The sequence below is a fragment of the Vulcanisaeta distributa JCM 11216 genome (assembly GCF_001315985.1).
GTDB classification, from domain to species: Archaea; Thermoproteota; Thermoprotei; order Thermoproteales; family Thermocladiaceae; genus Vulcanisaeta; species Vulcanisaeta distributa_E.
Map to the genome: position 1 here is coordinate 56,272 of NZ_BBBI01000007.1, position 52,001 is coordinate 108,272.

74 protein-coding genes, 5 tRNA genes and 8 pseudogenes (2 of these 87 only partly in view) are annotated in these 52,001 nt (G+C 45.2%); 48 read left to right on the forward strand and 39 right to left on the reverse strand.

Annotation, left to right across the window (positions count from 1 at the left end; genetic code table 11):
• A protein-coding gene (locus JCM11216_RS07300) for a hypothetical protein (protein ID WP_054853778.1) crosses the window boundary here: on the reverse strand, window positions 1–279 show its 5' portion. Its footprint begins 12 nt before the window's first position; the window shows 279 of its 291 coding nt (coding positions 1–279); the start codon lies at window positions 277–279; its stop codon lies off the left edge, out of view.
• A gap of 166 nt (window positions 280–445) precedes the next feature.
• On the opposite strand from JCM11216_RS07300, the gene JCM11216_RS17675 reads away from it, so the two are divergent.
• The 4 genes from JCM11216_RS17675 (at window position 446) to JCM11216_RS17690 (ending at window position 3,336) form a co-directional block, all read left to right on the forward strand.
• On the forward strand, window positions 446–724 hold the full coding sequence (locus JCM11216_RS17675) for a hypothetical protein (protein WP_243675666.1): 279 nt from the start codon (window positions 446–448) through the stop codon (window positions 722–724).
• A gap of 41 nt (window positions 725–765) precedes the next feature.
• A complete protein-coding gene (locus JCM11216_RS17680; RefSeq protein ID WP_243675667.1) occupies window positions 766–1,227 on the forward strand; it encodes a hypothetical protein in 462 nt (153 codons plus the stop codon).
• Between the two features lie 272 nt (window positions 1,228–1,499).
• A complete protein-coding gene (locus tag JCM11216_RS17685; RefSeq protein WP_243675668.1) occupies window positions 1,500–2,315 on the forward strand; it encodes a hypothetical protein in 816 nt (271 codons plus the stop codon).
• Window positions 2,230–3,336, forward strand: coding sequence for a phosphoenolpyruvate carboxykinase domain-containing protein (locus tag JCM11216_RS17690; RefSeq protein WP_243675669.1), 1,107 nt, complete (start codon window positions 2,230–2,232; stop codon window positions 3,334–3,336). Before JCM11216_RS17685 ends, JCM11216_RS17690 begins: the two co-directional genes overlap by 86 nt.
• A 9-nt stretch (window positions 3,337–3,345) precedes the next feature.
• Here JCM11216_RS17690 and JCM11216_RS07315 read toward each other — a convergent pair whose 3' ends face one another.
• From JCM11216_RS07315 to JCM11216_RS07325, 3 genes are read right to left on the reverse strand one after another with little or no spacing between them, the layout of a single operon-like run.
• Window positions 3,346–3,648: a C-terminal helicase domain-containing protein gene (locus tag JCM11216_RS07315; RefSeq protein WP_054853779.1), complete on the reverse strand. Its 303-nt coding sequence runs from the start codon at window positions 3,646–3,648 to the stop codon at window positions 3,346–3,348.
• On the reverse strand, window positions 3,645–4,055 hold the full coding sequence (locus JCM11216_RS07320; RefSeq protein WP_054853780.1) for a DEAD/DEAH box helicase: 411 nt from the start codon (window positions 4,053–4,055) through the stop codon (window positions 3,645–3,647). Before JCM11216_RS07320 ends, JCM11216_RS07315 begins: the two co-directional genes overlap by 4 nt.
• A complete protein-coding gene (locus tag JCM11216_RS07325) occupies window positions 4,055–4,444 on the reverse strand; it encodes a DEAD/DEAH box helicase (RefSeq protein WP_054853781.1) in 390 nt (129 codons plus the stop codon). Before JCM11216_RS07325 ends, JCM11216_RS07320 begins: the two co-directional genes overlap by 1 nt.
• A gap of 257 nt (window positions 4,445–4,701) precedes the next feature.
• Between JCM11216_RS07325 and JCM11216_RS17695 the strand changes: the two are divergent.
• The 5 genes and pseudogenes from JCM11216_RS17695 to JCM11216_RS07345 form a co-directional block, all read left to right on the forward strand.
• Window positions 4,702–4,935 (forward strand): annotated as a pseudogene (locus tag JCM11216_RS17695) (HEPN domain-containing protein); the annotation flags it as partial.
• The gene (locus JCM11216_RS07335; RefSeq protein WP_054853782.1) at window positions 4,928–5,305 is read left to right on the forward strand and encodes a nucleotidyltransferase domain-containing protein; all 378 of its coding nucleotides are present in this window, start codon (window positions 4,928–4,930) and stop codon (window positions 5,303–5,305) included. The pseudogene JCM11216_RS17695 and the gene JCM11216_RS07335, both read left to right, overlap by 8 nt.
• A gap of 331 nt (window positions 5,306–5,636) precedes the next feature.
• Window positions 5,637–5,984, forward strand: coding sequence for a hypothetical protein (locus JCM11216_RS17700; protein WP_243675670.1), 348 nt, complete (start codon window positions 5,637–5,639; stop codon window positions 5,982–5,984).
• Window positions 5,981–6,220, forward strand: coding sequence for a hypothetical protein (locus JCM11216_RS17705; protein ID WP_243675671.1), 240 nt, complete (start codon window positions 5,981–5,983; stop codon window positions 6,218–6,220). The genes JCM11216_RS17700 and JCM11216_RS17705 overlap by 4 nt, the downstream gene beginning before the upstream one ends.
• A 4-nt stretch (window positions 6,221–6,224) precedes the next feature.
• The gene (locus JCM11216_RS07345; RefSeq protein WP_054853823.1) at window positions 6,225–6,908 is read left to right on the forward strand and encodes a hypothetical protein; all 684 of its coding nucleotides are present in this window, start codon (window positions 6,225–6,227) and stop codon (window positions 6,906–6,908) included.
• A 245-nt stretch (window positions 6,909–7,153) separates the two neighbouring features.
• Here the strand turns inward: JCM11216_RS07345 and JCM11216_RS07350 are convergent.
• A tRNA-Lys gene (locus JCM11216_RS07350) sits at window positions 7,154–7,230 on the reverse strand.
• 74 nt (window positions 7,231–7,304) lie between these two features.
• Between JCM11216_RS07350 and JCM11216_RS07355 the strand changes: the two genes are divergently transcribed.
• Window positions 7,305–7,649, forward strand: a complete 345-nt coding sequence (locus JCM11216_RS07355) for a hypothetical protein (RefSeq protein ID WP_054853783.1) — start codon at window positions 7,305–7,307, stop codon at window positions 7,647–7,649.
• Here JCM11216_RS07355 and JCM11216_RS17710 read toward each other — a convergent pair.
• Entirely contained in the window at window positions 7,639–7,875 is a 237-nt protein-coding gene (locus JCM11216_RS17710; protein WP_243675672.1) for a hypothetical protein, read from the reverse strand. The two genes, JCM11216_RS07355 and JCM11216_RS17710, sit on opposite strands and share 11 nt — an antisense overlap.
• Window positions 7,857–8,801: an MFS transporter gene (locus tag JCM11216_RS07360; protein ID WP_243675673.1), complete on the reverse strand. Its 945-nt coding sequence runs from the start codon at window positions 8,799–8,801 to the stop codon at window positions 7,857–7,859. The genes JCM11216_RS17710 and JCM11216_RS07360 overlap by 19 nt, the downstream gene beginning before the upstream one ends.
• A gap of 56 nt (window positions 8,802–8,857) precedes the next feature.
• Here JCM11216_RS07360 and JCM11216_RS07365 point away from each other — a divergent pair.
• The 4 genes and pseudogenes from JCM11216_RS07365 (at window position 8,858) to upp (ending at window position 11,363) form a co-directional block, all read left to right on the forward strand.
• Window positions 8,858–9,608, forward strand: a pseudogene (locus tag JCM11216_RS07365) (HesA/MoeB/ThiF family protein).
• 31 nt (window positions 9,609–9,639) lie between these two features.
• Window positions 9,640–9,963, forward strand: a complete 324-nt coding sequence (locus tag JCM11216_RS17715; RefSeq protein WP_243675674.1) for a hypothetical protein — start codon at window positions 9,640–9,642, stop codon at window positions 9,961–9,963.
• Window positions 9,944–10,495, forward strand: coding sequence for a hypothetical protein (locus tag JCM11216_RS17720; protein WP_243675675.1), 552 nt, complete (start codon window positions 9,944–9,946; stop codon window positions 10,493–10,495). Before JCM11216_RS17715 ends, JCM11216_RS17720 begins: the two co-directional genes overlap by 20 nt.
• A gap of 206 nt (window positions 10,496–10,701) precedes the next feature.
• A pseudogene (upp, locus tag JCM11216_RS07375) lies at window positions 10,702–11,363 on the forward strand (uracil phosphoribosyltransferase).
• Window positions 11,364–11,374: 11 nt separating this feature from the next.
• Here the strand turns inward: upp and JCM11216_RS07380 are convergent.
• The 3 genes from JCM11216_RS07380 to JCM11216_RS07390 are packed head-to-tail and all read right to left on the reverse strand — an operon-like array spanning window position 11,375 to window position 13,391.
• Window positions 11,375–12,034, reverse strand: a complete 660-nt coding sequence (locus JCM11216_RS07380; protein WP_054853784.1) for a bifunctional precorrin-2 dehydrogenase/sirohydrochlorin ferrochelatase — start codon at window positions 12,032–12,034, stop codon at window positions 11,375–11,377.
• Between the two features lie 24 nt (window positions 12,035–12,058).
• The gene (locus tag JCM11216_RS07385) at window positions 12,059–12,595 is read right to left on the reverse strand and encodes a hypothetical protein (RefSeq protein WP_054853785.1); all 537 of its coding nucleotides are present in this window, start codon (window positions 12,593–12,595) and stop codon (window positions 12,059–12,061) included.
• A 34-nt stretch (window positions 12,596–12,629) separates the two neighbouring features.
• The gene (locus JCM11216_RS07390) at window positions 12,630–13,391 is read right to left on the reverse strand and encodes an enoyl-CoA hydratase/isomerase family protein (protein ID WP_243675676.1); all 762 of its coding nucleotides are present in this window, start codon (window positions 13,389–13,391) and stop codon (window positions 12,630–12,632) included.
• A gap of 266 nt (window positions 13,392–13,657) precedes the next feature.
• On the opposite strand from JCM11216_RS07390, the pseudogene JCM11216_RS07395 reads away from it, so the two are divergent.
• A pseudogene (locus tag JCM11216_RS07395) lies at window positions 13,658–15,102 on the forward strand (cytosine permease).
• 32 nt (window positions 15,103–15,134) lie between these two features.
• On the opposite strand, the pseudogene JCM11216_RS07400 reads toward JCM11216_RS07395, so the two are convergent.
• Window positions 15,135–16,066: pseudogene (locus JCM11216_RS07400) on the reverse strand (carbamate kinase).
• 286 nt (window positions 16,067–16,352) lie between these two features.
• Here JCM11216_RS07400 and JCM11216_RS17725 point away from each other — a divergent pair.
• The 10 genes from JCM11216_RS17725 (at window position 16,353) to JCM11216_RS07435 (ending at window position 22,145) form a co-directional block, all read left to right on the forward strand.
• Window positions 16,353–16,532: an H/ACA RNA-protein complex protein Gar1 gene (locus tag JCM11216_RS17725; RefSeq protein ID WP_243675677.1), complete on the forward strand. Its 180-nt coding sequence runs from the start codon at window positions 16,353–16,355 to the stop codon at window positions 16,530–16,532.
• Window positions 16,516–16,635: a TFIIB-type zinc ribbon-containing protein gene (locus JCM11216_RS17730; protein WP_243675722.1), complete on the forward strand. Its 120-nt coding sequence runs from the start codon at window positions 16,516–16,518 to the stop codon at window positions 16,633–16,635. The genes JCM11216_RS17725 and JCM11216_RS17730 overlap by 17 nt, the downstream gene beginning before the upstream one ends.
• Window positions 16,635–16,700: a hypothetical protein gene (locus JCM11216_RS17735; RefSeq protein WP_243675718.1), complete on the forward strand. Its 66-nt coding sequence runs from the start codon at window positions 16,635–16,637 to the stop codon at window positions 16,698–16,700. The genes JCM11216_RS17730 and JCM11216_RS17735 overlap by 1 nt, the downstream gene beginning before the upstream one ends.
• 81 nt (window positions 16,701–16,781) lie before the next feature.
• Entirely contained in the window at window positions 16,782–16,985 is a 204-nt protein-coding gene (locus JCM11216_RS17740) for a hypothetical protein (RefSeq protein ID WP_243675678.1), read from the forward strand.
• Window positions 16,960–17,454 carry a hypothetical protein gene (locus tag JCM11216_RS17745; protein ID WP_243675679.1) on the forward strand — a complete coding sequence of 165 codons (495 nt, stop codon included), beginning with the start codon at window positions 16,960–16,962 and terminating at the stop codon, window positions 17,452–17,454. Before JCM11216_RS17740 ends, JCM11216_RS17745 begins: the two co-directional genes overlap by 26 nt.
• Window positions 17,455–17,656: 202 nt before the next feature.
• Window positions 17,657–18,088, forward strand: a complete 432-nt coding sequence (locus JCM11216_RS07415; protein ID WP_054853786.1) for a hypothetical protein — start codon at window positions 17,657–17,659, stop codon at window positions 18,086–18,088.
• Window positions 18,089–18,128: 40 nt separating this feature from the next.
• Window positions 18,129–18,695, forward strand: coding sequence for an RNA 2',3'-cyclic phosphodiesterase (thpR, locus tag JCM11216_RS07420; RefSeq protein WP_054853787.1), 567 nt, complete (start codon window positions 18,129–18,131; stop codon window positions 18,693–18,695).
• Between the two features lie 361 nt (window positions 18,696–19,056).
• Window positions 19,057–20,115 (forward strand): hypothetical protein, encoded by a 1,059-nt coding sequence (locus JCM11216_RS07425; protein WP_054853788.1) that lies wholly within the window; start codon window positions 19,057–19,059, stop codon window positions 20,113–20,115.
• A gap of 4 nt (window positions 20,116–20,119) precedes the next feature.
• Complete coding sequence (locus JCM11216_RS07430) at window positions 20,120–20,866, forward strand: N-6 DNA methylase (RefSeq protein ID WP_054853789.1); 747 nt, start codon at window positions 20,120–20,122, stop codon at window positions 20,864–20,866.
• 70 nt (window positions 20,867–20,936) lie between these two features.
• Complete coding sequence (locus tag JCM11216_RS07435) at window positions 20,937–22,145, forward strand: hypothetical protein (RefSeq protein ID WP_054853790.1); 1,209 nt, start codon at window positions 20,937–20,939, stop codon at window positions 22,143–22,145.
• Window positions 22,146–22,405: 260 nt separating this feature from the next.
• Here JCM11216_RS07435 and JCM11216_RS17750 read toward each other — a convergent pair whose 3' ends face one another.
• Together JCM11216_RS17750 and JCM11216_RS17755 are read right to left on the reverse strand one after the other, a co-directional pair.
• Window positions 22,406–22,855, reverse strand: coding sequence for a fumarylacetoacetate hydrolase family protein (locus tag JCM11216_RS17750; RefSeq protein ID WP_243675680.1), 450 nt, complete (start codon window positions 22,853–22,855; stop codon window positions 22,406–22,408).
• Window positions 22,856–22,871: 16 nt separating this feature from the next.
• Window positions 22,872–23,216 carry a hypothetical protein gene (locus tag JCM11216_RS17755; protein ID WP_243675681.1) on the reverse strand — a complete coding sequence of 115 codons (345 nt, stop codon included), beginning with the start codon at window positions 23,214–23,216 and terminating at the stop codon, window positions 22,872–22,874.
• 62 nt (window positions 23,217–23,278) lie between these two features.
• Between JCM11216_RS17755 and JCM11216_RS17760 the strand changes: the two genes are divergently transcribed.
• Both JCM11216_RS17760 and JCM11216_RS17765 read left to right on the forward strand, forming a co-directional pair.
• On the forward strand, window positions 23,279–23,704 hold the full coding sequence (locus tag JCM11216_RS17760; protein ID WP_243675719.1) for an MBL fold metallo-hydrolase: 426 nt from the start codon (window positions 23,279–23,281) through the stop codon (window positions 23,702–23,704).
• A complete protein-coding gene (locus JCM11216_RS17765; protein ID WP_243675682.1) occupies window positions 23,631–24,086 on the forward strand; it encodes an MBL fold metallo-hydrolase in 456 nt (151 codons plus the stop codon). The genes JCM11216_RS17760 and JCM11216_RS17765 overlap by 74 nt, the downstream gene beginning before the upstream one ends.
• A 198-nt stretch (window positions 24,087–24,284) precedes the next feature.
• On the opposite strand, the gene JCM11216_RS07450 is transcribed toward JCM11216_RS17765, so the two are convergent.
• Window positions 24,285–24,372, reverse strand: a tRNA-Leu gene (locus JCM11216_RS07450).
• Between the two features lie 117 nt (window positions 24,373–24,489).
• Between JCM11216_RS07450 and JCM11216_RS07455 the strand changes: the two genes are divergently transcribed.
• Both JCM11216_RS07455 and JCM11216_RS07460 read left to right on the forward strand, forming a co-directional pair.
• On the forward strand, window positions 24,490–26,331 hold the full coding sequence (locus tag JCM11216_RS07455) for an NEW3 domain-containing protein (RefSeq protein WP_054853791.1): 1,842 nt from the start codon (window positions 24,490–24,492) through the stop codon (window positions 26,329–26,331).
• Window positions 26,332–26,413: 82 nt separating this feature from the next.
• Window positions 26,414–27,766, forward strand: coding sequence for an MFS transporter (locus tag JCM11216_RS07460; RefSeq protein ID WP_054853792.1), 1,353 nt, complete (start codon window positions 26,414–26,416; stop codon window positions 27,764–27,766).
• Here the strand turns inward: JCM11216_RS07460 and JCM11216_RS17770 are convergent.
• The 4 genes and pseudogenes from JCM11216_RS17770 to JCM11216_RS07475 form a co-directional block, all read right to left on the reverse strand.
• A complete protein-coding gene (locus JCM11216_RS17770; RefSeq protein ID WP_243675683.1) occupies window positions 27,659–28,387 on the reverse strand; it encodes a hypothetical protein in 729 nt (242 codons plus the stop codon). The genes JCM11216_RS07460 and JCM11216_RS17770 overlap by 108 nt on opposite strands.
• A gap of 52 nt (window positions 28,388–28,439) precedes the next feature.
• Complete coding sequence (locus JCM11216_RS17775) at window positions 28,440–28,730, reverse strand: hypothetical protein (protein WP_243675684.1); 291 nt, start codon at window positions 28,728–28,730, stop codon at window positions 28,440–28,442.
• A 53-nt stretch (window positions 28,731–28,783) separates the two neighbouring features.
• Entirely contained in the window at window positions 28,784–29,131 is a 348-nt protein-coding gene (locus tag JCM11216_RS07470; protein ID WP_243675685.1) for a hypothetical protein, read from the reverse strand.
• 143 nt (window positions 29,132–29,274) lie between these two features.
• Window positions 29,275–30,143 (reverse strand): annotated as a pseudogene (locus tag JCM11216_RS07475) (DUF92 domain-containing protein).
• Window positions 30,144–30,385: 242 nt separating this feature from the next.
• On the opposite strand from JCM11216_RS07475, the gene JCM11216_RS07480 reads away from it, so the two are divergent.
• A complete protein-coding gene (locus JCM11216_RS07480; RefSeq protein ID WP_054853793.1) occupies window positions 30,386–30,841 on the forward strand; it encodes a hypothetical protein in 456 nt (151 codons plus the stop codon).
• A gap of 33 nt (window positions 30,842–30,874) precedes the next feature.
• Entirely contained in the window at window positions 30,875–31,648 is a 774-nt protein-coding gene (locus tag JCM11216_RS07485; protein ID WP_054853794.1) for a geranylgeranylglyceryl/heptaprenylglyceryl phosphate synthase, read from the forward strand.
• On the opposite strand, the gene JCM11216_RS07490 is transcribed toward JCM11216_RS07485, so the two are convergent.
• The gene (locus JCM11216_RS07490; protein ID WP_054853795.1) at window positions 31,634–31,807 is read right to left on the reverse strand and encodes a preprotein translocase subunit Sec61beta; all 174 of its coding nucleotides are present in this window, start codon (window positions 31,805–31,807) and stop codon (window positions 31,634–31,636) included. The two genes, JCM11216_RS07485 and JCM11216_RS07490, sit on opposite strands and share 15 nt — an antisense overlap.
• A 148-nt stretch (window positions 31,808–31,955) precedes the next feature.
• Window positions 31,956–32,447 (reverse strand): ZPR1 zinc finger domain-containing protein, encoded by a 492-nt coding sequence (locus JCM11216_RS07495; protein WP_243675686.1) that lies wholly within the window; start codon window positions 32,445–32,447, stop codon window positions 31,956–31,958.
• A 110-nt stretch (window positions 32,448–32,557) separates the two neighbouring features.
• Here JCM11216_RS07495 and JCM11216_RS07500 point away from each other — a divergent pair, with 110 nt between their 5' ends.
• From JCM11216_RS07500 to JCM11216_RS07510, 3 genes are all read left to right on the forward strand, one after another.
• Entirely contained in the window at window positions 32,558–32,779 is a 222-nt protein-coding gene (locus JCM11216_RS07500; RefSeq protein ID WP_243675687.1) for a hypothetical protein, read from the forward strand.
• Between the two features lie 125 nt (window positions 32,780–32,904).
• Window positions 32,905–33,210: an HIT domain-containing protein gene (locus JCM11216_RS07505; protein WP_243675688.1), complete on the forward strand. Its 306-nt coding sequence runs from the start codon at window positions 32,905–32,907 to the stop codon at window positions 33,208–33,210.
• 149 nt (window positions 33,211–33,359) lie between these two features.
• Window positions 33,360–33,560, forward strand: coding sequence for a hypothetical protein (locus tag JCM11216_RS07510; protein WP_243675689.1), 201 nt, complete (start codon window positions 33,360–33,362; stop codon window positions 33,558–33,560).
• A gap of 94 nt (window positions 33,561–33,654) precedes the next feature.
• Here JCM11216_RS07510 and JCM11216_RS17780 read toward each other — a convergent pair whose 3' ends face one another.
• Genes JCM11216_RS17780 through JCM11216_RS17790 form a run of 3 tightly spaced genes read right to left on the reverse strand, consistent with a single transcriptional unit; the run spans window position 33,655 to window position 34,794 of the window.
• Entirely contained in the window at window positions 33,655–34,227 is a 573-nt protein-coding gene (locus JCM11216_RS17780) for a hypothetical protein (RefSeq protein WP_243675690.1), read from the reverse strand.
• A 45-nt stretch (window positions 34,228–34,272) separates the two neighbouring features.
• Window positions 34,273–34,410, reverse strand: coding sequence for a hypothetical protein (locus JCM11216_RS17785; RefSeq protein WP_243675691.1), 138 nt, complete (start codon window positions 34,408–34,410; stop codon window positions 34,273–34,275).
• 57 nt (window positions 34,411–34,467) lie between these two features.
• Window positions 34,468–34,794, reverse strand: a complete 327-nt coding sequence (locus JCM11216_RS17790; RefSeq protein ID WP_243675692.1) for a hypothetical protein — start codon at window positions 34,792–34,794, stop codon at window positions 34,468–34,470.
• Between JCM11216_RS17790 and JCM11216_RS07520 the strand changes: the two genes are divergently transcribed.
• From JCM11216_RS07520 to JCM11216_RS17800, 4 genes are all read left to right on the forward strand, one after another.
• Window positions 34,795–35,673: a molybdopterin molybdotransferase MoeA gene (locus JCM11216_RS07520; protein WP_243675693.1), complete on the forward strand. Its 879-nt coding sequence runs from the start codon at window positions 34,795–34,797 to the stop codon at window positions 35,671–35,673.
• A 37-nt stretch (window positions 35,674–35,710) separates the two neighbouring features.
• Window positions 35,711–36,079: a hypothetical protein gene (locus tag JCM11216_RS17795; protein WP_243675694.1), complete on the forward strand. Its 369-nt coding sequence runs from the start codon at window positions 35,711–35,713 to the stop codon at window positions 36,077–36,079.
• A gap of 75 nt (window positions 36,080–36,154) precedes the next feature.
• The gene (locus tag JCM11216_RS07525) at window positions 36,155–36,400 is read left to right on the forward strand and encodes a hypothetical protein (protein ID WP_243675695.1); all 246 of its coding nucleotides are present in this window, start codon (window positions 36,155–36,157) and stop codon (window positions 36,398–36,400) included.
• A gap of 149 nt (window positions 36,401–36,549) precedes the next feature.
• Window positions 36,550–36,945, forward strand: a complete 396-nt coding sequence (locus JCM11216_RS17800) for a hypothetical protein (protein ID WP_243675696.1) — start codon at window positions 36,550–36,552, stop codon at window positions 36,943–36,945.
• On the opposite strand, the gene JCM11216_RS07535 is transcribed toward JCM11216_RS17800, so the two are convergent.
• The 3 genes from JCM11216_RS07535 to JCM11216_RS07545 are packed head-to-tail and all read right to left on the reverse strand — an operon-like array spanning window position 36,886 to window position 38,079.
• Complete coding sequence (locus JCM11216_RS07535) at window positions 36,886–37,122, reverse strand: hypothetical protein (RefSeq protein WP_054853797.1); 237 nt, start codon at window positions 37,120–37,122, stop codon at window positions 36,886–36,888. The genes JCM11216_RS17800 and JCM11216_RS07535 overlap by 60 nt on opposite strands.
• 17 nt (window positions 37,123–37,139) lie before the next feature.
• Window positions 37,140–37,421, reverse strand: coding sequence for a hypothetical protein (locus tag JCM11216_RS07540; protein WP_054853798.1), 282 nt, complete (start codon window positions 37,419–37,421; stop codon window positions 37,140–37,142).
• On the reverse strand, window positions 37,390–38,079 hold the full coding sequence (locus tag JCM11216_RS07545) for an ATP-binding protein (protein ID WP_054853799.1): 690 nt from the start codon (window positions 38,077–38,079) through the stop codon (window positions 37,390–37,392). The genes JCM11216_RS07540 and JCM11216_RS07545 overlap by 32 nt, the downstream gene beginning before the upstream one ends.
• Before the next feature lie 119 nt (window positions 38,080–38,198).
• On the opposite strand from JCM11216_RS07545, the gene JCM11216_RS07550 reads away from it, so the two are divergent.
• A tRNA-Tyr gene (locus JCM11216_RS07550) sits at window positions 38,199–38,316 on the forward strand.
• A gap of 522 nt (window positions 38,317–38,838) precedes the next feature.
• Here the strand turns inward: JCM11216_RS07550 and JCM11216_RS07555 are convergent.
• Window positions 38,839–39,030, reverse strand: coding sequence for a chromatin protein Cren7 (locus tag JCM11216_RS07555; RefSeq protein ID WP_054853800.1), 192 nt, complete (start codon window positions 39,028–39,030; stop codon window positions 38,839–38,841).
• A gap of 153 nt (window positions 39,031–39,183) precedes the next feature.
• Between JCM11216_RS07555 and JCM11216_RS07560 the strand changes: the two genes are divergently transcribed.
• A tRNA-Gln gene (locus JCM11216_RS07560) sits at window positions 39,184–39,278 on the forward strand.
• Window positions 39,279–39,663: 385 nt separating this feature from the next.
• Here the strand turns inward: JCM11216_RS07560 and JCM11216_RS07565 are convergent.
• From JCM11216_RS07565 to JCM11216_RS17815, 4 genes are read right to left on the reverse strand one after another with little or no spacing between them, the layout of a single operon-like run.
• Entirely contained in the window at window positions 39,664–40,233 is a 570-nt protein-coding gene (locus JCM11216_RS07565; RefSeq protein ID WP_054853826.1) for an indolepyruvate oxidoreductase subunit beta, read from the reverse strand.
• A 10-nt stretch (window positions 40,234–40,243) separates the two neighbouring features.
• Window positions 40,244–40,390, reverse strand: a complete 147-nt coding sequence (locus tag JCM11216_RS17805; protein WP_243675697.1) for a 4Fe-4S binding protein — start codon at window positions 40,388–40,390, stop codon at window positions 40,244–40,246.
• Window positions 40,371–40,919, reverse strand: coding sequence for a thiamine pyrophosphate-dependent enzyme (locus tag JCM11216_RS17810; protein ID WP_243675698.1), 549 nt, complete (start codon window positions 40,917–40,919; stop codon window positions 40,371–40,373). Before JCM11216_RS17810 ends, JCM11216_RS17805 begins: the two co-directional genes overlap by 20 nt.
• Before the next feature lie 12 nt (window positions 40,920–40,931).
• Window positions 40,932–41,789 (reverse strand): transketolase C-terminal domain-containing protein, encoded by an 858-nt coding sequence (locus tag JCM11216_RS17815; protein WP_243675699.1) that lies wholly within the window; start codon window positions 41,787–41,789, stop codon window positions 40,932–40,934.
• Between the two features lie 585 nt (window positions 41,790–42,374).
• On the opposite strand from JCM11216_RS17815, the gene JCM11216_RS17820 reads away from it, so the two are divergent.
• Together JCM11216_RS17820 and JCM11216_RS17825 are read left to right on the forward strand one after the other, a co-directional pair.
• A complete protein-coding gene (locus JCM11216_RS17820) occupies window positions 42,375–43,082 on the forward strand; it encodes a hypothetical protein (RefSeq protein ID WP_243675700.1) in 708 nt (235 codons plus the stop codon).
• A gap of 26 nt (window positions 43,083–43,108) precedes the next feature.
• Window positions 43,109–44,338 (forward strand): carboxypeptidase-like regulatory domain-containing protein, encoded by a 1,230-nt coding sequence (locus JCM11216_RS17825; RefSeq protein ID WP_243675701.1) that lies wholly within the window; start codon window positions 43,109–43,111, stop codon window positions 44,336–44,338.
• A 104-nt stretch (window positions 44,339–44,442) separates the two neighbouring features.
• Here JCM11216_RS17825 and JCM11216_RS07580 read toward each other — a convergent pair whose 3' ends face one another.
• Window positions 44,443–44,940 (reverse strand): hypothetical protein, encoded by a 498-nt coding sequence (locus JCM11216_RS07580; RefSeq protein WP_054853801.1) that lies wholly within the window; start codon window positions 44,938–44,940, stop codon window positions 44,443–44,445.
• A complete protein-coding gene (locus JCM11216_RS07585) occupies window positions 44,937–45,287 on the reverse strand; it encodes a hypothetical protein (RefSeq protein WP_054853802.1) in 351 nt (116 codons plus the stop codon). The genes JCM11216_RS07580 and JCM11216_RS07585 overlap by 4 nt, the downstream gene beginning before the upstream one ends.
• A gap of 97 nt (window positions 45,288–45,384) precedes the next feature.
• Between JCM11216_RS07585 and JCM11216_RS07590 the strand changes: the two genes are divergently transcribed.
• Genes JCM11216_RS07590 through JCM11216_RS17835 form a run of 3 tightly spaced genes read left to right on the forward strand, consistent with a single transcriptional unit; the run spans window position 45,385 to window position 46,800 of the window.
• Window positions 45,385–45,840, forward strand: a complete 456-nt coding sequence (locus JCM11216_RS07590) for a hypothetical protein (protein ID WP_054853827.1) — start codon at window positions 45,385–45,387, stop codon at window positions 45,838–45,840.
• A gap of 35 nt (window positions 45,841–45,875) precedes the next feature.
• Entirely contained in the window at window positions 45,876–46,460 is a 585-nt protein-coding gene (locus JCM11216_RS17830) for a Gfo/Idh/MocA family oxidoreductase (RefSeq protein WP_243675702.1), read from the forward strand.
• 58 nt (window positions 46,461–46,518) lie between these two features.
• Window positions 46,519–46,800 carry a hypothetical protein gene (locus JCM11216_RS17835; protein ID WP_243675703.1) on the forward strand — a complete coding sequence of 94 codons (282 nt, stop codon included), beginning with the start codon at window positions 46,519–46,521 and terminating at the stop codon, window positions 46,798–46,800.
• Here JCM11216_RS17835 and JCM11216_RS07600 read toward each other — a convergent pair.
• Both JCM11216_RS07600 and JCM11216_RS17840 read right to left on the reverse strand, forming a co-directional pair.
• Window positions 46,792–47,157: a hypothetical protein gene (locus JCM11216_RS07600; RefSeq protein ID WP_054853828.1), complete on the reverse strand. Its 366-nt coding sequence runs from the start codon at window positions 47,155–47,157 to the stop codon at window positions 46,792–46,794. The two genes, JCM11216_RS17835 and JCM11216_RS07600, sit on opposite strands and share 9 nt — an antisense overlap.
• A 163-nt stretch (window positions 47,158–47,320) precedes the next feature.
• Window positions 47,321–47,436: transfer RNA gene (locus JCM11216_RS17840), tRNA-Val, on the reverse strand.
• 186 nt (window positions 47,437–47,622) lie between these two features.
• Here JCM11216_RS17840 and JCM11216_RS07605 point away from each other — a divergent pair.
• Window positions 47,623–47,957, forward strand: a pseudogene (locus tag JCM11216_RS07605) (AbrB/MazE/SpoVT family DNA-binding domain-containing protein).
• Window positions 47,958–47,980: 23 nt separating this feature from the next.
• Here the strand turns inward: JCM11216_RS07605 and JCM11216_RS17845 are convergent.
• The 3 genes and pseudogenes from JCM11216_RS17845 to JCM11216_RS07615 form a co-directional block, all read right to left on the reverse strand.
• Window positions 47,981–48,391 (reverse strand): saccharopine dehydrogenase C-terminal domain-containing protein, encoded by a 411-nt coding sequence (locus JCM11216_RS17845; protein WP_243675720.1) that lies wholly within the window; start codon window positions 48,389–48,391, stop codon window positions 47,981–47,983.
• 131 nt (window positions 48,392–48,522) lie between these two features.
• The gene (locus JCM11216_RS17850) at window positions 48,523–49,086 is read right to left on the reverse strand and encodes a hypothetical protein (protein ID WP_243675704.1); all 564 of its coding nucleotides are present in this window, start codon (window positions 49,084–49,086) and stop codon (window positions 48,523–48,525) included.
• A gap of 39 nt (window positions 49,087–49,125) precedes the next feature.
• Window positions 49,126–50,989, reverse strand: a pseudogene (locus tag JCM11216_RS07615) (ribosome biogenesis/translation initiation ATPase RLI).
• 99 nt (window positions 50,990–51,088) lie between these two features.
• Here JCM11216_RS07615 and JCM11216_RS07620 point away from each other — a divergent pair.
• Window positions 51,089–51,502 carry a hypothetical protein gene (locus tag JCM11216_RS07620; protein ID WP_054853803.1) on the forward strand — a complete coding sequence of 138 codons (414 nt, stop codon included), beginning with the start codon at window positions 51,089–51,091 and terminating at the stop codon, window positions 51,500–51,502.
• A gap of 79 nt (window positions 51,503–51,581) precedes the next feature.
• Complete coding sequence (locus tag JCM11216_RS17855; RefSeq protein WP_243675705.1) at window positions 51,582–51,767, forward strand: phosphatase PAP2 family protein; 186 nt, start codon at window positions 51,582–51,584, stop codon at window positions 51,765–51,767.
• On the opposite strand, the gene JCM11216_RS07625 is transcribed toward JCM11216_RS17855, so the two are convergent.
• A protein-coding gene (locus JCM11216_RS07625) for a tRNA (adenine-N1)-methyltransferase (protein WP_054853804.1) crosses the window boundary here: on the reverse strand, window positions 51,720–52,001 show its 3' portion. Its footprint extends 513 nt past the window's final position; 282 of the gene's 795 nt are visible here — the last part of the coding sequence; the start codon falls outside the window, past its right edge — the gene reads right to left on this strand; it ends in the stop codon at window positions 51,720–51,722. The two genes, JCM11216_RS17855 and JCM11216_RS07625, sit on opposite strands and share 48 nt — an antisense overlap.

The following is a 52,001-nucleotide window of genomic DNA, read 5'->3' on the forward strand; positions in this document are numbered from 1 at the left end:
CATGTGTACTATCCTCCTACTCCGTGTTGAATATCTACGCCCGCCTCTCTCGCGGGACCTCCTAATGTCTAAAGCTACGTCCAATGGATTATAGGTGATTGTTACGTTAACAACATCATCGTTTGCACAGGCAACAATATGCATTTTAGGGTTGTTAATTAATATTACCTCACAATTATAGTTCAAGCTATGATACTCATTGCCGTTATAATCACCTATTAATTGTTTCTTAAGTGCCATCCATAACGTTTTACTTATTACTATTGTTTCCCTAATCATTCTATTTAACTAATTCAACTCCAAATAAATAAAGGTTTCCTCACAGTAATTCAAAAAACATGAATAGAGACTTGACTTTTATTTCCTCGATACAAACCGCGTTAAATACATCGTAGCCTGTAACGAATGCAATGCTTATTCCTAACTTATAAAAGCAACGAGATGTATGAGTAGCAAGTTAGTCAGTGGGAGGATTCATACGGACACTGGCGCATTATCACTATTAATAACTAATTATGCATTCTCCTTGATTACCCTATTGTTGATCAATAAATACCACGTTAATATTATTAGATTAGTATTGACAACGGGTCTCGTTATATTAAATATCACAAGCCTTGTAAGAGCCCACCTAGGCCTGATATCCAGGAGGGGGGGCTTAAGCGATTATTTACTGTTTCTAATAAACACGGCCCCCCTATTTGCTTCTCATCCCCCTACCTAGGTATTTGGGTAATAATACCCTTAATACCCCTGGCTTTATTTATGGCAGAGGTAATGCGTGGGAGAGGTAGGTCGGTAATGGCTAATGTGTCTGGGACTGCATTAATAGCATCAACGTATCTTGCATGGTATACTCTCATGGGTGGTATTTTGATTAATCTATTTGTGGCTGTGTCGATAGTATGGGTTACCTACCATGCATTTTCTGCATTATATGTGGAGGGCAGGTTGCCGTTTAGGCGGGGGGGTGTTAAGCCGTACCACTCATCAATGCTTTGGTTTATAAGCTTACCTGCCCTAGCCTATGGGCTGTACATCACTAGCGGTACACTGTCTCTGGCGGTATTGATTGAGCCATCGCTTAGGGCGTTAATTGCCATTAAAGAGGATAAGTTATCCATGGGTGATTTAAGACGTAGGATTAGGGAAATTGGTATTGGCCTATTAATTGAGTCTTTGGTACTGGCCACCCTGGTCTTGATTCTTATTTATGCATTGGCGTGATCATTAACGGGAAGTATTGTGTTCATGAATTCAGCTACCTTATATGCGGTATTTTGATGAATGTAATAATTGCTATGTGGGTGTAAGCTGTGTATTTCATGGATACATTTCATAAACGGGATTGAGCCCTATGTTAGTACTAGAGTTAAATGGGTTTACTCAGTAGTTATGGTATTGTGACTTATAGAGAAATAGTTATAAGGACATAAGTAGTAATAGGTCTAATGGTACCGAGTACTTCAGATGAGGTTGAACGGCTTTTCCGAAGTAAGATGAGTGATGAAATGTATCGAAGACTAATGAACATTAATAACCCTGAGCTTCACAAGTTCATAGCCTGGGCCGTAGACCTATGCAAGCCTGATTCCGTGTTTATAAACACAGGTAGTCCTGAAGATTTTGATTACATTAGGAGAAAGGCAATAGAGACTGGTGAGGAGATAATGTTGAAAACCCCTGGTCATACCGTTCACTTTGATAGTCCTTACGACCAGGCCAGGGCCCGTGAGGACACGGCCATATTATTGCCTAATGGTCAGAAGCTTCCCTTCATAAGGACTAAGGACCGTGATGAGGGATTGAAAGAAATTTACTCACTACTTAACGGTATAATGAAGGGTAGGGAAATGCTCATTGGTTTCTACTCACTTGGGCCCAAGGGCTCGCCCTTCAGTATATTGGCTGTTCAAATAACGGATTCCTACTACGTAATGCATAATGAGAACATACTATATAGGGCTGCCTATGACGAGTTCGTCAGGCAGGGTGAGAGGGCTAGGTTCCTCAAGTTCCTTCATTCACAGGGTGAGTTGAACGAGATGAAGCAGAGTAAGAACATTAAGCAGAGGAGGATTTACATAGACCTTCCTGGCGAGACTGTGTATTCAGTGAACACGCAATACGGCGGTAACAGTATTGGTCTCAAGAAACTGGCCCTTAGGCTCACGATTAAGAGGGCCATGGAGGAGGGATGGCTTAGCGAGCACATGTTCCTGATAGGCGTTGAGGGGGCCAAATGGCAGGGTCACTTACTTCACCGGCGCATTTCCGTCATACTCAGGCAAGACGTCAACGGCAATGCTCGGTAGGTTAATCGGGGATGACCTCGCATTCCTAAGGAATGTCAATGGCGAGGTTAGGGCGGTTAACCCAGAAATAGGCGTCTTCGGGATAATCGAGGGCATAAACCCAATCGATGATCCATTAATATACGAAGTGCTGACAAAGCCCAATGAGATAATATTCTCGAACGTGCTAATTACCGAGGATGGCGAAATATACTGGAATGGGATGGGTAAGCCAGAGCCTGAGAAGGGCATTAACTACACGGGTAAGTGGTGGAGGGGGGGAAAAACCGATGAGAAGGGTAACCCAATACCACCATCACACCCCAACGCCAGATTCACGGTATCACTAAAGGCATTTAAGAACCTGGACCCTGCCTATGACGATCCAAGCGGTGTTGTTGTTGGTGGAATAATATTTGGAGGTAGGGACCCTGACACGCTTGTTCCCGTCTTTGAGTCCTTCAATTGGGAGCACGGCGTAGTCACGATAGCCGCATCCCTCGAGTCGGAGAGGACTGCGGCAGTAATCGGTAAGCCGGGCGAGAGGGAGTTTAACCCAATGGCCAACCTAGACTTCCTATCCGTGGACTTAGGCGTTTACATAACGAATTACCTGAAGTTTGGCGAGGGCCTTACGAGACCTCCAAAGATATTCGGTGTTAATTACTTCCTTAGGGATGAGCAGGGCAGGTTCCTGAATAGTAAGGAGGATAAGAGGGTTTGGCTTCAGTGGATGGAGAGGAGGGTTCATAACGAGCTTAACGCCATAACAACGCCCATAGGCTACATACCGAGGTATGAAGACCTAAAGGTCCTGTTCAGGGAGGTGCTCAATAGGGATTATAGGCTTGAGGACTACACGAAGCAATTCGCGATAAGGGCTACGAAACTCCTCGAGAAGATAGACAGGATTTGGAAGATATACTCAGAAATACCTACGACGCCGAGGAGGTTCTTCGAAGTACTTGAGGAGCAGAGACAGAGGCTGCTGGATGCCAGGAGTAAGTACGGTGACGTAATACCACCGCAGAGGTTTGAGTGAATTTGGCAATCAATCTTCCTTGTTCAAAATCATTAATTTATATTGAGAACCACTGAGTCTAATGGCAGTATCTATTATCTGTAACTCGCTCTTTGTGGCTAACGTCACCGCGCGGCCGCTCCTATCAAACCTTGCGGTTCTGCCTATTCTATGAATATATGTCTCCGGGTTACTTGGTACATCGAAATTAATTATTAACCCCACATCAACTATGTCTAAACCCCTGGAGGCTAAGTCGGTAGCTACTAGGACTACGTCTCCATTCTCATCCCTAAACCTCCTTAGTACTCTCTCCCTCATGTACTGCTTCATGCCACCATGAAGCAACAATGCATGGTAATCCCGGGACAACTGCCTATACATCTATACGCCCTCTCCCTAGTATTTGCAAAGACTATGGATTTACCCGCCAACTCCTTCGTCATGACTCCATACTTCTCCCTCCAAAAGCCATTAATCAAGTATACGACCTGGTCCACAAGCGGCAACTCATACTCGTGGTTACCCGTCCTTAGAAAGACAGGATTCCTCATAATACTACGTAACAATTCATAGATTTCCCTAGGCAGAGTCGCGGTGGCGGCATAAGTCTGCTTTCTATTATGCGCCAGGCTTGATATAACACGAACATCATCTATGAAGCCCATATCCAACATTCTATCCACTTCATCAATAACGAAGTAATTAACACGACCCAAATCAATGTAGGACTTCCTCACTAGATCCAGTAATCGCCCAGCGTCGCCACAACAAGGGATGCGTCCCTTACAGAACTTATTTGGTCGTCATAAGGCACACCGCCATAAACAATGGCATGCTTAAACCCAAGGTACTTATTGAAGTAGGTAAATTGTGAAGCAACCTGAAGCGCTAATTCACGGGTTGGCACGATTATTAGGGATTCCGTAACCTTACCAACCATGGAGTTCATTATGGGCAGTAGATAAGCCGCGGTCTTACCACTACCCGTTCGGGCCTGCATGGCAATATCAACACCCTCTAAAGCCTTCGGTATGACTAAGCTCTGGATCTCTGTGGGTTTCTTAAATCCAACATCGGCCAGGGCCTTCCTAAGTTCCTCTCTTAGTTCGTCAAATACCTCGTTCATTCAGCACCAATAAACTGGGCATTAATAAAACGGAGCCTAAGCAAGCATTCCCTCCTAATTGCTGGAGATGGCTCTATGAATTGGTGCAGTAAATATTATTAGGTAGGTAATGAAATAATATTGGCATAAATGGCGTCACGATGGTACGCAAGGGCTGAGCGATATAAGGCATTGAGTAAGGACATGCTTAATAGGGGGGGTTCTACCCAGAGACATGCTTTTTTGCGCAGCAGGCTGTTGAATTTTACCTTAAGGGTAAGCTCATAGAGTTAACGGGCTCGAGATTATATACGTATTCAATAGTCACGCTGTTAAATCAAGTGGTCTCAATACTTAATAGGCCCATTAACAATGATCTCATTAAGTGCGCTAAACTCCTCACTGAGCAGTACATAGGGTCTAGATACCCTGATGCCCGTATGATTGATTATGATAAGGATGATGCTGAGGATTGCCTCAGGTGCATGGAGATTGTGATGAATTATGTTTAGGGAAATCCTCCTAAGAATGCATCGCGAAATCGAGGAGTGGATAAGAGAGCTATGTAGTGAGGGTTACACGGTCATATTATTTGGTTCGAGAGCACGTGGCGAGGCTAGGATAGACAGTGACTGGGACCTGCTCATCATAGGCAATGAACCACCCACCGAGCCACCAAATGACCTAGCCCAGGTACATTACGCCAACGCTCTAGCGGCTGAAAGGGAAATTGAGAACTTCAACACAATATTCCTCGACGCACTCTACGAAGGTAAGCTATTATGCGGTGACGCAGTGATGTTCAATAAATTGAGAAATAAAGTCCTTAACGTGACCAGGGATTTCGTAAAGACGAAGGACGGATGGATAAGAATAAGGTAATAGAAACTGGCGGACTCAGTGGGATTTGAATCCACGATCTATAGCTTATCGTAGAACTTATTTCATCATTACTTACAGGTTTACAAGTGGAAAAGAATTAGTATTCCTTAAGTGCGTCTATATATCCTTTCATGCCTTAAGCTTTAATAATATAAAAGATTTCATGTTTATTTAGTGATTTTGTTTCATTAAATAATTCTATTTTTCTACTTAGAGTGTTTAAATTATTAATAAAAGCTTTAGTCATGCTCTGAAATATTTTATGCCATGTCTTAATCATAAGTCCTCACAGGGTCAGGTTAAAAAGCTTATTCGAGAATTTAGTATTGGTATGAGCCTTATTAAGGAATTAACGCGGGAGCCTACTATTGATTTAGTTAGGTTCATTATTGCGTATTATATTAAAAAATATAATAGGGGTGTTAAAGCAGAGGTACTTGTTAAGCTCTTATTCCTAGTTCTATATACGGATGAGAAGGGACTTATTGATTCACCAAGGGTGAGGTTGCCTGAGGAATTTAGGATCTACTTAAAGGGCCCATTTGTACCAATTGATAGGTTACTTGGCGGTGAGTTAGAAATGTCTAAGTATGGTATTGCTAAGGTTGGTGATAGTTATTACATTAACGTGAACGCCCTTGAGGATGCCTATAGGTCCCTTGAGAAGAGGGGGGGTTGAAAGATCTGGCAGATTACGCCATGAGGGTTGTTGATAAGTATGGTGCGTTGAGGGAGGAGGTCTTGATTAACCTAACTCTCGAAATACTAGGTATTAAGAACGAGGTTATCAAGGCAATGGCCTTTAACATGGACTTGGAATCCTTCATAAAAGCCATGAAGAAGCTCAGGGAGATACTAATGAGTAGGGAATATACTGACGAGGAGGAACTCTACCCAGACTTATTTAGTGGGTGACTTCATGGTATTTAGGGCATTCCACGTTTTTGTCGACACTAGCGTGCTCGTTAAAATAATATACGCAATAACTCTATATCACAAAGTAAGCGTTTCAAAGAGACCACCACGGATTCTTGGCATGCTTGAGAATGGGATCCTAACTATTTATACCGATAATGCTGTGATAAATGAGCTTAAAGACACAGCTCTACCTAACCTATTAAGCAACGTCAATAGGACAGAGCATGGATGGCCCAATATAAAGCCTGACATAATGATACTGTACTGTATTGATGAATTGAATTATTTAGTAAGTAGAAACTATATAAGGATTGCCGAGGAGGATAGGTCGTTAGAAAAACAAAGGAGGGCCTTAGGGAATAGGCCCACAAGGAGGGTTTGTTGGAGGGATGGTCTAATAGACGATATATTAAGTAGGGTCCCGCCTGAGATGGTTCCATTTGAGGATATTAGTATAATTAGCTCATTACTCTATGCCTATGACTTACTGGCCACAGTACCAAGAAGGGCATTATCCGGTATAACAAAGGGCAAGTTAGTATTTATTACTGACGACAATAAGCTTAAACAATTCGTAGAAACATACTTAACATGCAATAATTGTCCCTGCCGGGAGAAAATAATTACCTTAAGTTATAAGGACTTCAAAGATAAATTGCTAAAGTCCTTCCTAGGAGCACAATAAATAGATACATAATAATTGAAATATCAGGTCTAAAGCTCCTCATGTTCTGATGGCTGTAATATCTAATGAATGCTTTGCACCCAGCAGAAGAAGTTATTTTTAGGAAAAATGCGTTATGTTACTTAAATCGTTAAGGTACAAAGCCTGCAATCAACGCATCATAAACCTAACATGGAGTTATCTACGAATTTCCAAACATGAGGAAAATAAGCAACAGTATAATTAAGAGAGATTGTATATAAATTTGGCGGGCCCGGTGGGATTCGAACCCACGACCTATGGGTTAAAAGCCCACCGCTCTACCTGGCTGAGCTACGGGCCCGTATTCATTAATTATTTGTACTTTTAAGGTTTTATGTTGCCTTAGTTTTTTAATTGCGGTATTTTTATTATGCTGTGTCTTCGATTGTTGATGTTAGGCTTGGTGATTACCATGGTGAGTGGGTTTTGGATAGTGGTGTTGTTAGGTATGTTGAGCATATGGGTGGTGATGTTATTGAGGCCGAACTTGAGGGCTGTGGTGAGGATTACACCGATTGTGTTATTGACGATGTCGTTAAGAGATTTGGTGATGAGCTTAAGCTCCCAAGGTCTGTTCTTGGTTCGGTGAGGGCTAGGCTTAAGGCCCTTGGTTTCCCATTGGTGATTACGCTGCGTGAGGAGGTTAATGTCTCAATTGTTGAGTTCAGGGGTAAGAACGGCAATGCCCAATTGATTATTCGCTATCAACTTATTTCCTGAGGAGGATTACCCTGAGCACCGCGTATAGTATGAATGCGACTATGAATATTACAAGGGCCAATAGCGCTATTCCGCCGAGTCCCAGCTTCACGTATGAGTAGCTGCCCAGGATGCTTCCTAACCCCATGCCGAACCCTAGCACTAGGCTGTATAGGCCCATTGCTGAGCCCCCCCTCATACTTATCAATGCCTCATCACCCGTCAATGCTAGTATTGATGGTACCACGGCGGATGCATGAATATGAAGGGGGCTGAGGCGGCGACGGCGATTATTGGGTTAACACCCAATAGGAGTAATACGGTTAGTATTATGAGGCCGATGCTCACGCCTATAACTCCAATGCTCATGGTCCTTAACCTGCCAAGCCTGTCCGATACGTAGCCAAAGAACACAGAGCCTAGACCGACCACTAACGTTGCGCCTAGGAAGAGAGCGCCAACGTGTATCGGCATCACACCCTTAATGCTCCCTATGGCCCTGCCCGAGTATATTGCAGCGCCGAGGATTGTCGTTATTGAGAACCAGATGGGTAATGTCGGCACCACCTTCTTCGAGACACCCCCCCTTAATGGGTTTAGGTATACAGCGCCGATGGTTGGTTTCGTCTCGACTATGTACCTAAGAACAACTGCGTAAAGTATTATCAATAGTATTAACAGCATTATGAACGCCGTGGGCCCTTTCACCACTTGGTAGAGTATTGAGCCAATCATGTAGCCAAGCGCATAACCGAATATGTTTATGAAGTCGAAGACCCCCATGCCCAATCCCCTGTATCCTCTTTCTGTTATGTCCGTTATCATAGCCAGCATGGATACGAGTACCAAGGCCGCGCCGAAGCCCATTGCACCGTTAAATACAGCAGTGGCCAATGGGTTCTTCAGTAGGGCTATTGCTATGTATATTAATGCCATGAATATTAAAATCCAAGTATAACCCATTATCAATGTTAGTTTTCTGCCAATTTTATCAGCCATGTAACCAGCCACGAAGGAGCTCAGGGCCTCAACGAATGGGTATGAGGCCAGTATCAAGCCGACCATTATGTTACTACCTGGTGATAGGTAGGATATTAGGAACGTGTTTGCTCCCGACCCAATCCTAATCATCAGTATTGGAAGGTACGGCAACAGCGCCTTACTACTTCTCATTGGTGTTAACGTGATGCTTAATTCTTATTAATTTATTTTTGAGTAATGACTACTGTATGGTCGCCATACACCTAATTGATAGGTATTCAAGGCAGGTCGCAGTCATCGGTAGGGAGGGTCAGGAAAGGCTTTCGAGAGCTCATGTAGCAGTTGTGGGCTTAGGAGGCCTTGGAACCTTAGTATCCATGTATCTAGTTGGCGCCGGTGTTGGTGAGTTGACTATAATCGATTATGATACGATCAATATAACAGACCTTCACAGGCAATTACTGTATAGAGAGGAGGATATTGGCAAGCCAAAGGTTGAAGTTGCTACGAAGAGGCTTCGTGATATTAATTCAGCGGTTAAGGTAAGGCCGGTGAATGAGGCGTTAACCAGTGAGAATGCTGAGGAGGTCATTAAGGACGTCGATGTCGTGGTTGACGCACTCGATAATTGGTTGGGTAGGCAGGTATTAAATGAGGCCATTGTTAAGTTGAGGAAGCCCCCTAGTCCACGGCGCGGTGAATGGTTGGTATGGCCAAGTATCAACGATAATACCAGGTAAGACGCCCTGCCTCTATGAATTAGTGCAGGTAAAATCATTGCCCCCCCAGTGCGTTGGTTATTGCCCAGTCGTTGGTCCTGTGGTTGGTGTTGTGGCGTCGATAGAGGCGACTGAGGTCATTAAATTGATAACGGGCATTGGCGAGCCCCTTATTAATAAGTTGTTGATAATTGATGGTAAGAATTGGGTCATTGATGAGATAAAGCTTAGTAGGGTTGAGAACTGCCCTGTCTGCTCAAGATATCTTAAGGAAAAATAATTTTAAGGAAGTAGTTAGCGATTACTCGCTCATGAGGAGGTTTTTATCGGCGCTATGGGCTAAGCTGAGTAATAGGCCATTGGCGCTTTGTGATAGCGGTGATGTTGATGGTATAACAAGCGCAGCCCTATTTCTGAGGAAGTACCCGAACGGTGTCGTAGTGCTTGCGGCACCGAGCGAGGTTAATAGGTCCTGGTGGATCAAGAGCCTCTCCTGGACCTTTGTGGCTGACCTACCATGTCCAGGTAAGGTCCTCATAAGGCTGATCACCACAGGACCAACAAGCCCTGCGCCAAGATTGAGTTTTATGACCCGGAGGCGCCTGCTCAGCCCTCATGGCAATGAAGGCCCTTGATCTCGAGAATGACCCAATAGCCAATAGCCTTGTTAAGGTGGCTATTGAGACGGATACCGCCAACATAACGAGTGAGGAGGCTGAGAGGCTCGACCTAGCCGTAAGGTTCGCGTCATACCCTGAGAAGATCTTTATTATTAAGAGCCTCGCAATTAACGGTCTTCAAGCATTGAGTAACTCCAGGATTAGTAGGTTGATTGAGAGGGGTTACAGGGCTAGGAGACTCATGCTTGAGATTGCCGATAAAATACCAATTAAGGATGTGATCAATATTTATAGCCCCCCCATTGACCTGGGGATATCCTATAGGCAATTAACAATTGAACTACAACATAGGGGTGCCAAGATGGTAAACATATTACTTAGGTTAAGTAGGAGGGCATTCAGGTATTACTGTGGGCTGATAGGGATAGCCCATATGACTGCACCCAGGTGGCTACGAAGCTTGGTGGCGGTGGTCACAAGTACGCCTCAGGTGCTCAGTACAAGTCGCCGTTCTTCAATCCAGGTAAGGGTGTTGAGACTTTCATAAATACGTTAAAGGCCTACCTGAATGTCGATAGGCTTGAGGTCCTTGAATTGGCTAGGGATTCCATAAGGACGATTACCTACTAAGTGATCAGCGCTTTGGACCATCGTCACTCATCGGTGGCTACCATCATCATCACCCCGTAGTACCTAATTACTAAGTAGCAAAAGTTCTTTAAATATGCGCTTTCACGGTTATGGCGGGTTTCCTTGGGTAGGGTAGTCGTTATTGACCACCCACTGGCGCAAGCCATCTTAACGACTCTAAGGGATAGAAATACTAAGCAAATCGAGTTTAGGAAGGGCCTTGTTAGGCTTGGTAGGTTGATGGGTTACGAGATTGTGAAATCCATGGACATAGAGACCGTGGAGGTAGAAACACCACTTGGTGTTAAGGCTAAGGGCGTTAGGATTAGGGACCTCGATCACGTAGTCATTATACAGGTTCTCAGGGCTGCCATGCCGTTGGTCGAGGGCTTGGTCAAGATTTTCGCGAATGCCAGGATGGGTGTTGTCAGTGCAAGGAGGTTGAGGAGTCTCATAAGCCCGGCTCGCTGGACTTCGACATTGAAATTACGTATGTTAAGGTGCCCAGGATATTCAAGGACGATATCCTCATAATCGCTGATCCAATGCTCGCGACTGGCTCTACGATAACCTCAGTATTAAGGCATGTCCTTAAGTATGGAGTTCCCAAGAGGACTATTATAGCCAGCGTCATAGCCACTAAGTACGGCATAGAGAGAGTTCTCAGGGAGTATCCATTTGCCGAGATTTATACGGTTGCCATAGACCCTGAGATGAATGAGAGAGGCTACATAGTGCCCGGGCTTGGTGATGCCGGGGGGGACAGAGCCTTTGGTGGTCCTTAAAATTGATTCTCCTAATTATGAGATGATACCTTATTCATTACATAATTTAGGGCCTCATCAATAAATCCCTTCTTAGCCAGTTCATTGAATTTCTCATCATTATCAAGCTCCATGTATAAATCCAACCTAGTCCTTACGTCGCTCACGACCTCCTTAAGCTTACTCTTAACTGCGTACCAAACCCTAGCCATGTTCATTAACTCCTCATCCTCCCTAAGCGTGTTCATTATCTTCTCAAGGGTTCTTCTTGCCACAATACCGCTGAGTCCCTCGGTAGTAACAGCGACCCTAATACCATTAATCTCGCTCTCAAAGGGAACCACCACCTCGGTCTCTTCGGCATTTGTGGCATCATTAAAGAACTTCCTCATGTCCTTAGCCAACTTCCTAACCTTCTCGTTTATTGCCTGGTCATTGGTCGCAATAATCACCAGGTCAGCCCACTCAAGGTTTCTCCTGAGCAATTCCTCATCATGAGCATTACCCCCCCTAACCAGCTCCACCTTGCCCTGCTCGGCATAGCGCATTAGTTCATTACTAAATTCAAGGCTTATCACCCTAACATTGGCACCCGCCAGTAGGAACTTGATAGCCCTCCTAGTACCAACGCCGCCGCCTCCGATTATTAATACGTTCCTACCACCAAACTCTATAAACAGTGGTACCCTCACAATATCTATTTCCTAAAGGGTCAATTAATTATTTTTACTTACACCTACTAAATGCAAGCCTCTATTAAGTACTAAGTCCCTGATCTTGACAATGGTATTGAGCGAAGGCAATTCCTCATCAACACTCAAATCAGCCCTCTTAATACTATCCTTGATCCAGGTGCACTCATTAATTGGTAAGCCGTGGACTGACCCAGGCACGTTAGACCTAACCAATTGCCTAATAATGCTATCACCGCTAAACTCAATAACTAACTTGGGATAATTAATCGCGACTAGGTCAAAACCAAGCATTATGATTATGTCGTAATTATACCTCCTGAGGAGTTTATTGATGGCCCATGTAAGGCTTGATTTACTACATGGTAAATGACGCCTCGGCATTATAACCTCAATACCTGACCTCACAAGCAACACAGCCAGTATTGAGTAGAATTGGGGGGGCTTAACACCTGGTGGCGGCAGTAGTAGTACCCTACCGTTAATGCGTATTGGCGTGAAGACCAACGCATCGCTATCAATATATACGTGGTATTCATCATTACTGAACACCTCAATCATCAAAAGGGAGCATGAATACCCTACTTAATAGCATTTACCTTTTGAGGAACTCCTCGAGTCTCGCCTTAACCTCAGGTTTTAGTGACTCCTCAGCCAACATATTCAGCAACTCATTCCACCTATCATTAATCTCATTAATTATTGAGGATATCATTAATCTCTTAATCGTCTTATAAGCATCATGCGGTATCGCGCTTACCTTATCAATGAGTTCTAGGGATACCCTTAATCCCTCGTCAACGTTATTGACTACTCTATGGACAAGCCCCCAATCAACTGCATCATCAATGCTTAATTTAAAGTCCCTATCCAGGAAGAACCTGGTCTTTAACATGCCGAAGAGGTATGGCGCGAAGGCTGGTGTCACGGGTACGAGTCCATACCTAATACCAGGCAGGGAAAACTCCGAGCCTCTAACCGCAACGACTTGGTCAACGAAGTATAGGAGTTCCGTTGCGAATCCGTAGGCTGAGCCATTAACGAGGGCAATCACCGGTTTTTCACAATTTGCAATAGTAACGGCTAAATCCTTAATTGCCGAGAAGTACCTCCTAGATTCCTCAATGTTTTTAAAGCCGTATATCTCGGCCAGGTCAAGACCTGCCGAGAAGACCTTACCCTCACCAGTTATTATGATGCCCTTATAATTTCTACAGCCCAGGGTCACGGCATCCTGGGTCATCAAGGTCAACTCGAGGTTAAAGGCATTCCTTTTTTCGGGTCTATTTAGTTTTACAATTAATGATCCTTCCACAGGCTTGGTAATTACGGCATTCATGGGCATAGATCCACTCATTATTGATAATTCAAAAGTAATAATTTAATCTATACCATCCCTATTTCATTAGTAATTTTTATAAAGGTAGTATTAGACGTGGTGAGGGCATCTTGGTATACCCAACGGACAGAGTAGGGGCCGTAAAATATGACGCAAAAAGAGGCCAGGTCGAGTTAACTAAAGGATATCCAGAGGAGAAGTTTCTGTGGAATGTCGACTTTCACCCAACGCCAATAAGGAAGAGGAATTGGGACTGGTATACATATGCTGCTATTTGGTTCGGTATGGCATTCATAGTGCCCAGCTGGTCCCTGGCAAGTGTTGGTCTGTCCTTTGGCTTGGGTACCTTTGACTCAATACTCCTGGTGTTCCTGGGCAATGCCATAGTGCTGGTGCCAATGATAATACAGAGCCATGGCGGTGCGAGGTACGGCATACCAGAGCCTGTCCTAACGAGGACCAGGTGGGGGGGCGTCTACGGCGCAATATTCCCGAGCTGGATTAGGGCAATCATTGGAGCCGGTTGGTGGGGGGGAATAGAGACCTACATAATGACTGAAGCAGCCGTGGGTATATACGCAATATTGGCCCATAAATTAAGTGTGATAGAGAGCTACGTGGCCCAGGGTAATGCAAGTCCATATACGTTAAGCCTAGCCTTCCCGCAAGTCTTCTGGACAACTTTCGCGGCGATAATACTACTGCAAGTAGCACTGCTCTACTTCTCGCCAGTGCCCGAGGCACAGCCAGCCCTTAAGTGGTTCGCGAGGCTCGCGGCGCCGCTGGTGCTTCTTGGCTTCGTAATACTGTGGTACAACTTCATGAGCTATCCCACTGGAACTTCGGGCAGATATTCTCGATCAAGCCCACGGTGACCGGAATTAATTACTGGATAATGTGGTTCGCATTCCTAAACGCAAACATAGCCTACTGGGCCACAATGGCACTATCAATGCCAGACTACACCAGGTTCGCCAAGAGCCAATTCGCGCAGGCGATTGGTCAGGTGCCTATGCCGTTCATGATGCTTGTAATAGCGGTGCTCGGGGGTCATGACCACGGGAGCCATAGAGCAGGTATACCACGTAGCTATTTGGGACCCAATACTAGCATCAACACTATACCTAAGCCCAACACTCGCAATACTACTAAACGCATTGTTCTTACTAGCCACGTTTTCCGTGAACGTATTTGCAAATACTGTTGGACCAGCGTATGACTTCGCGAACACATTTCCGAGGAAACTAACATGGTTCAGGGGGAGCGTTGATCGTGATCGCAGTTTCAATAGCGCTTGGTGCGTGGACGTATTACGGCTCGGCATACGGCTACCTATATAATTGGTTACTGACGTATGGTGGGTTGCTGGGGGTCTGTTGAGGGTATCATAATATTTGACTACGCATTAATAAGACGCTTCAGGTTTGAGTTAACCGATGTATTCTGGAGCAGGGGGGGCAGGTTTAGGTACTGGAGAGGTATCAACCCGGCGGCTTTTATTACCTTCATAATTGTGGAGTTCATAATCTATGCACCCTTCATACCATATCACGACATAATATTTAGTAACTCATGGTTACTATCCTTCCTACTATCGGGATTAATATACGTGCCGCTAATGACGCAGTGGGTCATACCCAAATACCAACCCGAATTGAGGGGCTCGGTATTTAAAGGAGGTTATGCAAGTAATGAAGTGCTAACAGTATTTAACAATAAAGAAACGTGATACAGCCCTCAAAATAAAACCCATTTTAAATGTCAAAAGGCTTTCTTAGGCACGATCCTTGTCCCCACTAAACCCTTAATCACGTCTCTAGCCCTACCCAGCGGTCCTATGTACGCAGCCTTCCCACCACCCTTAATGAACCTGATAACCGCTAGAACCTTCGGCCCCCCCATACTACCTGGCGGGAATTGACCTTCATTATAGTACCTCTCGAGTTCGCCGACCGTGACCTCCGTCAACCTTACCTGATTAGGCTTCTTATAATTGATGTATACGTAATCCACGTCAGTCAGTATTAATAGGTAATCAGCATTAATGGCATTAGCAAGTACTTGGCTCGCTAAGTCCTTATCGATAACCGCATCAACACCCCTAACCTCACCATTGCTGATGATTGGTATTCCGCCGCCACCCACGGCTATGGGCACGTAACCCTCCCTTAATAATAGTCTCACCAAGTCAAGCTCCATAGTGCCCACGGGCTCCGGTGATGGTACAACCCTCCTAAACCCACCACGCATATCCCACTTAAAGACCCAACCTCTCTCCTTCGATAATTTATCCGCGGTTTCCTTATCATATATCGGGCCTATGTATTTCGTGGGGGGTTTTGAAAGGCTGGGTCATTTTTATTAACGATTGACCGTGAAATAACAATGACGGGACTCCGCCGAATACCCCGCCGCAGGAACTCATTGGTCAAGGCATTGGCTATTAAGTAGCCCATCCAACCCTCGGTGGCTGCGTCGATCATATCAAGGCTCAGGTAATCACTAACCCTCTCGGCAAGCAAACCGGCCTGTGGTCCATTACCATGGGTAACGACTACGTCAAAGCCCTCTTCGATCATGTCAGCGACGTCACCTGCCGCAAGCTTAACCCGTTCCCACTGTTCCTCAGGCGAACCAACCTTACCACCCTCTCTTGCGAAGGCGTTCCCACCCAGTGCAATTACAGCAAGCACGCGGTATTACCGTTATACGTATTTATATTTATTATGCACTATTGCACATACTACACATGGTGTCTAAACTTAAGTGTATACGTGTTTTATTATTCCTTACCTGATATTGTTGTAATACAACGGTATTTCCAATGATGAAAAGCATTACTTTTAAATATTGTATACGACGTATACGTTAGATGCTCAAGAAGATAGGTGATATCATGCATTTATCCCACGATGGGAGATTCGTGATAAGGTTATCGTTAATTCCCCCCCACTCGGTATTACAGTTTATGACTATACAATGAAGAGACTGGGGGGGTCTCTCTACGACATTATTGGTCCTGTAAATTCGCCCTACGGTCTAGTTAAGCTGGATCCTCAACTGTCGAGGCCTGAGGACTTCGTGGGTAAGTCCGCTTATGTCAGAGACGTAGATATGAGGAAAAGGAGGGGGGGTGGTGGACATGGTCACGGCAAATAATCTCATTAAGGCTGAGAAGCTCGTGTGTCCTAACTGTGGATCTACGGACATAGTCTTTGACCGGAAAGGGGGGGCGAATTGGTTTGTAGGCATTGTGGCTTAGTGATTGAGGAGCATGTCATGGATTTAGGACCCGAATGGAGGCATTCAGCGGCGAGGAGGCACTAGCCCATGAGAGGCTAAGCCAATAAGCCTGCACTGCCCGGTCAGGGCCTTGGCAATTCCATAATCAGTGTAAGGCATAACTTAATGCTTCATAACAAGTTAAGGGCGTTAATTAGGCTCAATAGGTATAATCAGTATCAATATACCGAGAGAAGAATTGCAGAGCTCCTTGATGTGATTAAGCCCGTTAAGTATGAACTAAACCTGCCCGATAATGTCATTGAGGAAGCCCTAGTCCTATTTAGGCAATTGGCGAGTAGGCATGACCTCAGGGGGCGTCAGGACTAAGGACCTGGCCTTAGTCCTACTCTACGTGGCCTGCAAGAGATCTAAGGTTGTTTGTACGCTCCGTGATTTAAGGAACGCCCTAAATGTCGAGAAAAGCAAGAGGATTAGCAGGCTCCTTGGTCTTGTTAGGCAGGTAATTGGCAATAATGACGTTGTTGTGAAGAGTCAGGAGGAGCTGGGTAGATTTCTCCAGAGGGTTATCAATGCCCTTAAGCTGAATGAAGACATTAGGTACCACGTGACAAAGCTGGCCATGGAGATCATTAACGAGGGGGGGCAACGTAGACGCCTAACCAATGGCAGGACATTTTACGCGCTTGTGGCTTCTGCGGTTTACATAGCCGTGACTCTAATGGGCGTTAGGAAGAGGCAGCGTGATGTTGCTGAAGCCTCTGGCGTCACTGATGTGACCATTAGGAACCGCTATAAGGAAGTCATATCTAAGATAGATATTGTTATTGAGGTTTGATGGTGAATCAACGTTATTTCATTAAAATTAAACTGGGTTCTATCCCTTGATTATCTTCATATTACTGAGGTCGCATCGTATTTAGAGGTAGGGGGGGCCTTATTTGGGTTGGTGCGTATAACGGGGTACTTTAAACCAGGGAGGTAATTACCTGAAGTAATGATTAGAAATTTTTTAAAGGGTGATTTTGTTGCCTTTGTTCGTGAGTAGTGGCGTATCATCATTAATTAGGGAATTGAGTGATAAGGAGACTAAAATCCTTGAGGAGATTTATAAGGCCGGTGGCGAGATCATGCTCAGGGATATTTGGAGGGTCATGGGTATCAAGAGTAAGGCTGGCATGCCATTCATAACTAAGCTCGAGAAGAAGGGCTTACTTGCTAAGGAGAATGTTGGCAGTGGCAAGAGGGTCATGTATAAGGTAAGGTTGACGGAACTAGGCATGGCCGTGGCCAGGGAATTAACGGAAGCCGGGTCATTAATGAAGGTCCTCACGTATGACCTGCTGACCAGGATACCTTGCTTCTACTGCCCGTACATCGACATCTGCGGGACAACCGATGAAATAACGCCTGAGAAGTGTGAGTATCTTAATAAGTGGATTTATGAGATGGTTAAGAGGGGGGGTGTCTAATAGTTAAAATTAAATTAATCACCGTATTAACAATAGGTTAATGTCCAGGGAGTTATATAGGGTATTCATTGCCGTGGATCTAACGGACCAATTAAAGGAACCAATAATTAAGATGCAGAGGGAGTTCATGAGTGCTGGAGTCGACATGAAGCCCGTGGAGCCCGAGAACCTACACATAACCCTGAGGTTCATTGGCGAAGTAAGCAGGGAGCTTGTTGAGGAGTTGAAGAAGAGACTCAACAATGTTAGGTATAATCAATTCACAATGCATATTAGGGGGATTGGGGCATTCCCAAACATAGAGAGGCCAAGGGTTATTTGGGTCGGCATTGAGGAGGGCGCGAGGGACTTGATGAACCTGCATGAATTAATAATGAAGTTCACGGGAGACATTGGTGAGAGGGATGAGAGGGGCTTTGTACCGCACCTAACCATTGCCAGGGTTAAGTACGTTAGGAATAGGGACAGGTACATGGAGGTTGTTAGGAAGTATGAGAATATGGACTTCGGAACGCAGTTGGTGGATTCTGTGAAGCTGAAGAGGAGTGTGTTGACGCCAAAGGGGGGGCCGATATACAGTGATTTAATGACAATAAGACTATCATGATTAAAATACTGGACTCCCAGGTATCTTAACCTTATGTTGCTTACTCCTTAATTTATGATAGTGATACCCGGAAAGAGTACCAATACAATAAATGCACCAATACCGGCCAAAATCCCCCCCGGGTTGGTTATGGCGCGATTAATTTGGTGCTGTATCGAACTACGTATACTGCCAATTACAGCTTTTATTTAGTTTGATTTGTAACAACCTAATACAAATGCTCATTTTAATAGCATTTAAGGATCGGCATGGTGATACTGATATAATATTGATTGGGTTAAAGATAGTATTAATAAACGTGATTATGGTTTTCCATAAGACGGTTAGTGTAAGATGTGGGAATGGTGTTGGGTGATTTCGCATGAGTATTCGAATTACTGAGCGTAGTCTCTACCCAATTATTATTAATGTTCTTAGGGATATTGCTGGGAAGTACGGTATCAGCATATCCGGTGTTCAGGAAATCAGCCTCCCCAATAGGTCCTTTCCAGATATTTGGCTTCGTATCGATAATTATAAAGTACTTATTCAGGTTAAGATAGATACTACGGAGAAGATAATCGATGATATTGCTAAGACATACCCAATAGCCAGGCAATTGGGTTTTGACCTAATTGGAATACTGTTTCCAAAGGATATTAGGCAGGTAAGACCTGAGGAACTTGAGAAGGTAGGCCCTAATCTGAGGGTTTCCCGAGGCCTGGTCCTAACGGCTTGGCAGGGCATTGATTTAGAGGATGTGACGCTCTACGGGCTTATCGAAACCGTGGTTAAGGGCCTAGTTGAGTTTAGGCGTGTGCAGGTGCCATTAATTGATTATTTAACGATTGCGAGGATTACCAGGGAGACTATTGAGGAACTTGCGGTAACCCTGAGGGGGGGATTAACCGGCATTAAGCAATACTTCGATGGGACCCAGGCAATCATTGGTAGCTTTGATTATTACAGGGCCATGCTCGAGGACTTTTTAAATGAGGAGGAAATGAGGATTTACACAGCCGATATAATGGCTTACCTACTCGCCCTTCAATTACTGTTCCTACATATTGTATCCAGGAGGGTTTACAATAAGGTAGTATTGCCTGAGGTGCAAAACCCACTGTCTCCAGATGAGTATAGTGATTTCATTGATAGGCTCTATAATAGTATTATCACTTCAGGTAAGGATGTACTAAGCGATTACCATAAGATACTGGGGTCAATACTCCACATGCTCGATATCCTTAGGGCATTAAAGACGCTAGAGCCTAATTCCTACATAAGGATAAGCCAGGTATTGGCTAAGTACGTGTATACCTTCTACCCATTAAGACCTGAGCACGTTAAGGAGGAGCTCTTTGGCAGAATATATCAATTTGGGCTACCGCCAGAAACTAGGAAAAACCTGGGCGCCTTCTTCACAAAGCCCCCAGGCAGCTAAGGTATTGGCTAATTTAGCCATTGAGAAGTGGGATGACAAGGTTCTCGATCCAGCCTGCGGATCAGGCACACTATTGGCTGAGGCATACCAGGCCAAGCTTAGGAAAGCCAAAGAGCAGGGTATTAGCATTCCTGAGGATAGGCTTCATGAGATCTTCCTTAGGGAGCATATTGTTGGTATTGACGTTATGCAGTTCGCCAAGGAGTTAACAACAATAAACCTGGCGTTGCAGAATCCATTCGTTAAGGTTGAGCCAAGGGTATTTGCTGGTGATGGTATTGAAAAGATGGTACATGCTGAAAAGGTAATAGGCGATGACCCATCATCGGAAAACATCGAAAGATACTTACGTGAATCCCAGGAGGAGTATATGAAACTGACTCTACCGCATGAGGGATTTGATGTTGTTATAATGAATCCACCATTCACGAGGTGGGAAGAAAGAATTCCTGAGAGGGAAAAGGGAAAATTAGTGAGAATGCTTGGTAACATAATTTCAGGCGGTAGGATAGGCTATTGGGCATTCTTTTTCGCGGCCTCGGACAACGTGATTAGACCTGGTGGAAAAATAGCCGCAGTAACTCCTGAGGAGTTTTTCTCGGGCCGTACGGCAATAAGCGTTAGAGAATACCTACTTGGCAGGAGGGGGGGGTATGCACTGAGGTATGTGGTTAGGAGTGCTGTGGAGACCGCCTTTAGTGAGGGTGCGCACTATAGAGATTACTTGGTTGTGCTAGAAAAGGGGGGGTGACCCGGCCAGGGATTACCTGGTCTTCATAATCCTGAAAAGACGAATTGAGGAGCTAACGGATGGTGACATCATGAGACTTATGAATGATATAAGGACGCTCGGTCAGGGTGGGCATCATCGTTCGATCTCCAGCGATTTCTTTGACGTGGTTATTATTCACGATGTTTCGAGGCTCATAACCAGGTTTGTGGATAATTTAAAACCAATCGTGGGATTTAATAGCCCAAACGCCCAAAAGCTATTTCTGGAATTACTTGATACGATTGGGTCCTTTCCCAAGCTTTCTGACGTGGCCGAGATAATCACTTATTGGCCCGGGAAATATAGGGGGCACGGTGAGGGTGTTGAGGATTACGCAAGGAGACTTTTTATTGCAAGATACGGCGCCAGAGGTAAAATCAGTTTCCGGCTTGTTAATGAGGATAGGGATAGGGTTGTGATCAAGTTGGGTAACACAGACGTGAAAAGAGGCATTGATAGGAAATACCTAGTGCCAAGCCTGAGGACTGCATCTAATGTTAGGCACTTCGATATCACGGGTGAAAGCGAATTTGCGTTGGTGGATGAGCACGCACTAGAAGATGATGATTGGAAGGCAGCGGGCCTTAATGATGGCAGAAGGAGGCGTAGTGCTATATATGATGTTCGTGAAGCCTACAGAGATAAGGCGAGCAGGACTTTAATAACGTATAGGGTCAGGATAACGTCACCAAACGTTTATTGGCTCGTCTTTCATGCCAATTATCCCATCATTTACACAGCCACCACCTTAGGTTTAAGGTTGAAGGAATACGGTGCTAAGGACATTAACGATGCTTTAAAATACGAGAAAATACTAACCCTATACTTGAATAGCGCATTTACATTAATTCAATTACTTGCATATCACGTGGAGACCGAGGGCGCTTGGATACGCCTTGACACCGATAGGGTTTGGAGTAATGTGATTGTTCCAAGTATTTACGATTTAAAGTATGAATTAGTGAATAGGGCGTTCTCCATATATGACAAGGTAAGTAAGATGGACGTCCCTCCACTGTATGATAGGATTAAGAGTGGGGATTCTACGCAGAGAACCATTGATGAGTTAGTTATAGATATGCTAGGTCTTGGTGATGGGTGGAAGTCAAGATTAAATGACCTGTATAGGGCCATCGGTGAGGAATTTGAGTACATGCAGAGAATACTCGAGAGCAATAGAGACACAAAAAGAAGGAGAACTGAGGAGGAAGAGGAGGAAGGTGGGAAACAACAGACAAGTCTCGATATGTTCTTTTAAGTAATCGAAAATAAATTACGAAATAAGTCAATGGGCAGGGTACTTCATCATTAATAACTGGTTATGGTAATGGATCGCGATGATCCATTTTAAGCGCTAAAAATAAGCGTCACAACTCACTTAATCACCCTATTGATTAAAGTCCCAATCTTCTCCACGTACAACTCCACGGTATCGCCCGGCCTTAGCTTCGCCCAATGTCAAGCCCAGTACACCCAGACACAGTGCCGCTTCCAAATACGTCTCCTGGCCTCACGTACTCACTCATTGATACGTAGGATATCATATCCCCCAAAGTCCCACTGCATATCCTCTATCTTCGTATCACACCAAGTCTCTCCATTAACCTTAGCATAAACTCTTAGGCCCTTTATGTCGGGTAGTTCATCCCTCGTGACGATCCAGGGACCAAGCCCATTAGCAAAGTCCTTGCTCTTACCTGGACCAAGCAGGAGCCTCAGCTCCACCGCCTCCAACTCCCTGACGCTGAAGTCGTTAAATATCGTGTAACCAATAATTAATTCGTAAGCCCTATCCTTACTCACGTCCCTACCCTTCTTATACGTTATCGCGGCCACCTCAAGCTCGAAGTCTAAGGTTTTAGCATAACTCGGCCATGGCACATCTTCCATATGTCCATAGAATATGGCTGGGTCACCCTTATAGTAAGTCGGCACTTTAAACCACTCCTCAGGTACCCTGGTGCCCATTCTCCTTGATGATGCCTCAACATGGCCCCCTAAAGGCGAGGAAGTCCCTAAGCATGTTAGCCCTGGTCAATGGAGCCTTCAACTTTACATCGCTAATTAATCTCATCACGGCAATCTCCCTATGTCTCTTCACCCAATCAATAACGCTATTGATTAGTTTCAATCCTTCATCACCTGACTGCAGGACACCCAACATATCAGGCGGCAGAACCGCACCGCAGTACCTCTCTGCATATTGCTCATCCTCACCCCTATCAATAAGCATCGCATAGCAATTATCATTTAAATCAACGACGTATCTATCATCAAGCAATACTCCGGATCTAACTCTACCATCCTTCAAGTAACTAAGTAGTTTCATTGATATATTGTACAATTAATAAAACTTATAAGTTTTATTTGAATTATTATTCATTGAAAAACATGGAATGGCAGACAGGCCTTATCGAACTTGATAAGGGCATCTACGCATACATACAACCCAGGGGGGGTATCTGGTTCATCGCAAATGCAGGCCTAATAGTTGGTAGGGATTTCTCCATAGTCATTGACTCATTAACAAACGAGAAAATGGCCATGGATTTCCTATCAAGCATAAGGAAAGTCACGGACAAGCCAATACGGTTTCTAATCAATACCCATTACCATGGTGATCACACATGGACCAATCACCTATTCAATGCGGTAACGATATCCCACGTAAACACGAGAAGGCTCATTGAGGAGGAAATGAGGACAAACGTGATAGGGCTTTACGAGAAGTTATTCCCCCGAAATGGATTTCAGCGGTGCCAGGTATACACCGCAGGACCTGGTCTTTTCGGAATCGCTCACGCTCTATGCGGGTGATAGGGCAATCGAGGTTAAGTACATTGGGTATCCGGCGCATACCGTCGGTGATGTCTATGTTTACATACCAGACTCCAGGGTTGTATTCACGGGTGACCTATTGTTTGCCGAACCATGCACACCCTTTGTACTATTTGGTTCAGTCTCAGGATCAATAGAGGCCCTTGATCGTTTGGCTTCATTAAATGCCGATATTTACGTGCCTGGCCACGGCCCCCCCGTGTCGTACGGTAGGAAGGCACTGTACAGGGCGAGGGATTACCTAGTGTACATTAGGATGAGGCCTGGAGATACTTTAAGGAGGGCTTGTCATTTTATGAGGCTACCCAGAGGATCGATCTCATGGAATTCGCTAATTGGTACGATAAGGAGAGGATCGTAGGTAATATAGCAAGAGCCTATAGCGAATTCAGTGGCGAAAAGCCAGGGACGCCGCTGCAAAATCTCAATGAGGTGATAATTAAAATGAATGAATATAGAATTGCTCATATGAAATAATAAAATAAAGCAAGTTTAGCCCATAAATACATACGAACTTTCCTATTAATTATTAAGGATTTTCCATTTTCAATTATTGGTGCGGGGGGGGTGGGATTTGAACCCACGCAGGCCTTCGCCAACGGGACCTAAACCCGTCCCCCCCTTTGACCTGGCTCGGGCACCCCCCCCGCAAGCTCATTATTCATTGTCCTTGGTTTATTAATTTTTTGTACGTACTTTTCATCGATATCTATTCGATAACTGAGAATGGTTTTTAAAGAGGGGGGTCTGCCTTGTGTGTTTCGATGGATCCGATATCACTATCTATAATAGTACTGGCCCACTGGTTACTTAATCAACCTGTGGCACCTGGTGAGGACTCATACCTAGTGTTCACTGTGTTCAACCCAACGCAGACCTACCTATTCAACATGACCATAACCATAAACTCATCATTAATAACGCCGATTTACTACGTTAACTCATCATCAAATTACTGCCAAATACCCGTTGTACCACCTGAGGGTAATAGTTCGTGCATTGTCTATGTACAGGTTGATCCTGACGTGCCCATGGGCATATACGAAGTTCCTATAACGGTTAATTACACCGAGGTTAACATAACGACTACCGTTAAGCCCCTCATTACTTATCAGACTATTTCGATTCCAGTAACCACCCTAGTCACCACCATGCTTTATAATAATACGCCAATAATCACCGGGGGGGTCAAGACCGTGCCTGTGACCATACAGATACCAACAGTAATGGGGGGGTCGATACCCTCAATAACCACTTCCCAGTCCTCAGAGAGTGTTAATACGAACGTTTCCATCCCCATACTTGGTTATACCGGTTTTGAGGCGACGGCCATGATAGGTACGCCAGATAATGTGGTTCAGGCATTACCTGGGTCCTACGTGCCCATTACGATATACCTAACTAACTACGGAAATACCCCTGTCTATAATGTCACGGTTACCCTACTATCAGCACCACCGCAGCTCGATATAGTAAACACCACGCAACACCTTCCAGCCCTACCGCCAGGCCAACCAGTGCCATTGACATTTTACGCATACGTGCCCAGTTACATACCGCAGGGTAACTACACACTGGAGCTCAGGGTTGATTACTTCACGGGCGTTGATGATATGATCAACGCAACACTGGTGGTTCCTCAGGAACCCATTGTCTATATTCAGTCCATAGCCACAAACCCACCCGAGGTATTCCAGAGCTACCCAATGGCTCAGTTAATACTGAGCATTGTTAATATTGGGTCTGGGATTGCCTATAACGCTGCGCTCTTCATAAATGGTTCAGGCGTGTCACCATTAATAAGTATGCCGTTGATACTCGGTGCAATACCACCTGGCCAGCCGATACAGTTAACTGTGCCCATAAGCCTACCAAGCGATCCAGGTAATTACACGGTGGGCATATCCATAACATATGACGGTGGTTCAACAACGAGGTATTTCCAACTAAATGTAAGGCCTAGGGCGAACCTAATTGTTGTGGGTGTTAGTTATCCACAGCCACCAACCCCCCCATCAGACCTAGGTGCACTACTCAGTACGATTACATCACCAACATTATCACCTGGTGCTTCTAAGGTTCCAATAACAATCACGATAATGAATGAGGGACCAGTCGAGGCTAAGAACGTGATGGTGACTATATCCACGGGCCAGGTAATACAGCCTCACGTATCATCGAGCAACCCACTTTCGGCATTAACGGCATCAGAGGCATTCATTGGTGATCTAGAACCGGGTCAGGAGATAAACGTGACTTTCCTGGTGGATGTTGATTCAAACGCTAGACCTGGCACCTATCCCTTGGTGCTGACTTTCGTGTGGAATCAGACGGGTTCGCTATACCCATTAACTGAGTCTGTGACGACCTACGTAACGGTAAAGCCAGCACCAAATGTTTTGCTTTGGATTGTTCTCATACTAATAATAGTCGTGATTGTAATAGGCATATTCGCAGCCATAAGGAGACGTAGGTCGGGCAATAATAACCGTGGGCTGCAGGTCTCCTACGGCAACCAGGGACCAGGTAATTACCAGAGCAGGCTAGTGAATTATGAAGTGCTCTGTGGCGGTGATGGTGGGTGCGTGGACGTGGAGTTGGTCTAGAGGGCGAGTATGACGTTGCTATGCATGGCGTGCAACGGCGATACTGGTCACACTAACACTTGTTGTTATGTATACAGAGGGTATGTTGGTACCATCACTACCGACTATTCAAAAGGACATGAACATATCCACCGCCGACGCCTCCTGGATACTATCCATATACATCCTCATGGGTACATTATCCTCGGCAATAATGGGTAAGCTTGGTGATATGTTTGGGAAGAAGAGAATGCTCATGGTAACGATGATTACGTACACAATTGGTGCCCTCATTACGGGATTCTCAACAAACTACGGAATGCTCCTGGTGGGTAGGGCATTACAGGGCGTTGGCATGGCAATGATGCCCCTAGCCTTCGCCCTAGTTAGGGAGGAGTTCCCACCGCGTATGATACCGCAGGTCCAGGGATTAATAAGCGCCATGTTTGGCGTTGGTATGGCGGTGTCGCTACCACTCGGTGCCTATGTTTCTCAAACCCTTGGCTGGCAGGCCACGTATCACACAGTCTACCCATTTATATTGATTGAGGACTTAATGGTTTACCTATACATCAGGGAAAGCAGGATTAGGAACCCACAGCCGATTGACTGGGTCGGCTTATTCCTACTCTCTGCATCATTAGCCAGTGGTTTAATAGCCGTGACGGATGCGCCGACCTATGGCTGGACTGACCCATTAGTAATATCATTACTCATACTCTTTGTGCTTGGCTTTGGAGTATTCATACTATATGAAACAACAGTTAATTATCCACTGGTTCCTATTAACCTATTGGGCAATAGAAATGTCATGGCGGCCAACATAGGCGTTGCCCTGGCTGGTTTCGCCCTATTCCTAATGGCTCAGGCCCTAACATACCTGCTCGAGTCACCTCAACCACTTGGATATGACCTGTCAATACTGAATGCAGGTATTATGATGATACCCATGGCCGTTGTCCAAATGATAGTTGCGCCGATAGCTGGTAGAGTCATTACGAGTCTCGGCGCAAAGAAGTTGGCGGTTATTGGTTCATCAATAGCCATAATCGGCCTATTAATGCTAACATACACGGCATTTTATGGCTTATCATACGTGATAGGGTCAATGTCTGTGTTATCTGCCGGTATTAGTATGGTTAATGTTGCCGTAATAAACATACTGGTGTTCTCAGTGGGTAGGAGGAACATGGGCTTAGCCACGGGCTTAAATTCCGTGTTTAGGAACATAGGCGGTGCATGGGGACCAGCGGTGGCTGGTTCGTTAATGAGTATGTACCAGGCCTCGGTACTAATCTCATTAAGGCCATTACTATGGATAACATTACCTGCCAAGTTCTCCTATCAATTAATGTTCATTATAACTACGGTTCTCTACGTAATGGCAATAATAGTCATTGTGACATTGACACGCGAGGTATTCGTGAAGGGTGAAATAAGGGCTCTCGAGGCTTAGGTACTTGACCAACCAATGAAGTAGTCCCAACCCCCTATACCTAAGTATTGAGCCTTTAAAATAAACACCGTTACCATCCTCAACAGTTGCAAACGGCTTAAACCCGAGCCCCTCAAACTCAGGTATGCAATTCCCTTTTATTGAGAATACTGGTAGGAATTCCTCACCGCCATTAAACACTACCTCCTCAATATTGATGCCCGTGATACTACTTACGGAGTTTAGGAACTCATCATTAACAGGTAATTCATTGACCACTATCTTAACGCCACCATCTATAGACATGGTCCAGAGTACCTTGCCAAGCCCATCACTTGAGTCCATACTAGCTGAAATACAGTCCCTATACCGCAGTAGGTCATTTAACATGCCCAACTCAGGCTTAGGTCTCCTCAATATTTCAATACCTTCCCTAACGGCTTTTATATCAATCCACTTATCAAGCTCGTTGTTATAGTATAATTTGAAGACAAGGCCCGTATAGCCAAAGCCAGGTCTTGTAACTAATGCGTCACCAACTCTGGGTTTCCTACCTATAATACCAGCCAATGGCTTACCCACGGCGGTGACGTCGATCACGTCGTCAAGACCCTCATTCAAATCGCCGCCGAGGTACTTCACACCTAGGTAATTGGCTCCCTCCTTAAGTCCATTAATCAGTTCCCTGAACTCATCAATATCTGAGTCGCCCCCTCATTGTTATGGAGACGACAGCATAAAGCGGCCTGCTTAACTTTACAAGGAAGTCACTGCCCACCGCAGCCATGGCCTTCCAACCCATGTCAAAGTAGGTCATGAAGGGCATTCTGGATGTTGATAGCGAGAGGCCATCAACCTTTATGGCTAAGGTATTACCATCAATTTCCATGAACTCTAGGTCATTATCCTCACTGGTATTAATGATATTCCTAATGATACTTATTAAGTTCGTTTCCCCAACACCCTTTAATGGCTTCCTAACCATAGGTAGAAGCGCGCTCATTGAGAGTTATAAGGAATTAGTGTTTTATGGCTAAATCACTGGGTCACTTCCTCAAGGAACTTTAAAACATCCTCAGGACCACTACTCTGTTTAATCAATCCCCCCCAAAGCTTTGAATCCCTACATAACCTATACCTAATAATACTCCTACTACTGTCAACCTGCAGATAACCAGAATCGCTAAGTTGCTTAAGTACGTGCTTAACAAGCGTGAGCACCACGGGTATTGCGTCATTAAATTCGGCATACTCGAGTATCTTTTTAGGTGTGAAGCTCACGCAGGTACCCCCCCTTGCGTACTTAACAGCCACCCACAGGCCCCCCCTCGCGACCAACTCCTCGATTTTCTTGAAATCTGCGTAAATATTTGTTATCTGGGTCATTAAGTAGACGTAGACAGCTGGATTTAAAGGGTTCATGATTAGGTACGTATACGTAATAGCCCTGTATATCCAGGCATAAATATGCAATAAATATGCCTGTACCTAGGGCTTCCCATGGGGGGGCATAAATAACTACCCACGGCTTATAAATTAGTTAGAATCATGTGAGGACCCGCTAATAATAAAGCAGTTATTGATGAAGCCACAATCACTGCCGATACGAGTAAGTTTACATCCTCATTCTCAAGGTCATAACTACCCATAATCCTTATAGTCCTCTCGCCACACACGTGAACCTCCCTATCAGTCATGACACCACACCTTGGGCATCTATACTTAGGCTGAAATAACGCTCCAAAGATACTATCAAGAACCTCACCTAAATAGCCAAGGACCAGGACTATTACGGTAAGCCAGGTATTCACGGAATTAATATAACCCAGGGACTTGAGTAAATACTGAATTCCTAAGTACGTAAGTGCTATCGTGGACGAACCGAGAAATGAGCTTAGCTCTCCTAGCAATGTAACGCCACCAGATACTCCAGGGTCCACGGTAATCCAGGGCCTCGTTATTAACCTTGGCCTTGACTTACTAAGAACGCCTAACTCGGAGGCCCAGGTATCTGCATTTGAATAGCGATGCCCGTTACCGCAGCCGTGGAGAATAATTGATACATCGATACGTCATGGCTTAGGTAAGCCATGCCGGCGAGTAATGCCAATGCACTGGGTATTAGGCCAACAGCTAATACCTGCTTCCAATTTCTCCCTCTAACGTCCTCCGCCGTCCCAAGTTCCTCCTTTCTCTCAACACCGATTTTGGTAAGGGCGCTCGAGCTGCCCAGGAAGACTATGAATGGTACTATTGAGGAGGGCCCGCCGAGCAGTATCATGAAGCCCACGAGCGCCGATGGTATAACAGCGTCCCTCGTTATTACCTTGATTCTCAGGGCAGCGTATGTTAATGCTAATGATATGATTAATGCCGCAATTACAATTAATGAATACATAATTGCCACATTGACTATACTCATAATTTGTTCATGCATCAGTTAAATACTCAATAAGGTTTTTTAAGTATTATTTCAATAACTTAGGGATTTGCCGTAATTTATGCCCATGATGAGTCAGAGTTACGCAGATTAGTGACGAGAACATACCCGGCTGAATCCAATCCCTTAAATAGGACACAAAGCTAATTAATTTTGGAAGAAGAAAAAGATATTTATATTAAGATTTAGTTGTGGCTTCGATGGGTCGTAGGAGGAAAAGCCGTAAGAAGTTAATGCTTAAGCCTAAGAAGACCCTGCCCAAAATATTCACGTGCCCGCATTGTGGTGCTCCATTGGTTAACGTGAAGATTGATAAGAAGGAGGGGGGGAAGGTACTGGTTAACTGTGGTAGTTGCGGCCTTGAGGCTGAGTTCAATTACATACCTGGTCTACTCCCCCCCGTGGATTACTTCAATAAGTTCGTGGATCTTTATTACCAGGGTCAGATAAAGCCTAAGAGGGAGGTTACGGTGTCTTTAACGCAATTAACGACTAAGTCAAATCCACTACTTAGTGAGGTAAATGAGAATCAGGAAGAGAAATTAACGGAATCCCTTAACGAAGGTGGTGAGGAATTTGGCGAGGGTAGTACCGAGGAGGTCTATAGTGAGGAGGAGGGCGAGTATATCGAGGATACCGGATATACTGAGGAGTGATATTTAAAATACAAGAATTAATTATCATCCCTAATGGGCGTTAAGGAATACCTACTGAAGCGTATTGCTGAGGTTGGCACAATACACATGACATTACTCGACCCGGATAAGGTCACTGCAAGGGAATTTAAGGAATTAGCATTGATGGTTCAAGAATACGGTAGTGATGCATTGATGGTAGGTGGTTCATTAGGCATATCCGAGGGCCAACTCGATGAGTATCTAAGCACCATTAAGGATTCTTTAAAAATACCCGTTATTCTATTCCCAGGCAGTGTAGCGAATCTGAGCAAACATGCTGATGCGGTATTCTTCCTAAGCGTGCTTAACAGCACCGATCCATACTTCATAGTTGGCGCCCAAATACAGGCCTCAGTACTGCTGGTAAAGAGGTTTAGGAACCTGGAGCCAATATCGTTGGCATACATAATTGTTGGTGATGGTGGTGCCGTCGGTTACGTAAGTAATGCAAGGCCAATACCCTATGATAGGGATGACATCGCCCTAGCCTATGCGTACGCGGCCCAGTTAATGGGATTTGACATGATATACCTCGAGGCTGGCAGTGGTGCTCGTGAATCCGTGAGACCAAGGATGGTTTCTAGGGTGAAGAAGCTTGTTAGTAAGCCTTTAATTGTTGGTGGTGGTATTCGAGATCCTGAGAGGGCCTCTGAGCTTGCCTTAGCTGGCGCTGATGCGATAGTTACTGGTACGATAATTGAGGAAAAGCCTGAATTAATTAAGGACATTATAAGGGCCGTTCATGAGGGTGGAATTACAAGGAAGAGGAATTTAGAGGGGAATTAGGAACTTAAGGATTATTACTAGTAGTGAAATCGCGATACCAAGAAAAATAACCAACTGCGGGCTTACCTTGATCCTCTCGATTTCCTTAGCCTCATTAAACTTAACCAGTCCAGCGGCAATGAATGGCGACATACCGGATGTACGCCTACGCCTAGGCATTATTTATGGTCTTATTCCGGGAGATTAAAAACTTATCTTCACCAAAACCAATAATTACTCCACTGGATCTAGTGGTTCAATGCGAACATCGGAGTCACGACCAGGGGGGGAGGCTTAATCATAGAGTTGCCATTTGGGTCCTCGATAATTATCCTAAACCTAAACTCACCCTGAAGCGCCTCTGCACCTTGTACTTAAACTCCCTCAGTCTACGTATGCTCTCCTCATTATCCTCATTAAGAACCTCCATCCTCTCCGCAACATCGATCATCCTTAGTAGTAGGCCCTCGACCGTAGTTATCATGGCCTCCGCATCAGGCCCTGGATCGATGTCAAAGCCAAGTTCGGGACTGCTTATTCTCGCGGTCTTCGACCTGAAAATATAGGTCCTATAAACGTCAGTATCATCCTTAACCTCGTACATTATCCTAGATGGGCCCCCCCTGGAGTTAAGGTATTGTATATCAATCCTCTTATAACCGCAGTGATCACATTGATTACTGTATAGTATTAAGTCACCGAAGGCTGGGTCACTATACAGGATCTCAATTACATGAAGCGTGTCTTTACCGCATACTGGGCACTTTTCAATTCCTGTATAAATCACCCTACCGTGAATGCCCACATCGTAATTGCTCATTGAAGATCATGGCCTAATCCCAGTATTTATTACTATCCTTAATTTGCATCATTCCCTGGATACTATGAGTAAGTCATCTTTAAAAGGGGCTGTTTCATACGTGATTTTTAATGAGCTCAATAACGCCAAGTAGGTGGCTTGCAGCCCTTGGTATTGTAGCCGTGATGGTACTTGTATTATTCATAATGGGGTTCTGGTACGCGGTCTACACACCCGGTGTTGTGCCATCGTGTTCAGGGTCATTCACATTGATGGAAATCCTCACATTAATATTATCAATCTCGGGAGTTTACTTACTAATAAATTACCTGAGTAGGGGGCAATGTAAGTGATATATTGCTGGTGATTTTCGCGGCTGCCCTCGTGATATTTGCAATGAGTTTCTATTTATTGTCTGTCTCGCCATACGGCGCCATGTGTTAAGTCTTAAAAATAATCGTAATGAGCGTTTATCGCTATGGACTGTGTATTTTGCAGGATAATTAAAGGTGAGGAACCTGCCTACGTGGTTTATGAGGATGACTATGTAATAGCCATACTCGATAAGTACCCAATAAGTAGGGGGGGCCACACGCTTGTCATGCCAAAGAGACATTATAGGGATATAACCGAGATACCGAGTAATGAGTTATGCCATGTAATAATGGTTACAAAGGCAGTGGCGATGGCAGTAATTAAGGCATTGAATGCGCCTGGGGTGAGGATTGTCCAGAATAATGGTGCCGAGCCGGCCAGGTTATCTTCCATATACACTTTCACGTAATACCAATGACGGGGGGGCACATGGTAGGTAGGCATTATTTAACTGAGGAGGAGGGTCGTGAAGTATCTGGGTTATTGTCTAGGGCCATCAAGGAAGTACTTAGTAATATGGGTTAACCTTTTATACTAAGTTATAATTAATTATTCTCAATGGAGGTATTTGGCCTAACACTAACCCAGGTAATAAGCATAATTGGGCTCTTCGTACTCGGCCTACTGGTGGGCATATTAATAAGGAGGTTGATTGGCGTAGCCCTTGTACTACTGGCCATAGTAATACTGGCCATGGCCCTGGGCTATCTAAGCCCATCAACCTGGTTTCGCTACTTCACTATGCAGGTTATACAATGAGTATTGCCTACTCAAAGGTTCAGCAGTTCACGGTGGCGATCCCATACTCATCACTGGCATTCATAATAGGTCTCATCATTGGCCTAATAAAGGGTTAATTGAGGTAGGAGACCCTCAGGTTTGACCTATATAGGAAGTCGAGGAACGAGTCAAAGGCATTATTCAGGTATTGAGGCCTATAGACAAGTGCCTCGTTATTACTTATGAATACGAATCCAGTACGTGGTGGAAGTTCATCAGTATGCATGTCCATTAGGTCTGCAAACTCTTCACTGGGTCTGTGCATTATTACAATGACTCTATCCTCACGTGAGTGGTAATTCAGGGCTCTCCTGCTGGGTACAATCCATGGATAAAGCATTATCAGCTCCCTACCACCCTCGCCAAACACGGTATAGACAATACCACACCTGGCAACCCTGCTATAGGAGTATTGACCGTGAGGACTTAGGACCCTCCTCATATACCTAGCGCTGGAGTCCTTCATTTCATGAATCACGGCTCTAAGCTCCCTCAGGTCAATGGCTGGGTTAAGTATGAGCTCACCAATCGAGCCATCCAATACACCATCAATCCTCACACTGTGGATGAGCTCTTTAAAGTCAATGCCATAAATAGCCCTAAACAACCAACCAATGGGCCTTGAACTAAAGGCTGCTGATTCCACAGCAATTAACTCAAGGGTATTAAGCTGCCCAGTTGCTCCCTGACGTCAGGTACTGAAACGACGCCCCCCCATCTCAAGTAGTCTAGGTATTAAGTACTCAGGTACGAACAGGACATCCTTATTCCTATGCATTAAAATGCCGGCTCTTACCAACTCGGTGATTACGTCCTCATTAAAGCCCATGAGCCTGAACTGAACCCTAAGGACACCTTCATCGCCCCCCCAAGCCCCCCCATGTACTTAACCAATGCGTATGCCGCATTGCCGAAACCCCCCCCTAACCTTACCCATTGAATGGTCAGCCAATAACTCATAAAACCTCCTAATTTTACTGCTCACGTCCTCCCCCCCAAGCAATGACACAAGCTCTCTAGCCCTTTTAAGCACGTCCATGTACCTGTCACCATACCTCAAATTAAAGTCCCGAATTAATGCCTCTTCATCTTTCGCATCATAATTAATCAGTTGATATGCTCCCTCCAGTACGTCAATGCTTATTTGCTCGTTCACAACAATTATTACTAGGGCTAATAGGGTTTTAAATAGCGCATTGTCCCTTAAAATCACGTGAAGCCCCCCCATGAGTATAAGTTCGTGATGCCCCCCCACGAACTCGAGGAATTAACCAACGCAATAGGCGCGTTATCAGCAATCGATGAGGAGAAGGTACCTGTATGGGAATCGATGGGCAGGGTACTTTCTAGGGACGTCGTGGTACCCATAGACATACCACCGCACCCAAAGGCCGCTTATGATGGTTATGCCGTTAGAAGTCAAGACACCTCCAAGGCACCAACCAGGTTAAGGCTTGTGGGTTATGTACATATTGGTGAGGTGCCAAGTATTGAGGTAGGCCCCCCCATGGAAACCGCCTACGTAACCACCGGCGCCTACTTACCGAGTGGCGCTGATGCAGTCGTTCCTGAGGAGTTCGTTGATGTCGTTAGTAATAATGAGGTTGTCATTAACAAGCCAGTTAAGCCCTGGGATAATGTAGACCCAGCGGGCGACTTTGCCAGGAGGGGTGAGGCGGCCCTTAGGGAGGGTACGGTCATAATGCCCTGGGACATACCAGCACTGCTGGAGCTTGGTATTGGCGAGGTTTGGGTTAGGAGGAGGGTCAGAATATTCATAGTAGCTACTGGCTCCGAATTAATCGAGGTTAAGGCGCCAAATGAGGTGCTAGATGCAATAATTAATGGTAAGGTCGTTGAGAGCACGGCATCGTTCATAGGAAATTACGTGAGGATGTACATACCGTACGCCGAGGTCGTGGGCAGGACCATAGTACCTGATGACCGGGAAGCCATCAGAAATGCGGTAATGAAGGCCCTGGACATGGCGGACATCGTGATAACCACGGGAGGCACAGGACCAAGCGGTATTGACTATGTTTATGAGGTAACGAAATCACTAAACCCAAGGATATACATTAGGGGGGGTTAAGGATGAGCCTGGCAGACCAACGGGGGGGCTTGCAGTATTGGGTGGTAATAAGGTCATCATTAACCTGTCGGGTCATCCAATATCGGCCTTGAATGCCATGACCGTGGTCGTTAAGGAGGTCATTAAGAGACTCGCGGGTGTTAAGGTGGATATTGCGGAGCCCAGGGTAATGGCTAGGCTAGGTAGGGGGGGTACGCTTGGTGATAAGGAGTTCGCCAGGCAGTATAGGGTTAGGGTTAGGAGGGTCGGTAATGATTACGTCATAGAGGAGTTACCGAGACAGGGCAGTTCACTAACGCACACACTCCTGATGGTTAATGGACTCGTGTTCACGAGGAAGGGGCAAATCGTTAGAGAGGGCGATTACGTGGAGGTACTACTCCTGAGGGAACCACCTCGTGATTAATTTTCAGTTTCACGAAATATTTCAGCCCCCCCAACACTGAAAGTAACTTATAAATCAAGTGGATAAAATAATAATGTGAAACAAACACTACTGCAAAGCCAGGAACAGAGACATAGGTGCGGGATAAGCGACATCAGGGAATTCCTAATAAGCTACGCACTAATTAACTGCAGGAGGAACATAACGAGGGACAATGAGTACAAGATAACAATGGCGTGCTTCCATGCGTGGCACCAAACAAGGTACGGAATCAGGGCATCACAACAATGCATAAGAACCCTAGTACTCTACCTACCGGCAATAGCCAGGAACTACAACTAAAAATAGAAAGAGAGGGAAACGCAAAATACATAATAACTAAACTAAAATAATACGTTAATAATATGAATGAATTTGGATAAGTGACGATGTTAAGTGAGTACTTAGGGGCTATTACCACGCACTAATTACTGGTCTAGTCCTAGGTAATTATGGATATCACCGGAATAATCCTATGGCCCAGGAGCGTCAGCGTTATATTATTTTCAATAGCATTAATTCTCGGTATAGCCCTAATAATCCACAGCATTACACGAATAAACTCCATAAGGTCCCTATCGACGAGGATTAAACGCATTGAGATTAAGAACGACTTAGTAATCCTCAGCACGATAAACAGCACCCACGAGATTAGGCTTAGTGAGATAGCCATATGCCATAAAGCCATAATGGGAAGAGGTTATAGGCCCTACGCATATAACGTCTTCATCAATCACCAAGGCACTACATACAAAATACCGCACCTAAAGCCCGAGGACTACGGAGCATTAAGGCAAGTACTGAAAAGCCACGGAATAGACATAAGCGAATGCCAGGCACGCCAGTAGGCCACATTGCACATCAAAGGCATTACAACCCCCCCGCGCCGCCTCCCTAACTATTGGGTCCGTAAACTCCAGGTTCTCATCAATTATCGAGTACCTCTTCAACGTCGTTAATACATCATGAAGAACCCTATCACTAATCGGTGAACCCTCATAATCCTCAAGACCCCCCCTCTTCAATAAGCCCCCCCCACTCCCTAACCCCCCCCGGAGGCAAGCAACCTAAGCACCACCCTATACCTCCTACTAACCCTAAGGCTGAGGAAGTTATCAAGCTCCTGCCTAGCCAGGCTAACGGCATCACCAATTATTGACTCCAGGTCCCTACCACCAACACTCCTCGAATAACCATAGTACGTCAACCATCCAATAACACCATCAAGCCTATCCACAACCTCCCTAAGCTCATCCTCACCAACTCTAACACCAACCTCAGAGAAACCACGCCTAAGAAACTCCAGGGACTCCTCGCGGGTCAACCTCTCGGTAACAACCTCGCATAAGCCTACCAAACAATGGGGGGGACTCGGGATTACTAAATATGGAGTTCAAAACACCCATTTCTGAGCCAGATATTATGAACTTAGTGTTCCCGAGAAAGTCATAGGCGTGAGCCACGGCACTCCAAACCTCGAAACCCAACGACCCACCAAGCCTCTGCGCCTCATCAATAACAATAACAAGCCTAACACCCGCGCTCGCGGAGGCCTCATCAAACTCCCTAAACAACTCGGTGAGTAATGGCCTATCCCTACCCCCCCAATTAAGCGAGACCTCAAAACCATGCACCCTAACACCCCCCCTAACACCACTTAACACCCTAATGAAACTACTAAGTAAGGCCCTATACGGAGAGTACCTCCTAAGGAACTCACTTAACGCCCTAGACAAAACCTCATACAACCCCCCCCTCCTGGACCTAATTACCTCCCTAACATCAACAAATACATAAGGCACACCCAACTCATTAAGCGTAGTCAATATCAAAGAAGTCTTACCAGTCCTCCTCAAACCCCCCCTAACAACAATAAGCCGCGTCAAAGAATCACCAACAAAACCCGAAAGCCTACCAAACTCCCCCCCCTCAAAATCAAACAAATCCACCCTACGTACCTTAGGCCTCGTATCAAACAACACGCTTCCACACCGAAAGCAACTTCCACAGCGGAAGCGTAAAAACCTAACCCAACAACACAACAACCCAAACAACCACGAAGAAAACCTTAAAAACCAACAAAGCAAAAGCAACCACGCCCCCCCCGGTAGCTCAGAGGTTAGAGCGGCCGGCTGTAGTCAGCCCCCCCGTGGGCGACAACGGAAAAGCCCACGGTAAGCAGTCACCGGCAGGTCCCGGGTTCAAATCCCGCCGGGGGGGGACTTTATTCTATTATTTATATTTACATTAGTGAAAATTAAATATTTTTAATATCTCTTTTGTTATCTTTTTGTAAATTATTTAATGTGATAAGGATGACGTTTACTTAAATCCTTGTTGTAAGTTTTTATGCTATTAGATCTTAATACGTGATGGTATGACTGTTTTTACTACTGCATTGGCTTTTTGTAAATATTGTTAGGCTATATTTTATTAAATACGATAGTAATTAATGGGATAGGTAATAGAAATCTTCATGCCTTAATTAATGATCTTTCACTGTGGCTAGTAGTCATGAATTACGTCTATGCTATTAAATGCTAATGATGATGCGTGAATCGCTATGTACGGTGCTGAATTATGTTTATTATCATGTTGATTTACCTTGTATTTGGTTTGTTCATAAGCCTTGAGGAATTGTTCATAACTTAACCTATTGTTTACGTATTCAATAATGATGTGCGAAAGGGGAGAGAAAGAGGAAGGTTTGGTTTTGATTTTGAGTTTTGTTTTTGTTTGTCTTAGGTTATTATGTTTCCTTGTTCGTCTACTTTGGCTATTACCTTCCTCACGGTCTTTCCGTCTGGCGTCTTGAACAACGCCATCACAAAGCCCTTCCTACCCTTAGGCTGAACCTTCCAAACCTTCGTAGGCTTAAGCTTCCTGCCTTCTACTTCGTATTCCTTCTTAGCCAGATCCTCCAGTGTGACCATATTGGTCGTTGTTTTCGTGGTTGCCTAGTTTAATATGGTAATTGGTTATTTTGTATGTTTGTCTTATTAATGCCTTCGTTGCCTTGGCCTTATGCGTTTACGTGCGGTTTGCGATGCGTAGCACTTTTAAACTGGTTCCTTGCCTCTGTTATTAGCCGGGTCGTCTAGCGGCCAAGGATGGCGGGCTCTGGACCAGCAGGGGGGGTAGAAACCCGTTGACCCCGGTTCGAATCCGGGCCCGGCTACCACTCTTTCGTAACCGTGTTACGGTTTATTGGATTGGTACGTGATTATTTATTTATAAATTGGGGGGGTTGGTTAGTTTTTGTTGGGTTTGTTGGTGCCGTAAATGGGCTCATGAGGATTGTTGAGACCTTTCATGCTTATTGATTGCTGGGCTTCTGGCATGGGTTTATGTCAATGATGTGCCCTGCAGCGGGTGTGTTTTTAATCGAGTATGCGGTATTGATTTTAGGTCTGGGTCACCATTTCTGTGGTGCTTAATGGTTTTTGCGTTAATCCATGGAGATCTACCACGTTATACGTGGCTTGCACCTATTAAGGGGAAGATCGTGCTTTTTAGCTTTCTTTCAAGCCATGTTTAGGTTTTTGCTTCCTTGTTGCTGCCGTACCTTAGGCCATTGTGAATGCCTTTATGTTCTTATCCACGTCTTTTCTGATGTTTGCCTTTATTGATTCCTCAATTATGTTTTGCGGGATGTATTGGTTTAGTCCCATTATTGAGTAGAGCGCACCGAGTATTATCATGTTCTCGTAAATAATACTACCCAGCTTAAGTGCATCATCATAGGCGTTCACCGTGTAAACCCTCTCTATACTGCTTCTCAGAATGTCCTCTAGCTCGTTTATACTTGGTATTCTCTGTTTCGTGGCCGGCGGCCTTATCAACCTCCTGTTCACTATGAATATGGTGTTTTTGTTGGCATAACCAACAGCCCTAAGCGCCTCAAGTATTTCGAAGGCTACTACGACGTCCGCGCCTCCTTTGGGTATTAATGGTGCATCTACATCCCCCCCAATCCTAACGTGGACATCTATGGAACCACCCCCCCTCTGGCTTAGTCCGTGGGTCTCGGCAACCAAAGCCTTATAACCAGCCCTTACGGCTGCGTCGCCGAGTACCGTGGCGAAGGTCACAAGTCCCTGACCGCCGACACCGGCTAGGTATATGTTGAGTCTCATGATTATCACCCTACATCTCTGCCCACTTCTTCAGCCAATCCCTAACATTGCCCTCCGGCTTGATTGCATTGTATGGGCATACCTGTGCGCAGACGGAGCAGCCAACGCACATGTTGGGGGGGTCTATCCAGGCCTTCTTATTCTCGAGGGGGGGCACTATTGCCGGGCATGCAATTAGGTTGTAGCATATTCCGCAGGCCCTGCATGCGTCTGGGTCGACGTAGTAACGCGCCACGTAGCCCCCTAAACAACCTCATGGCCTCTAGCGCGCAGCCCCTCTTCATGACCACGACCGCAATACCGCCCTTCCTAACCACGTTCACGGCCTCCATCATCACCTCCTGAGCATTCCTAACATTGAATGGATCTACCGTCCTCACATAATCAGCACCAATCGCCTTAGCAATATCCTCAATGTTTATTGTGCTTGTTGGGTTTGGTTGTCCACCTGTCATTGCAGTGACCCTGTTGTCGAGGATCAGTACCAGCATTGGTGTCTTGTTATAAACGGCGTTAACCAGTGCGGGTAGGCCTGTATGGAAGAATGTTGAGTCGCCAATTATTGATATTACCATTGTCTTGCCGTTGGTTCCGTGGTAAAGACCCATGCCTAGACCTAGGGAGCTGCCCATGTTCGTGAGTAGGTCCTGTTCATTGAATGGATTGTTAATACCTAGCTGTAGCACCCAATGTCGCCACTAAATAAGGCTGGCGCCGGCCTTGGCTGTGACGACCTTCAATTCATAAAATGACGCCGCGTGGGGGGGACAACCTGGACAGAAGACGGGCAGTCTCGGCGGTGGTGCGTAGTCGATCTTAACGGTATTTAATGATGAGAATGGGTTTACTATATTGAGGGCCTTTGATAATCCTTCCATTACGGAATTGATCGTTAGCTCACCAACCTTATTGAAAATATTCTCTGCCTTACCGAGTACCGGTACTCTGACGCCCTCGTCATAGAGCAGTGCCTTTAATTGATTCTCAAGCACTGGGTCTCCTTCCTCAATGACGATAACCCTATCGGCCTTAGCAACGGCATCCATAATCACCTTCCTGGGCAGTGGTACTGGGGTTGCAACATTTAGTATGCTTGCCCTTACACCGTAGTTCTTAACGGCCTCCAGTGCGTATGTGAATGCCACGCCGCTGGTTATTATGAGGCTTTTGCCACCATCTACGTAGGTATGCGGTAATTCCTCAACACCCAACTCAATGCTACTCCACCTCTTCAGTAATTCCTCCTTGAGTGCCCGTGCATTTGCAGGAATTAGTGCGTGTCTCCTTGGGTCCTTAACGTACTCCCTCGAGTACTTGGGAACCTCCGGCGTGCATATGGTTACTGGACCTCTCACGTGCGATACCCTGGTAACTGTCCTCATCATCACTGGGTGCCCATACTTCTCACTAAATTCAATGGCAAGCTTTGTATAATCCTTGGCGCTTTGTGGGTCATAAGGCTCGAGGACCGGGATATAGGCGTGAAGCCCAACCCACCTATTGTCCTGCTCATTCTGGCTGCTCCACATGCTTGGGTCGTCAGCCGTGACAATCACAAAGCCACCCCCTCACGCCTGTGTAGGCGCTGGACATTAGTGGGTCCATGGCCACGTTGAGACCCACGTGCTTCATGGTCACCATCGACCTGGCACCAGCTAGGCTGCGCCGTAGGCCACCTCGTAGGCCACCTTCTCATTACTGCTCCATTCAGCGTAAACTCCAAACTCCCTGCCGTAATCAATTAAGTACTCAATGATTTCGCTTGATGGCGTTCCTGGATAGCCGGCGGCAACGGCTACCCCCAGTCTCTAATGCGCCATGGGCAATTGCGTGATTGCCAAGCATTAGCCTAACCGTGCAGTTGCTCATCAGCATTACCTAGGCATATGTAATTTAAAGCCTTTCTCCTAGAACTTGATAAATTAATTAGTGATATATTTAGTTTAGTATGGATATATAGTTTATATTCAGCCTAGAACGATATCGTCATTAATCCGCATGTCTAGGGCTCATCATCGATGTTCTACCCGTAATACTAATTTATATTATACGGAGCATATAAGCATGAAACGCGCGTTTCTAGGTATTGCATTAGTTATTTTAATTGCTTATTTAATATTACCTGGTCCCTAATCGATTTCGTGAACAGTATGAGGAGGAATTTGGCGGTACTCTTGGCTGTACTTGCAATAACAGTCTCAGCTGTTGTTCTGGCTACGCAGTATCAGGTATCGCCAAATGTTAATTCACCATCAACGATAATCCAGCCGTATTACGCAATACTTGAGTATATTGATTATATAAACACGACAAAGGCCATAACCCTTGCGCCTGGTCAGTCTATCACGATACAGGCGCCGTTACCTCCCGGCCCAGGTTATGTACTTGATTACGTCGAGGTTAGCATTAATCCGCCATCACCGGCCGTGTTAATTAGTGGTAGTAATTTAATGTATAGTAAGAATGAAATTGGTGCGATAGTTAGTGCTTACACGACAAGCAACAGTCTATCAATAGCGAATACAGGTAATCAACCGTTAAATGAGACAATATCAGTAACGTATGTGTTTGTGAATGAGGAGTATGTGGCATTGAATACATCCGCATCATCGTTCACACTAAGCATCTCAGTTCCAGATAGCACTATGCAATATGTAACGCAGCAGGTGATTATGTTATCAATACCGAACTACATGCCCTTTGAGATAGCTGGTGTATCGTTGCCCAATGGGACGACATTATCACAGTTAATATCCAGCTGGAGTCCATTGGCCAATTACATAAAGATTGAGCCTAAGTACATGGAATTAACGGCTAATGGGCTACCCCCCCTGGTCAGTACCAGGTAACGATCAATTACGGCAGTGAGTACATAATGCCAAGCGCAATGCTGGTTAAGGGTACGGAATTCCTGAACTATACGGTTAACCCAGGCCAGACCCTAGAGATAACTGGTTCAGAATTCGGAGTTCCACCAGGTTGGAACCTACTGGGCTACATAGTTGTTGTTTATACGGTGCAGCCATTGGTTGTTGGTCAGCAGCCTGGTCACTTTGAGGTCATTGCTAATAGGGTCTCGCCAGCCTATCTATACAGTGATTTGATTCAAGTTAGTGGCATTAGTTACTTGCTGCCTCCATTCATAAGGTTTGCACCGATGATAGGTATTTACATAGTGTATGATAGGTACTTCGAGATTGTCGATAACCTAAACGTGCCGCTTGTCGTGACGTTCATGCCAATAATCTACAAGCCAATTGGGCAGTGGGTTAACGGTAACCTAGAGGCCACTGTAAGTGACGCTGATGTCTCTAACGGTCTGTGGACCGCATTAGTTGTTCAGCTTCCCGAGATAGCCCACATATATAAGATAGTCACGCCAAGTGGCACGGTATATACAGGCCTGGTGAATTCGGAAATACCGTGGGGGCTCAGCCGAGAGATTGGTCTCGATAAGCCTGATGGGTCTCAGGCATACATAGCAGTCTCAACACTGGGCGTTAGTGAGACTGGTACATACACTGTTTATGTGAATTGGACCCCCCCAATAACAATGCACTTCACCAACACGTTGAACGCCCCCCCAATAAGTGGTGTGGAGGTTCAGGCTTACGTGAATGGTTCATTAATAACAAGCAGCGTTAGTGACTCTAATGGCAATGCATACATAAATATTGAGGAACCCACGCCGTTCATGGCAACGGTCTATTACGACAATGTGCCCATTTACTATGTTAACGTGAATTCATTGATTAATCAGCCAATAGGTATAACGATAGGCCTATACAACGTGACAGTGCTATTTGTTGGTGCAAGGAACCAGGCAATATCCAATGCCAAGATAACGCTGTACAGGGTTGGCACTGGCCCAATCTATAATGGCACAACAAGTAATACAGGGACGGCGGGATTCACCAACGTCCTAAGTGGGACATACCTAGTTACTGCCCAGTATGGCAATCTAAAGTACAGCGAGTTGGTGACCATAAATGGTAACGACGTGATAACGATAAAGTCGGACATACTTGCCATAATTGATGGGTTCCCAATAACCACAATGGAGGCATTGATAGGTACACTAGGGCTTGGAGGTGCCACGCTATAGCCTTTGCCTTTGTAAATAGAAAAAGCGGTAAGAACTATGATGTAGTCACCATGTGAGTTTTTTATTAAAATTTATAAAACTCAAATTAATTTCTTTTAAAATAATCAATGACTTCTTCTCTCGTACTCAATCCTTAACTCCCTTGCAAGTTCCATGACCTTATTTAACGGTTCATGCCTAACATCAAAGACCTCATGAATCGAGACCAACCGCCTATACTCTCTTTCAAACCGGAGGAGTTCTTTTTTAATGCCTTCAATCCTTTGCGACCTAATTCTCCTAAGCAGTGCTTCACCCCCCCATGAAATAAGCCTTTGGCAGTCAACCTCCAGTCTCCTAACAATCATTGGTCTAACAGCCTTGAACTGCTCATCCGTAAGCTCTATAACAGCATATGCAAACTCGCCCTCAAAACCCCTCTCCATTATATCAATTAACTCCTCCTTTATGTTCAACAACTTTCTCTCCAGTTCTTGCTGAGGTAGCCAGGAAACAATTACATTGGGTAATACCGAAAATCCTGAATCAACCAAGTGCTTGTTCACTAACCCCTGAACCTCATCGTTACTCCCATATATTAATACCAATACGAATCGTCTCATGGGTCTTTCACGTATGCGCCTAAAACATTAATTATTAATTCCTTTACAAATGAATCCTCAACAACACCCACCAGTGAAATCCTTACAGATATTAACTCCCTACGGGAACCATCATCATAACCCACAAACTCCCACTCAAGGCCGTTAATTACGTCCCTATGATAAATCAACTGCACATCACCAACCCTGAGTGATTGGTCAATTGGTAAATTCCACGGAGCTACAACGTCAATACTAAGTATTGCCTCACCCTCGCTGAGATTAAGAAGTCTAGCCACCGACGTGTTTCCACACGCGTATTCCCTAATGGTTCCCTTATTAATTACATTAATACCTTCGCACTTCATATTTCGGCAATCCCCCCCCAACACTCATTTTATTACTTTTAACTCAGAGGTAGAGAAGGGTTTAAATACTATGTATTACTTGAAATACTTGATTAACATGTCTAGCAGTTCAGGCAGTGGTGAGGAAAGCAGTGAGAGAAAGACTGTAACTATTAGGGGATTAAGCACTGACATTTACGACAGAGTAAGCAGGCTTGCTAGAGAAACAGGCACAACAATTGGTGAGATAGTCAACGAGGCCCTAAGGAGATACATAACAACGTTAGAGAACATATCCAGGGCAATTGATAACATGATTAGTGCTGGCAACGTCGTTGTAATAAGCGGTGTCTCCTCATTAACAGTAACCAGGGCTGACCTCGAAGCCCTGGATAAGCCCGTGATTTTCAAGGACATGGATGAGCTCATATTTACTGAGGACGTCAATAATGATATAATAAGGAGTAAGGTTGCCAGGATAGTCAATGTTAACACAGTCTACGTACCAAAGTCAGTATCAACATTGTTAATAGCCTCAAAGAGCGAGCTCGTTAAGAAGATTGTACCGAGGTGATTAACCTTTAATTAGGGTATACCGTTTAAAATCACGTGAGGGTTCTTGTTATTGGTATTGGTTCAATGGGTTTGAATCACATTAAGGTTCTTACGCAATTGAAGAAGGAGGGATTGGTAACGGAAGTCTATGCAGCGGACATTGATAAGCAGAGACTTGAAATGGCCAAGAACCAGGGTGCAGACCTAGTATTTACTGACTACCGTGAGGTATTATCGCACAGGCCAGATCTGGGTATAGTGGCTGTGCCAACATCACTCCATTACGTAATCGCAAGCGAATTAATAAACCACATGGACCTACTAATAGAGAAACCAGTCACTGAAAGACTGGGTGAGGCGTTAGACCTATATCGTAGGTCAAGGTCCCTTGGCCGAAGGGTCTTCGTAGGCCATATAGAGAGGTTTAACCCTGCATATAGGGCTCTAATCAATGAAATTGGTAATGAGGAACCGGTTTATGTAGGGACGATAAGGGTTGGAAAGTTAAGGGGGGGCAATCCCCCCCAATCATACGTTAATGTACTCCTTGACCTGGGGGGGATTCATGACATAGACCTCGTACTTAACATCATTAATGAGGGCAAGGTTAAGATACTAGGTACTGTCCTCAGGGGGTAACCCAATCAGCAGTGCATGGGCTTTACTAAATATTGGCGATACCGTGCATGCCCTCCACGTGTCCTGGGATTACGAAGTGAGGGTTAGGAGAATGCACGTGACACTAAGGAGTAGGTACTACGAGGTTGACTTATTAAATAGGGTTTTGGCACGCGATGGTGCAAAGCAGGTTATCGAGGGCCCAGACCAATTAAGGCAGGAATTAACACATGTATTAAATGTCTTAAGGGGTGTTGAAAAACCAATTATAGATATTACCGACGGTATTAGAGCATTGGCAGTAATCAATGGCATAATCACCGGCAGCTCCACCATAGACCTGGATACAATATTAATGTGAGAAATCAATAATCGACTTAACCTTAACAATGTACTTACTCGCCAGATCCTCAGCCCAACTGGGTAATTTCCGTGCCGCAACCACCTCATTAATTAGGGTCTCCGCATCATCGCAATCACTCAATCCCTGATCCCTACAAATCTTAACCAAGTACCTGCTCCTAGCCTCAAACAAATCCCTATCCATGCTGATCCTATTACACTCATGATCGTAAGTCCAACCCCCCCTCCTCAAATCCCTCAAATGAAGAAGAAGGTGCGCCGCGACTCTACCCAGGTCCATAGGCCCAGGCGCCACGTAAATACCCTCGTTAGTCGCATAACAACTACTACGCCCCCCCATGTAAATATTAGCCATTAAATTAATCAATAAACCAAGGCAAATAAAGGTAACGTTCTTAATGATTAAAGGCCATTAGTATCAATATAATAGGTGTGGAAATACGGAGATGGGAATATCTCATGATAATTGGGTATTACGCACGTATATTGGAGAATGATAAGCCGTAAAATAACGAGTGTGGTGGGCCCGCGGGATTTGAACCCGGGATTTCGGGCACGAATCGTGTCTCCCGCGCGTGAGGCTTGTACGGGGGGGCATCAGCCCTGGGCATCCTAACCGCTAGACTACGGGCCCTGGTTCATTTGAATGATGTGCATATTTTAAAGCATTTTTCCCAAAGGCCCACGTTGACTTGTCGACGGCCCGTCATATTGCCATTTTTGTTCTGTTTCTTCTGGTTTTTAATTTTCTATTTTTTCCTAGGTATATGTTAACTGGATGGTTATGATTTATATCCTAGGTTGTCACAGCGGTCTCGGTATGAATAGGAAAATAAAGGCTGACGGCCTTCCCTATAAGACCCGTGTTTATATTAATAACCAGGTTTTGATACCATCAGATTTAGTTAAGAGTCTCGGCATTGAGAAATGCTATTTGCTAATGTAGTTATTAAGTATGGGGATAATGTCATAAGCATTAATGGTGTTAAGCTCCTTAGGAATAAACGCGCATCATCTCGGCAATTCACAATACCGAGGGAGGTTAGGGAGGCCTACGGCATTAAACCACTGGATGACATTGAAATTGTTAGTATTGAACCAGCCAAGTCCCTTGATAATACTAATAATGGAGAGAATGAAGCACCGAGTCCTTAGACCACCCTTACTTTCCGCAGTACTTACTCTATCGTTGTTTTCGTTCTATAAATTTTAATGTTCTCCTTCCGGAGTGCGTTTATCACATGACTCAGTAAGTTCCTGTTTGCCATGTACGCTTCCTCAATTGGTATCAATCCTTCACCCCCCCTGACCTCACCTCTAGCCACTAGGTCGGCCACGATTGCGGCTGTAAAGCCCGTGAGCCTGGCCATTGATGTGAAGCCTCCCTGGGCATAATCAACACTCTCAAACCTAACAATGGCCTTATTACCGTTTACCTCGCCCCCCCTAGCCTCAACAACAGTTATTGAGAAGTCACTAGTACCGGGCTTCAATGACTTAGATAGAGCGAACTTCGCGGTCTCGAGGTCACTTAGTAACCCAAGGTCTCTGAGAACCCTCATAACCTCCAAGTGCCTCCTCCACCTAATAGTCCTCTCATAGGCGTTCTTCAGGGTTTTGAAGCGCCTTGGTAATGTAATCAGCAGGGTGCTTAAGCCGTTGGTGTAGAACTCTGCGAAATCACCGTCAACGAGCCAAGACTTAAAATCAAAGACCTCACTTAAGGTTCTATTGAGACTACCTTGCCATCCCTAATGATGGTGGCGGGCCTAATGTATTCCTCAATGGTACTTTCCAACGAGAAGAGTAGCTCATAGTAAAGTGGCGGTTTTGGATTAATTGGATTACCACCGACGTGAATACCAACTTCCTCAACAACCTCAAGCTCACTTGCGGCAGCCATTGCCAGTAGATTTGTTAGCCCGGGGGCCCAGCCACAGGCTGGAATAACGATAGAACCACTACTTAACCTACGGGCTAGCCCCCCCGCATCGTACTTCCACATGAATATTAAGTCAATCACCGGCTTATCAAGCTCATGAATTTTAAGGACTACTTTATCGGCAATCGACTGCGGAACAGCACTAATAATTACATCATTCTCGCCAGCAATACTTTTTAGGGAATCATCACGTGTGACATCAATCTTAAACACATTGTTTATACCAATTCTCTTAGCCTCATTAATTGCCTCTTCATTCACATCATATCCATTAACAATATTACTCGTATACTTAACTAAGTAATGGGCGATGGCACGGCATGGGACCCAAACCAACGACACCTATGGAAACCACAAGACCAATAATTACTAAGGTCCTTATTAAGTTCTTTCAGGTTTATTACTTGTCTCCTCACCCTCCTCAGTACTCAGGTAGTAGTAATACTCGCCAATACTCCTCTGGAGCCTATCCAAGTATGAATTCCTCTTATTAATCCTAGGCCTACCTACCTGCGGTTCTCTTCTAAACGTCACATCTTGGCCCCCTCAAGAACTCATTCATACCAGTCCTCAAGTCCGTTGGTGGTTGGGCAACGCCATGCTTGCCCGGCTCGCCTGAGAATACCATGACCGACGTACTTAGGTAATCAACCATTGTTATGTCATGCTCAATCACCAAAGCCACCACATCCCTCTCCTCAATTATCCTCCTAATCACGGATGCCACCCTAACCCTCTGCTCAATGTCCAGGTAAGCCATCGGCTCATCAAGTAGGTAAACCTCGGCATCCCTAAGCAACGACCCAGCCACAACAACCCTCTGAAGCTCACCACCACTTAGGCTTGATAACTCCCTGTCCATTAAGGGTGTTAATGATAACCCATTGGCCAGGTCAGGCCATATTATCTTCGACATAAAGTCATTGCCAACAATCATCGCTAGGTATTCCCTGGCGGTCTTATCGCCGTACTTAACGGCCAAGTCCCTGACATATTGGGGGGGCTTATAACTAATCCTGACCTCACCATGCGGTATAACAACCCCCGAGTCAGGCTCCAGCTCATTGACGAGGAGCCTGGCAAAGGTTGTCTTGCCAATTCCGTTGGGGGGGCCAAGGACGCCAATAACCTCACCCCCCCTATGTATGACTCCAGCCTTAACCTCAAGCTCGAAGTCCCCCCCAAGCCTCTTCGTTAAGTCAGTCCACTCAAGTAGTACCTTCTCCCTCTGTATAGGCCTTGGGGCTGGCTTAACCCTGAACTTAATTGGCTCCTTCCTAATTAGCGTATTCTCACTGGTTAAATAGCCATTGAGGTACTCATTGATTCCCTCCCTGGCACCCTTTATGTGGGAAACAATGCCGTAAGCGCCAGGCTTACCATAGAGAATAACCACTTGATCTGCCAGGTAATCTAATACGGCTAGGTCATGGTCAATCACAATCACGTACTTATTACCACCGGTGATATCCTTAATGGCCTCGGCAACCCTCAATCTCTCGACTATGTCAAGGTGAGTCGTTGGTTCATCAAATATGTACGTATCGGCATTCCTAAGGAGCGCCGCTGCAATCGCAAGTCTCTGGAGCTCGCCACCACTCAATTTATTAACGTCTCTATTGAGTAGGTGCGTGAGGTTTAGTTTCTCGGCGATCTTCGCCACATCCTCCTCATTACCACTTATCTTCATTAGTATGTCCTTGACGGTTCCCTTAACGTACATGGGTATTAACTCGATGTATTGAGGCTTATGAACAACCTTAACCTCACCCCCCCTGTAAAGCCTCGTTAGGTATGGCTGTAACTCCGTACCCCCCCTGAAGAACCTTATTATATCCTCCGTACCCACCTGCGAATTAGTGCATAAATTAGGCCTTAATTCACCGGCGAGTATTTTAGCAATCGTCGTCTTACCCATCGCGTTTTGACCAATTATTCCAAGCACCCGGCCAAGCTTAGGCATGGGTAACCTAAACAGTTTGAAGCCGCTTGGTCCGTACTGATGAACGCAGTCCTCGCCCAGCTCGCTTGGTAAATTAACAATGGTTATCGCCTCGAATGGGCACTTCCTAACGCATATACCACAGGCGGTGCATAGGTCTGTTATGACTGGATGACCCAACTGCTCATCCATATATATTGCCCTCTTACCGCCCCTCACGATTGGGCAAAACCTAATGCACTCTTGGCTGCACTTCCTTGGTTGGCATAGGTCCTTATCAACGACTGCAACCCTGACGGGCATTATTGACGGTTTATGGAGGGACTAAGTGAAATTAAACCTTATGCCTGGGTAATTACGCTGAGAGTAATACTAATAAGATTTGGCGTTACGGCATGATTAATGAATTTTAGGGTTGAGCGTAAACACCTCTACGTGGCGCTGGTGCTATACCTGCTTTATGCTTTGTTAACGGCTTACGTAGTTACAAACGGAGAAAGCAGCCCACTAAATACATACCTATTTTTTGCGGTTTTCAATAGCAGGATACCTCAACTAACGCCTCTGCTCACGGTAATAAGCATCGATGAGTATGGAAGGGCGTTCTTCTGGATACCCGTGGCATTGATACTCTGGTACCTCGGCGGTAGGTATAGGAGGGCTAGTGTGCTCATGGTTTCAGCCTTCGTGATAAGCCTAGTACTCGGTGAATTAATGAAGCACGTAATGTACGAGCCAAGGCCATTCCTGGTACTACACATAACACCGCTGATCCATGAACAACCGGACTCCTCGTATCCATCAGCCACGCATTGATCGTCAGCACCGGAGCGTACGCAGTAATAATGACGTTGCCTGGTACGTATCACTGCCCTTAACCGTGGAGGCATTGCTCGTGTCTTACGGTAGGGTTTACGTAGGAGTCCACTGGCCACTAGACGTTATAGCAGGTTGGTTATTGGGAATAGCCAATGCCGAGCTTGTACTTGCCCTACCCTGGTACTACGAAATCGTTTACGCAGTAATGAGAAAACTACTTGGTTGGTTGAGCTATAGGCCTGAGGGTTCTACGACCAATTAGGATATAGCCCGTATGAGCATTAACCCAGGTCTGAGGCCTAACCTCACTGGGTTCTGTCTTCCATTCCCTGACCATGACATCAAACATTTTAACATCAATATAGCCATAATCGCGCATTGCCGCGAGTACCCTAATCACTTGGTTCACCGTGGGTACGTAAACCACGAGAACCCCATCAGACCTCAGCGCCTCCGTTGCCCTGGGTATCGCGTTCCAGGGATCACCCATATCCAG

Excerpts from the sequence above, each read along its gene's own strand:
- JCM11216_RS17675 (WP_243675666.1), top strand. The coding sequence starts at position 446 with ATGAGTAGCAAGTTAGTCAGTGGGAGGATTCATACGGACACTGGCGCA.
- JCM11216_RS17680 (WP_243675667.1), top strand. The coding sequence starts at position 766 with ATGGCAGAGGTAATGCGTGGGAGAGGTAGGTCGGTAATGGCTAATGTG.
- JCM11216_RS17685 (WP_243675668.1), top strand. The coding sequence starts at position 1,500 with ATGAGTGATGAAATGTATCGAAGACTAATGAACATTAATAACCCTGAG.
- JCM11216_RS07315 (WP_054853779.1), bottom strand. The coding sequence starts at position 3,648 with ATGAAGCAGTACATGAGGGAGAGAGTACTAAGGAGGTTTAGGGATGAG.
- JCM11216_RS07325 (WP_054853781.1), bottom strand. The coding sequence starts at position 4,444 with ATGAACGAGGTATTTGACGAACTAAGAGAGGAACTTAGGAAGGCCCTG.
- JCM11216_RS07335 (WP_054853782.1), top strand. The coding sequence starts at position 4,928 with ATGTTTAGGGAAATCCTCCTAAGAATGCATCGCGAAATCGAGGAGTGG.
- JCM11216_RS17700 (WP_243675670.1), top strand. The coding sequence starts at position 5,637 with ATGAGCCTTATTAAGGAATTAACGCGGGAGCCTACTATTGATTTAGTT.
- JCM11216_RS07345 (WP_054853823.1), top strand. The coding sequence starts at position 6,225 with ATGGTATTTAGGGCATTCCACGTTTTTGTCGACACTAGCGTGCTCGTT.
- JCM11216_RS07360 (WP_243675673.1), bottom strand. The coding sequence starts at position 8,801 with ATGAGAAGTAGTAAGGCGCTGTTGCCGTACCTTCCAATACTGATGATT.
- JCM11216_RS17715 (WP_243675674.1), top strand. The coding sequence starts at position 9,640 with ATGAGGAGGTTTTTATCGGCGCTATGGGCTAAGCTGAGTAATAGGCCA.
- JCM11216_RS17720 (WP_243675675.1), top strand. The coding sequence starts at position 9,944 with ATGGCAATGAAGGCCCTTGATCTCGAGAATGACCCAATAGCCAATAGC.
- JCM11216_RS07385 (WP_054853785.1), bottom strand. The coding sequence starts at position 12,595 with ATGATTGAGGTGTTCAGTAATGATGAATACCACGTATATATTGATAGC.
- JCM11216_RS07390 (WP_243675676.1), bottom strand. The coding sequence starts at position 13,391 with ATGAGTGGATCTATGCCCATGAATGCCGTAATTACCAAGCCTGTGGAA.
- JCM11216_RS17725 (WP_243675677.1), top strand. The coding sequence starts at position 16,353 with ATGAAGAGACTGGGGGGGTCTCTCTACGACATTATTGGTCCTGTAAAT.
- JCM11216_RS17730 (WP_243675722.1), top strand. The coding sequence starts at position 16,516 with ATGGTCACGGCAAATAATCTCATTAAGGCTGAGAAGCTCGTGTGTCCT.
- JCM11216_RS17740 (WP_243675678.1), top strand. The coding sequence starts at position 16,782 with ATGCTTCATAACAAGTTAAGGGCGTTAATTAGGCTCAATAGGTATAAT.
- JCM11216_RS17745 (WP_243675679.1), top strand. The coding sequence starts at position 16,960 with ATGACCTCAGGGGGCGTCAGGACTAAGGACCTGGCCTTAGTCCTACTC.
- thpR (WP_054853787.1), top strand. The coding sequence starts at position 18,129 with ATGTCCAGGGAGTTATATAGGGTATTCATTGCCGTGGATCTAACGGAC.
- JCM11216_RS07425 (WP_054853788.1), top strand. The coding sequence starts at position 19,057 with ATGAGTATTCGAATTACTGAGCGTAGTCTCTACCCAATTATTATTAAT.
- JCM11216_RS07435 (WP_054853790.1), top strand. The coding sequence starts at position 20,937 with ATGAGACTTATGAATGATATAAGGACGCTCGGTCAGGGTGGGCATCAT.
- JCM11216_RS17750 (WP_243675680.1), bottom strand. The coding sequence starts at position 22,855 with ATGGGCACCAGGGTACCTGAGGAGTGGTTTAAAGTGCCGACTTACTAT.
- JCM11216_RS17755 (WP_243675681.1), bottom strand. The coding sequence starts at position 23,216 with ATGAAACTACTTAGTTACTTGAAGGATGGTAGAGTTAGATCCGGAGTA.
- JCM11216_RS17760 (WP_243675719.1), top strand. The coding sequence starts at position 23,279 with ATGGAATGGCAGACAGGCCTTATCGAACTTGATAAGGGCATCTACGCA.
- JCM11216_RS17765 (WP_243675682.1), top strand. The coding sequence starts at position 23,631 with ATGGATTTCAGCGGTGCCAGGTATACACCGCAGGACCTGGTCTTTTCG.
- JCM11216_RS07455 (WP_054853791.1), top strand. The coding sequence starts at position 24,490 with ATGGATCCGATATCACTATCTATAATAGTACTGGCCCACTGGTTACTT.
- JCM11216_RS07460 (WP_054853792.1), top strand. The coding sequence starts at position 26,414 with ATGTTGGTACCATCACTACCGACTATTCAAAAGGACATGAACATATCC.
- JCM11216_RS17775 (WP_243675684.1), bottom strand. The coding sequence starts at position 28,730 with ATGGTTAGGAAGCCATTAAAGGGTGTTGGGGAAACGAACTTAATAAGT.
- JCM11216_RS07470 (WP_243675685.1), bottom strand. The coding sequence starts at position 29,131 with ATGACCCAGATAACAAATATTTACGCAGATTTCAAGAAAATCGAGGAG.
- JCM11216_RS07480 (WP_054853793.1), top strand. The coding sequence starts at position 30,386 with ATGGGTCGTAGGAGGAAAAGCCGTAAGAAGTTAATGCTTAAGCCTAAG.
- JCM11216_RS07485 (WP_054853794.1), top strand. The coding sequence starts at position 30,875 with ATGGGCGTTAAGGAATACCTACTGAAGCGTATTGCTGAGGTTGGCACA.
- JCM11216_RS07490 (WP_054853795.1), bottom strand. The coding sequence starts at position 31,807 with ATGCCTAGGCGTAGGCGTACATCCGGTATGTCGCCATTCATTGCCGCT.
- JCM11216_RS07495 (WP_243675686.1), bottom strand. The coding sequence starts at position 32,447 with ATGAGCAATTACGATGTGGGCATTCACGGTAGGGTGATTTATACAGGA.
- JCM11216_RS07500 (WP_243675687.1), top strand. The coding sequence starts at position 32,558 with ATGAGCTCAATAACGCCAAGTAGGTGGCTTGCAGCCCTTGGTATTGTA.
- JCM11216_RS07505 (WP_243675688.1), top strand. The coding sequence starts at position 32,905 with ATGGACTGTGTATTTTGCAGGATAATTAAAGGTGAGGAACCTGCCTAC.
- JCM11216_RS07510 (WP_243675689.1), top strand. The coding sequence starts at position 33,360 with ATGGAGGTATTTGGCCTAACACTAACCCAGGTAATAAGCATAATTGGG.
- JCM11216_RS17785 (WP_243675691.1), bottom strand. The coding sequence starts at position 34,410 with ATGGGCTTTAATGAGGACGTAATCACCGAGTTGGTAAGAGCCGGCATT.
- JCM11216_RS17800 (WP_243675696.1), top strand. The coding sequence starts at position 36,550 with ATGGATATCACCGGAATAATCCTATGGCCCAGGAGCGTCAGCGTTATA.
- JCM11216_RS07555 (WP_054853800.1), bottom strand. The coding sequence starts at position 39,030 with ATGGTCACACTGGAGGATCTGGCTAAGAAGGAATACGAAGTAGAAGGC.
- JCM11216_RS07565 (WP_054853826.1), bottom strand. The coding sequence starts at position 40,233 with ATGAGACTCAACATATACCTAGCCGGTGTCGGCGGTCAGGGACTTGTG.
- JCM11216_RS17825 (WP_243675701.1), top strand. The coding sequence starts at position 43,109 with ATGCCAAGCGCAATGCTGGTTAAGGGTACGGAATTCCTGAACTATACG.
- JCM11216_RS07580 (WP_054853801.1), bottom strand. The coding sequence starts at position 44,940 with ATGAGACGATTCGTATTGGTATTAATATATGGGAGTAACGATGAGGTT.
- JCM11216_RS07585 (WP_054853802.1), bottom strand. The coding sequence starts at position 45,287 with ATGAAGTGCGAAGGTATTAATGTAATTAATAAGGGAACCATTAGGGAA.
- JCM11216_RS07590 (WP_054853827.1), top strand. The coding sequence starts at position 45,385 with ATGTCTAGCAGTTCAGGCAGTGGTGAGGAAAGCAGTGAGAGAAAGACT.
- JCM11216_RS07600 (WP_054853828.1), bottom strand. The coding sequence starts at position 47,157 with ATGGCTAATATTTACATGGGGGGGCGTAGTAGTTGTTATGCGACTAAC.
- JCM11216_RS07620 (WP_054853803.1), top strand. The coding sequence starts at position 51,089 with ATGAATTTTAGGGTTGAGCGTAAACACCTCTACGTGGCGCTGGTGCTA.